Genomic DNA, 57,671 nt, shown 5'->3' on the forward strand with positions numbered 1-57,671 from the left:
TTAGCGGTGGGGCTCACCTGTTCCCATTCCGAACACAGAAGTTAAGCCCACCAGCGCCGATGGTACTGCTAACGCGGGAGAGTAGGCCGCCGCCAGTTTTTATTTTATTTTTAAAAAATCCTTTATCGTTATGATAAAGGATTTTTTTGTTTTATACCCAGCTCAATGTATGAGTAATGAGTAATACATCGATTATTCATCATTCATCACTTATCATTCATCATCTATCATCCATCATTGATTACTTATGCTGACAGTACACACTCCAATGGTCACTCAGGAGTCTCAACAAAGTATCATCAAATAATTTACAGTATTAAATCGTCTGAATTAAAGGAATCATAAAGACTCTAATAAAGTAGGCTGGATTCCTGCGGAATGACACAGTAGAAAGAAGCGGTACAAATGAAAGAGCAGGACGCCATTGGAACCATCAGATCAATTGGAAGGAATGTTTAAGACACTGTTGAAGATCATTACCTCGGTTCAGCCTAAAATTATTCATTCTTACAGCTGATATCTTGTTTGCTTTCATTACTAACGTTTATCCCATCCATTGTCACTGCGCAGGAGTCTCAACAAAGTGTTATCAGATAACCAGTTTTAACCTTTAAATCATAAAGACTCTAATAAAGGAGGCTGGATTCCTGCGGAATGACACAGTGGAAAGAAGCAGAGCAAATGAAAAAGAAAGACGTCATCGGAATCAATAGATCAATTGGAAGAGAATGTTTATGTGTGCAATGGAATAGTGATAACATAATTGAAAAAAGAAGTTGATGTGTATGCTGTACTATTTAAAGAATGATATCAGACCCTATTTTTAGGCTGATAAATCAATTATCAAAAACAAAGAATGGATCATTCGGGTAATTTTTTTTGAGTAGCTGAAATCTGCTTTATTTTAATCCAAAAGAAATAAAAAACCGCTTCTCTGCAGAAACGGTTCTTATTGATGACATTTTGATTTTTTATCTTACATATCACTGTTCGTGTCCGGGCATTTGAAGTCAGCGCTGCAGGTTGCACAAACAATGGTTACGTTGCAGTAATACATACAGAAATCTGTTTCCGGAAGATTAGCTCCACCTGAAATGTTCTTTAATTGGTTCTTTTGTAGTTTTTTTAGGTTTTTCATATAGTTTTAATTAAAAATTTGTTGTTAAAGTAAAAATAATTAAAATATTTTTAATTATACAATGTGTGGTATATTTAAAAATTAAATTTAATATAGCTTTCTATATTCTTTTACGGTTTAAGACTTTTTTAGTTTTTAATTGACTAATTATTAATATAATAAATAGTAATTGTAAGCTAGCGTTACCCGAAAAGCTTATAGAGTAGGAATACCAAAAACCAATAACTATGAAAAATTTTAAAAAACTTTCAAGAGAAGACAGAAAATGTATTGTTGCGGGAGAAAATTTCCCGGCGTATTGTTTTGAAGGAGGCGGACCGGGAGAAGGAGGATGTTCTGCCAGAGAAATCTGTTCAAATGGAAAATGTGTCCCTTATGTTGGGGATCCCGGAGGAGGACAAAATCCTGGAGGTGGCGGCGATACTTATACCTGTATCTGTCCATGGGGAACTTTTACACAACCCACTCCTTGCCCCGAATTTTATTGTATAACGGGATAAAAATAAGTAAAATGAATATGTAAATAATAACGGCTGCCTCTATAGAGACAGCCGTTTCTTTTATTTTTTAATCAATCCCAGTTCGATCAATCTTTCATGCAGGAATTCTCCGGCAGTAGTATCTTCGTATAACTTCGGATTGTTTTCATCTACACAATTTTCAAGTGCATTTAAAGACATGGCACTGATAGGATGCATAAAGAAAGGAATTGAATATCTTGAAGTACTCCACATTTCTCTTGGTGGGTTTACCACTCTGTGGATGGTAGATTTCAATTTGTTGTTGGTATGTCTTGAAAGCATGTCACCAACATTGATCATCAGTTCATCTGGTTCGGCAATGGCATCAATCCATTCTCCGTTGTGATTTTGAACCTGAAGACCTTTTCCTTGTGCTCCCATTAAAAGAGTGATAAGGTTGATGTCTCCGTGAGCAGCTGCTCTTACCGCATCATCCGGTTCTTCAGTGATTGGCGGATAGTGAATCGGTCTTAAAATAGAATTTCCTTCTGCGATCTTGTCATCAAAATAAAATTCATCTAAGCCAAGGTGTAATGCTAAAGCTCTTAACACATACTGTCCTGTTTTCTCAAGCATCTGGAATGCTTCTTTACCAACTTCGTTGAATCTTGGAAGTTCTTCAACGATTACGTTGTCCGGATACTCAGTTCTGTATTTTGAATCATCAGACAAATATTGTCCAAAGTGCCAAAATTCTTTTAAGTCTCCTTTTTTGAAACCTTTTGCAGTTTCTTTACCGAATCCTACATAACCTCTCTGGCCACCAATTCCTGGAATCTCATACTTTTGTTTCGTTTCCACTGGTTGTTCAAAAAAGTTTTTCACCTCTCCATACAAATCATCCACTAGGTTGTCATCAAGAAAGTGGCCTTTTAAGGCTACAAAACCAATTTCTTCATAAGCTTTTCCGATTTCATTTACAAATTTCTGTTTGCGTTCCGGGTTGCCCGAAAGGAAATCACGCAGGTCTACACTAGGTATTTTATCCATTTTTAGAAATTTACGAACAGCAAAATTACATTTTTTTTAATTTAAATGATTTTAAAATCATTATTTATAAGTTAAATTTGCTGTATGAAAAAATATTCTTCTAAGAGAAGTATCCAAATACTTGCACATCTTCTTCAGCAGTACGGAATTGCAGATATCGTAATTTCTCCGGGGTCGAGAAATGCTCCTTTGGCCATCCATTTTTCAGAGGTAGATAGTTTCAATTGTTACAGTATTGTAGACGAAAGAAGTGCTGCTTTCGTGGCAATGGGAATGGCGAAAAGTGAGAAAAAACCTGTAGCTGTTACGTGTACCAGCGGATCTGCGGTAGTTAATTATTATCCTGCGGTTACGGAAGCATTTTATCAGAATGTGCCCCTTTTGGTACTTACTGCAGACAGGCCGACAGATTTTGTTGATATATTCGATGGGCAAACGATCAGACAGAAGGATGTTTTTCATCAGCATTCCTATGGTGACTTCCAGCTTTTGGAAGACAGTAAGGAGAATGCAGAAGATATTAATTTCGATATCATTAAAAAAGCTATTGAACTTTGCTTTGAGAAGCAAGGTCCGGTACACATTAATATTCCTCTGGAAGAACCTTTGTATGAGCTGGTTTCAGAGCTTCCTACTTTTCCTACGGTAGAAAAGACAATTAAGCATAAAGAGTATGAAATTCCGTCCAATCTGATTGCAGAATGGCATACTTCACAAAGAATTATGCTGTTGGTGGGAACAAGAGATCACAGTCCGGAACTGGAAAGCCAGCTGACCCAGTTGGTGAAAAACCATTCTGTTGTAGTCCTGAGTGAAGCCAATTCAAATTTGCACCATGAGAAGTTTTTCAAACATATAGACCGTTATATTTTCAACTTTACAGAAGAAGATTATAAAACATATGCTCCTGACCTGTTGATTACAGTTGGGCAGAATGTGGTTTCCAAAAAAGTGAAACAATTCCTCAGAAGTGCCCGTCCAAAACAACACTGGCATCTGGATGAAGTGTGGCAGCCTGATACTTATTTCTCACTCACAGAAAAGATAGAGGTGAAACCTGAGGTTTTCTTCTCAAAACTGTTGAAATTTATCAATCTGGAACCAAGGCCTTATTATAACCTTTGGGACGTCTTAAGGGATAAAAAAGATGCTAAACACGAACAGTTTTTAAATACAATTGATTTCTCAGATTTTTATTTCTTTAATAAAGCGTCACAAACAATTCCTGAGAATTATAATATTCATTTCAGTAACTCCTCGGGGATCAGATATGCACAGCTGTTTGATTTTGGGAAGAGAAAAATGTACTGTAACAGAGGAACAAGCGGTATTGACGGATCTACTTCTACGGCAATGGGATTTGCCATTAAAAATGAAAATCCAACCTTATTGATTACAGGTGACCTGAGTTTCTTCTATGACATCAATGGCCTTTGGAATCAGTATATTCCGCCATTTGTAAGAATTATGATTTTCAATAACGGTGAAGGAAATATCTTTAAAATCATTCCCGGACCTGGAAATGCCAATCCGAATACTCTGGACGAATTTATTGCTACAAAACACCGTAAAAATGCAGAATCTCTGGCGAAGCATTTTGGATTCTCCTATATCAGAGTAGAGGATGAACTTACGCTGGATAGGGTTCTTGAGAATTTCTTCAAACCTGATGCGCAGCCAAAAATCCTGGAAGTAAATACTCACGGGAAGAATAGTGCAGATGTACTGAAATCGTATTTTGAGTTTATGAAATAAATTTAAAGATCAAGATATTCTTCATTCCCCGGCAGATTGATAATTCTGTCGATAGGATAGATAAACATATCATCAAAATCATTCAACGCATTAATGATCTGGAAATGGGTGAATTGCTTTATATTCTGTAAAGTGATCTCCGTTTCTTTGATCTTTTTATGCTTTAAAAGATGTTGTCTCTGCACACCGTTCAACAGGTAAGTAGAAGGAGTGAACCAGTCTTTTCCCTTTAGAAATAAAAGGTTGGAAAAGGAGGTGTCAGTGATATGATTATTTTTGACGATGATAATTTCTTCTGCTTTTGCTTTCATCTTCATTTTATCGAGTTCTTTGCGGTCTTCAAATTTGAATGAATAATCAAAGCTGTTGTTTTCTACCAGCTGAAAGTCCTGTATTTCAGGAATCGCATAAGGAATCATCTGTGTTCTGATCTTTTTATCAAGGTCATAAGCAATTCTCAGCTTGAAAAGACCATCTTCATCATGCTGCAGATTTTTATAGATCTTGGCCAGATCAATAGAGTCTTCTTTCCCGAAATGGGAAAACGTCTGGTTGACACGTTTCTGATGTAGATCCAATAGAAAAACCTCCTGATCTTCTACTTTAATGCTTTCAATGAATTGGGACATAGATTTTATTTTTCATTTCCTGATATTCGTCTTCTAATTTACTCATGTGCGTTATACCGCCTCCGCTTTTGAAATACAATTGATCTCCTTCTTTTTCAATAAAGCGTATCATTACACAGCTGTCTACATTTTGGCCGTCAAACCAGCCACAGATTCCCGTGTAATATCCTCTGTCATACCCTTCCGCATCCAGAATAATTTCCAGTGTTTTAGGTTTGGGAGCTCCTAAAATAGAGCCTGCAGGAAGCAGTTTCTTCATAATACTTCCTACTTTTCCCTCATATTCAGGTTTTATCATCCCTGAAATTTCGGAACTCATTGCATACAGATCCTTCTGCCGGGTTTTGATAAAATCAATCTGTTGGAACTGATCCACCTTTACATCGTCAGCTACCATGCTTAGATCGTTCCGGAGGAGATCTACAACCGTGTAATGCTCTGCCTTCTCCTTTTTATCATTCTTAAGAATTTCTGCTGCATTTTCAATAGATGCATCAATGGTTCCTTTCATGGGATAGGTGAAAATTTTTCCGTCAATGATCTTTACAAAAGTTTCCGGAGAAAAAAATACAAAAAAATCTTTATAAAAAACTTTGTATTTCGCATTTGAATGATAAAAAATTTCTTCCAGGGTTAAATTAGTCTCAATACGTGTTTTTCTAGTGTAGTTTACTAAGTAAGAGTTTCCCAAAAGAATATTTTTCTGAACTTTATCAAAGCCGGCCTGAAAGCTCTCCAATGTTTCAGGAAAGGATTTCCAAACCACTTTTTTATTCAGTGCATGGGTTTCCTTTGAGGTTGAAAATTCCTGAAAATCAACAATTAAACCCTGTTTTTCAATTTCATTTTCCTGATAGATTTCAACATTCTCCGAGAGAAAGTCGATGATGAAAAAATAGGGAACCTTCTGAAGAGAAAGCTCGTCCATTTCCATAAATTTTTGATGATTCACTGAAAACATTCTGCAAAAGTACTTATTGATGTTTACTTTTGCATAAATTTTTTTTACGATGCAGAACAAATATCCTCAGAAACCGGGAATAGATTTTATATTGAAGCAGGCATTTTTTTATTGGAATAAAACACTCGTTTTTCAGTTGATGTTTTCCATTTTTTACTTTGGAATTTTCCTCACGGTATTTTTCGCCGCAGATCTCAAATATAATATTTTGAGCCAGTACATGGAAACTAGCAAGTATCTGAAGGATGGCATGCAGGCCTATGCCGCACAATATACTAAAATGGTTTCTACTCCGGAATTTCAGAATTTTTCTCTGATGATTGTGGGGACTATGATTTTTCTTTATCCTCTCAATATCGGGTTTTATCAGATCTACAGAAAAATTGATCTTAAAGAAAAGCTGGAGCTGGGAGATTTACTGGTGGGATATAATGGACTTAACTTTTTTAAGTACATAGGATATTATATTTTCTGGTTTTTCATTTATATCAATGCTGCCCAGACTATTATTCTTGGAATCGTTTGGGTGATAGCAACTGTATTTGTTGCTCCGTTGATGTTTTTTACCAATAAAAGAATCTTTGAATCCATTTCCTTGAATTTTAAAGCACTCAGAATGTATTTTCTGGAAATAACGGTATGTGTAATCGTTGCCTTTTTATTTAAGTATTTGGGCTTTGCCCTATTTTTTATTGGAGGATTATTTACTTTTCCTTTTTGGAATGCCATGATTTACTCATTGTATAAAACCGTTTTTTCAGAGAAAAGTTAAAATTCATTCGTGTTTAATGGGATTTTTTACTAAAAAAAAGTAAATTTGGTAAAATCATTAAATATTTAAACTATGTCTGAATTTAACGAATTTGATCAGCAGGGCTCTGTACCCAGCAGAGAAACGGGATCAATTATTTCTCATGCTTTTGAAATGTACAAAGGCGTTTTCGGTTACGGAATTGTAGCTATGATCATCTACCTTATCGGAGGTTCTGTTATTCAAATGCTTACCGGGTTTGACTCTGCTTCTATGGTGGAAGAAATGAAATCAGGAGGAGATTTTAATTACTGGAGTGCTCCGGGACTTCCTTTATATATGGGAGCGTCCAGCCTTTTTGGACTTTTATTATCTCCCTTGTATGTAGGATTGATCTATATGGTCAATAAATACAATACCAAAAGTCCGATTGAATTTTCTGATCTTTTTATCGGATACCGCCAGAATTTTGTAAACATTTTGATTTATAGTCTTCTTGCGTGGATAATTTCTTCCATTGCGCTGGCATTATGTGTTCTGCCTATCATTTTTGTATATCCTTTCCTTTTAATAGGATATCCGATTCTGTTATTTGAAAATGCTTCAGCTACAGAGGCTTTGTCAAAGTCGTTCAATATTGCTAAAGAAAATTATGGAACTTTCTTATTAACCGGATTTTTAGGAGGTCTGATTTCTGTTGCGGGAATTATTCTTTGTGGAATAGGGATTATCCTGACAGCTCCTTTTATTATGATTGTAATGTACTCTACCTATTGCGCTTTCTTAGGAAAACCAAGACAGATTATGTACAGTAAATAAAATATAAAATACATGATGAATAAGGACAAACAAATAAGCAGTGTTGCGATAAAGCAGATGTCGTTACTGGCCATCATTCTGGTATTGACCGGATTGATCTGCTTTAATCTGGCATTGTTTATTCCCTCGGTTCTGGGAGCGATTACCATTTATGTAGTCTGCAGAAAGTATAATTTTTATCTGCAGGAAGAAAAGAAATGGAAACCGTCACTGGCTGCTTTTGCATTGATGTTTGCAAGTCTTATTGTTCTTATTCTTCCGATCTATTTTATTGCCGATCTGATTATTGATAAACTGGGAAATGCACAGGCTTATATGGCCAAGTTCAATGTTTTCCTGGATAAAATACATGCTTATATTTTCTCAAAAACAGGGTTTGATATTCTAAGCAAAGAAAATATGGCAAAACTGAAAGATAATGTAGGAAAATTTTCTACTTCTGCAGTCAGTGGGACATTCAATACGCTTACAGTTGTGATGTCCATGTATTTTATTCTTTATTTTATGTTGGAAAAACCGAGGCTTTTTGAAAAGATTCTGACTTCTTCCGCTCCGCTGAAGAGAGCAAATATCTCTCTGATTGGCGATAAAATGAGAAAATTAATCATGGCAAATGCTATCGGAATTCCGGTTGTAGCAGTAGGGCAGGGGATTGTTGCTCTCATCGGTTATCTGATTTTTGGAGCACCGGGAGCAGCATTGCTTTTTGCATTAACGGCTGCCGCTTCTGTAATTCCTGTAGTAGGAACGGCTATTATCTACGTTCCGGTGTGCATTTTTATGATTGCGGAAGGTAATACCGGACAAGGAATTGGTTTAGCAATCTACTGCCTTGTGGTGGTAGGACTTACTGATAATCTTCTACGTTTTACCCTTTTAAAGAAACTGGAAAATATTCACCCATTGAATACCGTATTCGGAATCATTATGGGAATGAATCTGTTTGGGTTTATGGGACTGATTTTCGGACCTATTCTTATCTCATTGACACTTCTTCTGGTGCAGGTATACAGGAACGAATTTTCGGATGAAGATACTCCTCCGGATCTTGAACTGCCCGCTCAGGATGATATTAAAGAACAATTAATTTAATTATATAAAAGTGGAAGGACTTAATCCCGAAATATTAAAAGAAATCTGTGTAATGAAAATGCCTTTCGGTAAATATGAAGGAACGGTTCTGGTGGACCTTCCCATCAGCTATCTGGAGTGGTTTAATAAAAACGGAATGCCAAAAGGAAAATTGGGAATGCAGCTTTCAACGGTTTACGAGATCAAGTTAAACGGGCTGATGGATCTTTTGACTCCTATCAGGGCAGCAGTAAGGAATGGATTATAAAAAAATTAAAAAATACCCATTTTAGTATATAGTTTCGGGGGCATCGAAGATGCCGCCGAAATTATTTTATCATTAATCCTTTTACGCTTTCAATGCTGAAATTTCATCTCTCAGCTTGGCAGCTTTAATAAAGTCGAGATTTTTTGCTGCCGCTTCCATTTCTTTTTGTTTCTGGGCAATCATTTTCTCGATATCTTCGGTAGCGTAGGTTGCCTTTGTTTCGGCAACTTTCTGAAGGATTTCTTTTTGTGTATATTTTTCATCAGGGAAGTCTTTGCTTCTTCCTACGAGATTTTCGGATATCTTTTTATTTAATGCTTTTGGCTTCAGACCGTGCTCTTCATTGTACTGCATTTGCTTGGCACGGCGGTATTCGGTTTCATCCAGGGTAGCCTGCATAGATTTTGTGATTTTGTCTGCATACATGATTGCTTTTCCGTTCACGTTTCTTGCGGCACGCCCTACGGTCTGGATCATTGATCTTCTGCTTCTCAGCATTCCTTCTTTATCAGCATCCAGAATGGCAACCAGAGAAACTTCAGGTAAATCCAGACCTTCTCTTAATAAGTTAACCCCAATCAATACATCAAAAAGCCCTAAACGAAGATCCTGCATAATCTGAATACGCTCCAGGGTCTCTACATCTGAGTGAATATATCTCGTTCTGATTCCGAATTTGGTGAAGTACTTGGTAAGTTCTTCCGCCATTTTCTTGGTTAAAGTAGTCACCAGTACTCTTTCATCCGCATCGGCTCTTTTCTGGATTTCTTCCATCAGATCATCAATCTGGTTCAGTGAAGGTCTTACTTCGATAATCGGATCTAAAAGCCCTGTAGGACGGATAATCTGTTCTATATAAGTGCCTCCCGTTTTTTCCAGTTCATAATCTGCAGGTGTAGCAGAAACATAAATAACCTGATTCTGAATAGCTTCAAATTCTTCAAACTTTAAAGGTCTGTTGTCCATTGCTGCCGGAAGTCTGAAACCGTATTCCACCAATGCTTCTTTTCTGCTTCGGTCTCCTCCGTACATGGCATGAACCTGTGGAACGGTTACGTGACTCTCGTCAATAACCATTAAAAAATCTTTAGGGAAATAATCAATAAGGCAGAAAGGTCTCGTTCCCGGAAGACGGCCATCCAGATACCTTGAATAGTTCTCAATTCCTGAGCAATAGCCCAGTTCTTTAATCATTTCAAGATCCAGTTCTGTTCTTTCCTGAAGGCGTTTTGCTTCTAAAGGCTTCCCGACAGAGCTAAAGAAATCAACCTGTTTTACCATGTCATCCTGAATCTCTTTAATGGCGCCATTTAAGGTCTCCTTCGATGTTACAAAAAGATTGGCAGGATAAATCTGGATCTGATCAAAATTATCCTCTACATTTCCAGTAACAGGATCGAAACTTTGAATCTTTTCAATTTCATCTCCAAAAAACTGAATTCTGATTGCATTATCAGTATATGCAGGGAAAACATCAATGACGTCCCCTTTTACACGAAATGTTCCTCTCTGGAATTCATTCAGTGTTCTGGCATACAGTGCATTAACTAGCGAATGGAGAAGTGCAGTTCTTGTCACTTTCTCACCAATGGCGATAGAAATCAAAGATTTATGAAATTCCGTAGGGTTTCCGATACCATAAATACATGAAACAGAAGCTACAATCAAAACGTCTCTCCTTCCCGAAAGAAGGCTGGCAGTTGCAGAAAGACGTAGTTTTTCTACCTCTTCATTGATGCTCAGGTCTTTTTCAATATAAGTTCCTGTGGTAGCAATATAGGCCTCGGGCTGGTAGTAATCATAGTAGCTGACAAAGTATTCCACTGCGTTTTCGGGAAAAAATTCTTTAAACTCCATGAAGAGCTGTGCAGCAAGCGTTTTATTGTGTGCCAGTACCAGAGTTGGACGTTGTACTTTTTGTATAACATTCGCAACAGTAAAGGTTTTTCCGGAACCTGTTACCCCCAGAAGCGTTTGATATTTTTCACCGATCTCTATTCCTTCAGTAAGTTTTTCAATTGCCTGAGGCTGGTCTCCGGTAGGTTTATATTCTGAGTGAAGCTTAAAATCCATAGAAAAGAATGTATACAACAAAAATACGAAAGAAATTATTAGGCTGTATAATGTTTTGAAGGTGAATATTTTGATAATAAAATTTTAACTTATCAAACCTTAATTTTTGATTTTTTGAAGTTGTCTGATTAAGAAAAATTGAAAGCGCTAAAAGTAGCGCTTTATTGTTAGGGTCGGTTAAAAGTCATCGTTGCGGAAACTTTCAATACTGAAGCAATGGCTTTTCCATCTTTCACTGCAGGTATCCATACTGTTTCATTACTGATTTCAGTGACTGTTTTTAAAAGTTCCCGGTTCAGAATTTCATTTTCTCCTAAATGGTTATTGGCATTATTTTTCCATTCGTTGTATTACACCTAATCATAATAATATGAAAATCAATTCATTTTACATTCCTGTAGTAAGCCTTTTTCTTTTTTTATCTTCGTGCAAAGAGAATCATGCGAATGCTCAAAAGACAGGAAATGACGGAAGTGTAGAAACAGAAAACCCTAATTCTGATTACAGGCCGGCATTTAAAGGACAGACAAGAATTAAGGCTGTAAAGTCGACAACAGCCTATAATATTGAAATACTAAATAAAGATTTGGGAAGGCCCTGGGGCATTATCAATTTACCTGACGGAAAATTCCTAGTCACCGATAAGAAAGGGTACATGAATATTGTTTCACCAGATGGAAAGCAGGTCTCCAAAATAGAAGGCTTTCCAAAAGTAGATTCAAAAGGGCAGGGCGGAATGCTGGATGTCGCTCTTGATCCTGATTTTAAAACCAATAGTATTATTTTTTTCAGCTTCTCGGAACCATTTGGAAAAGGAAACTTAACATCTGTTGCGAAAGGCAAGCTTTCGGCAGATCTTAAAAGTATTTCAGAGGTAAAAGTTATTTTCCGTGCAGAACCTTCTTATGATGGAGATAAACATTATGGAAGCCGTCTTGCTTTTGATAAAGATGGAAACTTATTTGTCAGCACAGGAGAAAGATCAGATAAAGTTACCCGTGTATATGCCCAGAAAACAGATAATTATCTTGGGAAAATTTTAAAAATTACAAAGGATGGGCAACCGGCTCCGGGAAATCCTTTTATCGGAAAATCAGGATATAAACCGGAAATCTATGCTTATGGAGTCCGAAACCCGCAAGGAATGGCTATCGATCCCAATGGCAATCTCTGGGATGTTGAAATGGGGCCAAGAGGTGGTGATGAAATCAATCTGATCCAACCCGGAAAAAATTACGGTTGGGGAGATGTAACCTATGGAATTGAATATTCCGGAGATAAAGTAGGACAGGGTATCACTCAAAAAGAAGGAACAGAACAGCCGGTCTATTATTGGGATCCTGTGATCTCACCAAGTGGAATAACTTTTTATACAGGAAATATAGACGAATGGAAAGGAAATCTGTTTATCGGATGTTTAAGCGGTGAGCATATTGACAGAATTGTCATGAAAGACAATAAAGTAGTAGGAGAAGAACGTCTTCTTGCAGATCAGAAAGAGCGTTTCCGGGATGTATTAAATGGAATGGATGGAAATCTGTATGCCGTAACAGATAGCGGTAAACTTTATAAAATTTCAAAAAAATAGGAAAAAAACTGTATCAAAGGTTAATAATTTCACCTTTGTCATTCTGACGAAGGAAGAATCTCATTTATAAATCAATAACATAAGATTCTTCACTACATTGTTGAACTACGTTCGCAGACCTTCAGTCTGTGTTCAGAATGACATTTTGATACAGTTTCTTTTTATTCTCTTAAAACTTAAAATTTAGTCTGGCAAAAACCTGTCTTCCGGAAAATCCCATCTGAACAGGATCAAAAATACCTCCACCTTCTGTGTTTCCATCACTTACCTGAGTGGTTTGCAGGGTAGGATATCTGTTGAACAGATTTTTACTGCCCAGGGTTACATTGAGATTCTTACTAAATTCATAACCAAAAGAAAGGTCTGTTGTTACTTTTGGATTATAAACCTGTTCTGTACCGTCATAACCAATGAGCGTGACCTTATCAAATCTTACCAGCTGAAGGTTTGCATTGAATTTACTGATCTTATAATTGAGGTTTAAATTCACTTTTGTTTTCGGAGCAGAAGCAAGAATAAAAGCCTTTTCTCTTTCGCTCAGGTAAATGTCTTCTTTTCCTGCCAGCTTTTCCGAAGTGTTTACTTTGGTGATTTCCATGTCATTATAGTTCCCTGCTAAAGTAGCCGTCAGCTTTCCGGATCCTATATTTTCATTATAGCTTAAGATAAGATCAACTCCTTTCGTGCGCGTATCAATTGCGTTAGAAAAGAACTGTACCTGATCAATAAACGGATTTTCTGCCTGAACCTCTGCCGGCAGGTCTGCCTGTGTAAAATATCCGGTAAGAACAATTCTGTTTTTTACCTCAATATAATATCCATCCACTGTCGCCGTGAATTTTCCTGTGTTAAAAGTGAATCCTGCACTCCCGTTCACCGATGTTTCCTGTTTCAATTGAGGAATTCCGAGACTGCTTGCCAGTTTGCTGTCATTAGACGCCAGCTGAATAGTCACCAATTCACCTTCCTGAAAGTTAGTAAACTGCTGGCTGTAGTATTTTTGAGCCAAAGAAGGAGCCCTGAACCCCGTAGAAACAGATCCGCGGAAAGCAAACTGAGGAGTAAATGCATATCGTGTAGCAAACTTACCATTCAGTGTACTTCCGAAATCATTATAATTTTCAAACCTTCCGGCAACGCTTATCATCCAGTTTTTAGTCACATCCAGTTCAGTATCTATGTAGGCAGCAAAGTTATTTCTGCTTTTACCAATATCTGTAGAATACCCCGGGAATCCCTGCGAACCGCCTGGCCTTACGCTATTGTCATTTAAAGGGTTGGTAACCAGTAAACTCTCAGGGGTGTCTGGTGTAACAGGATTTCCGTTTTTATCATACATGGTATAGGAGGCCTCTTCTCCTTTAATGATATCAAATTTTTCATATCTGAATTCTGATCCGAAAGCAATATTCAGTCCTTCCAGTACCTTAAATTGTTTCACGGCATTAAATCCTGTTGTATTCTGCAGCAGAGAATGTCCTCCTGCATTAAAGCTTGTTGGAGATTTGACTCCTAAAGTGGCATTAATTGTATTATCGATCTGATAAGTGAATCTGTTGTTGCCAAAAGCATTATAAAAATCTACATCCCAGTCAGCAACTTTGAACCTTATTCCATTGTCAAATGTGAAATCCGTAATGCTGGTGTTTTCAATCGGATTAAATCCTGTAGGGTAAACTTCAGGGATATTACCGTCTGCATCAGGGGTTCTGGTCCATGCATAAGCCTTAGTATTTCTATGTGAAAAACCCTGGCGGGAATAGAATTTCAGACCATCAGACAAAGGAAGTTCAATATTTCCGAAAAAGTAAATATTTTGAGCCTTGGCATCTCCGAAACGCTGTCTTGGAGCTGTGTAAATATCCGGATTTGCGTTTCGTATGGCGTAATCTTTATTAACAAACTCTACTGTAAAGTTTCCAAAACCGCCTTTTGAGCCTATTTTGGTCCCTAAATTTCCACTGAAATCAAAGGTCGTTCCGTCTACTTTGTGATCAGAAACAACATCATTGTTTCCGGGGCTTTTAAAAAGGTTCATGCCATAAAAAGCATTTCCTTCAAAACCTTTGTCTCTGTCATTCAAAATAACGTTGATAACTCCTGCAATAGCATCAGAACCGTATTGGGCGGAAGCTCCGTCACGAAGAACTTCCACTCTTTTTATAGCACCGATCGGAATGGTGTTCATGTCATATCCGGTGTTTCCTCTTCCTTTGGTTCCAAAAAGGTTGATCAGTGAAGACTGGTGATATCTTTTTCCATTCAATAAAAGTAAGGTCTGATCGGGACCAAGACCTCTTAAAGTTGCTGGATCTACAGCATCAGCACCATCAGATCCTGATTGCTTGTTGGAGTTGAAAGAGGGCGCAGAAAATTGCAAAAGCTGATTGACTTCTATCTGCCCTGTAGACTGGCTTACCTGCTTAATGTCGATGATGTCAATAGGAACAGGCGTATTAATCACCGTTCTCTTTTTGTTACGGCTTCCTGTAATGGCTACTTCGTCGATCTTGGATTCTTTCAACGTGTCTTTTATCTGCTGGGCATAAGAGAGGGTAGACACTCCAAGTAAAATGATGCTGATGTATTTTATCTTCATATTGATAATTTGAGTGATGATTTAATCAAAATTATCAATATTTATTTTTATATCCATATTAAATTTAAATATTTAGTATGAATATATTAATTTAGCATTGATTTGTGATAAATTCGAAAAAATAATAATTAATTACCCAAATTTAATTAAAAATTTTAACGTTAAAAGCTGGTAATGATTCTGTTAATTCCTTCTTCCAAAATTTCCGTGGATGTAGAAAAGCAAATTCTTATATGTCCTTCGGCTCCTTTGCCGAACCACCTTTCTGATCCCGGAACAATGGCTACTTTTCCCTGCTGCAGAACATGCTGGGCGAACTCATCACTTGACATTCCGTTTTCAATCTTTGGAAACAATACAAACGTAGCCTCGGGCAGATTAGGGGTTACAATTTTTGAACGGCTTAATAGTCTGAACGCAAGATCTCTGTTGCTTTGCAAGTGCGTCAGAAACTCTTTATACCAGGGTTTCGCTTTCTCCAGAGCTACGCTTGCTGCAATCTGCGATAAAGTAGAAACACCTTCTATTGTGGAATTGAAATTGGATTTTTCTGTGAAGTCTTCAAGAATATCCTGATCATTACATAAGACAGCGCCTATTCTTAATCCTGCTATTCCGAATGATTTTGAAAATCCGTAAACGGTAAAGCTCTTTCTCTTTGCCTTCTCTGAAACGGAAGAATAGGTATGGAAGTCTTTATCATCATAAATAATATCACTCCAGATTTCATCACTCATTACCCAAAGATCATGAGCCGATGCAATTTCCGCCACTTGTATTAAAACTTCTTTAGAATACACTTTTCCAAGCGGATTGTGCGGATTGCATAGGCTGATAAGTTTGGTTTTGGAATTAATTAAAGAAACCAGGCTTTCAAAATCAATTTCTCCTGTTGTTGTATCTACTGGGCAAAGCATTACTTTTCCGCCTGCTGTTTCCACTGATTTTTTGAAAAGGAAATCAACAGGATCCAGAATAATGGCTTCGTCTCCGGGGTTAAGAACATAGGATGCGATGAGAAACATTCCCTGAGCAGCACTATTCACTGCCAAAACATTTTCTGGGGAGAAATTACCATGCTTTTCTGTATTAAAATGATCTGCAACGCTTTTCTTAAACTCAGGAAGTCCGGAAAATGGCCCATAGCTTAGATATCCGTCTTTCAGGTATTCAATAATTCCCTGTTCTATTTCAGGAGCTGTTCTGAAATCGGGATCGGCTGCCGTAAGAGGAATGATCCCGTCTTCCAGGGTAGCCCATCTTCCGTTGTAGGCTTTTCTTTTCAGGGCTTCAAAGTTGATATCGTTATTGGTAAACATATTTATTTATAGGATATAGGTAAAATATTTTCAGTCTGTTGATGGAGCGGGAGTAAAAACTGCTTAAGCAATGTTCTTCCATTATGAATGTGAATCTCTATTTCGGACTTTCTGCCTGCCTCATATTTATGGAAGACTTTCTGCATGTTTTCTTCTTCAACTAAGTATTTCGTTAATACAAAGGCATCTTTCAGAGCTGAGGTAACTCCCTGGCTGGTAAATGGAATAAGTGGGTGCGCTGCATCCCCGATGAATACGAAATTATCTTTGTAAAAAGGGTTTAACTCTTCCAGTTCATATACATTCCATAAATGTACATTTTTATAATGTGATTTCTGTATAATTTCCGGGACTAAAGGATGCCAGTTTTCGAAAATGTCAAGCATATATTTCTTTAAGTTTTCTGCGGAACATTCACTGATCATATATTTTTGATTATCAAACTGTGAATACCAAAGGATGGTATCTTCAGAAAGCTTGAGAATACCGAAAGTCAGTCCACCTTCCTCGTGGTGAAACTTCATAAAGTCATTATCAATAACATCCGCAATTTCTTTATTCTGAATGATATTGACGACTTCACTTTCTCTTACTATTCTCATGATTTCATCTTGAAAAAGATTTCTTCTGATCCGGCTTCTGGAGCCATCAGAGATCACTGCAATATCAGCGTCAATCTCAGTTCCGTCAGAAAGTTTCAGTTTTCCATTCTGCAGCTCATCAGGAATAATAGTTTCTTCATAAGTTATCTTGCCTGGAGTAAGGTTTTGTGTCAGTAAACTGATTAATGCATGCCTTGAAATGGCGAAAACATTGTTCAGTTCTTTTTCTGCGAGAATTTTTCCGGTGTGTGAATATTGGATGTATTTTTTCAGAAAATTTCCATGTTGGAGAAGAAGATCAGGATCAATGATCTGATAAAGATAATCCATTCCTTCTTTCGGAATGAGAAAGCCGTGACCTGCCAGATCTTTCTTTTTTCTCCTTTCGTAAATATGATAATCAATATTGTATTTTTCTAAGTAATTCGCCATGCTTAAGCCGGAAATACCGGCGCCCACGACAGCAATTTTCTTCATTTTTCGGAATAAAGTATTTTTCAGGTTGGTTTTTTAAGTATTTTTTTAATCCTTTAGATCAATACAAAATTAAATTAAAAACATTCACTATTTCAAAAAACGGCTTAATTTAATTTTGATTTCCTGAAAAATAAGATAAAAAGAGTAAGATAAGCCGGATAATAAAAGTATATGTTTGGTTTATATTTATTTATAAAAAAGATTTTTTTTTCAATATTTAAATAGCCTTAATTTATTTAAGTGGTAATGTGAAATTAAGATTGTTTTTTGCTTAAAAACGCTTAGTTTTGGTGCATAAAAAAACCGGAAGAAATTCCGGTTTTATGATTAAGCTTTTTCAAGCTGAACAGTAAAGTGTCTTAAGATTTCCGGTTCCCACGTAATCCTGTATCCTTTTGCTATTTCATCACGTCTTTCATATACGTTTCTGATAGCAGCAGCAATATAATCCATGTGGTTGTTGGTGTAGGTTCTTCTTGGAATAGCCAGTCGTACCAGCTCTAACTTCGGATAACGGTTTTCTCTAGTAGCAGGATCTCTGTCTGCCAATAATGTTCCGATTTCTACAGTTCTGATCCCTGCCTCCTTATAAATTTCCAGCCCTAATGTCTGAGCCGGATATTCTTCACGGGATACATTTGGAAGAAAGTTTAAAGAATCGATGAATACAGCATGTCCTCCGATAGGCTTTTGAACAGGAATTCCGTATTCAATTAATTTATTACCCAGATATTCAACCTGAGAGATTCTGCTTTCAAGATAAGCAAACTCAGTAGCTTCATCCAGACCTACAGCTAATGCTGCCATATCTCTTCCCGCCATTCCTCCATAAGTAATAAAACCTTCGTAAATGATGGTGAAATTGGATGCTTTTCTGAAAACTTCTTCGTTACTCAAAGCTATAAATCCTCCGATGTTTACTAAACCATCTTTTTTAGAACTCATAGTCATTCCGTCTCCGTAAGAGAAAATTTCCTTACAGATATCTTTAATGCTTCTGTTTTCCTGTCCTGCTTCTCTTTGTTTGATGAAGTAAGCATTTTCAGCAAATCTCGCTGAATCAAAAAATACAGGAATTCCATATTGGTCGGAAAGGGCTTTTACTGCCTTCATGTTTTCCAAAGAAACAGGCTGTCCTCCTGAAGAATTACAGGTAATGGTAATTAAACAGAAAGGGATGTTTTCTTTAGGATGGCTTTTATAAACTTCTTCCAGTTTTTCAAGGTTAATATTTCCTTTGAAAGGATGAAGATCATTAATATCAAAAGCTTCGTCTATCGTACAGTCAATTGCATGTGCCTTTCTGAATTCGATATGACCTTTTGTCGTATCAAAATGCGAGTTCCCAGGAACTACATCACCTTCTTTTACCAATACTGAGAAAAGGACGTTTTCAGCAGCTCTTCCCTGGTGGGTTGGTAATAAATATTTGAATCCTGTTATTCTTTCAACAGTTTTTTGTAATTGTTCAAAAGAACGTGATCCGGCATAGCTTTCATCTCCGGTCATTAAAGCAGCCCATTGTTTATCAGACATAGCCCCCGTTCCTGAATCGGTAAGCAGGTCAATATAAACATGTGAAGATCTTAGGTTGAAAAGGTTATAATTAGCTTCTTTAAGCCATTGCTCTCTTTCTTCTCTGGTGGATTGATAGATTTCTTCCACCATTTTAATGCGGAAAGGTTCCGCGTACGGTAAATTCATGAGTTAAATTATGTTTTAAATTGTTTGTAAAGAAAATGTGCTTGAAAATAATTTTTCAAAATTCATCAATGTATAGATAAGTCGGAAAAGGGATTATTCCGGAGCCTTAAATATATTTTCATCAGAATGGAATCCGGCTACACCGCCGCTCACAGCAAATTTCATGGCAGAAGCTGCTGTCATTCCTACTACAGGTTTGATGTTTTTTTCTTCAGTAACAATTACCCAGCCCGAGATGGCATACGAGTGGGGAAGATATACCGCAACGTAATTATGCTTATCAACGTCCGACATTTCTTTTTGAGTTAAAAAGCCAATTCTCCAGATTTCCGGATTTTCATTGGTTTTTACCCATACGGGATCGTTGAATTTTTTCTTGTCGCCTACAAATGAAGACATGACGTCTTTCGTAGGAGTATAGATGTGTTTTACTCCCGGAGTTTTCTCCAGCAAGCTGTCCATCGTGTCGAAAAAGAATCTTCCGACTACGAATTTATTTCCTAAATACCCCAGAATAGCCGTAAACAGGATGATAGATACAAATACAAGCCCCGGAATCTGCTTGGCAAGAGAAGGCACAAGGTTGTCAATCGCACTTACAATATACCAGATCACAAAAATAGTAAGCCCGATAGGCCCAATGATAACCAACCCCTGAAAAAAATTCTTCAGGAACAGATTGGCAATATTTTCAAAGCTTGGCTTCTTCAAGGTGTATTCTTTACTATTTTATTTTAACCGTGAATCGTTTCTTTATTTCCGTAGGATTTAATAATGCTGGCCTCATATTCCAGCCATTCTTCCCAACGTTTGTTTACTTTTTCAGGATTTCCCAGTTGTCTTGCAAAGCCGATAAAAGTAGTGTAATGATTGGCTTCGGAAATCATCAGTTCTTTGTAAAAAACTTTAAGCTCTTCGTCTTTGATATTTTCGGTAAGAACTTTGAATCTCTCGCAGCTTCTGGCTTCAATCATTGCGGCAAACAGCATTTTGTCTACGATGAGGTCTTCTCTGCTTCCCTGAATGATAAATTTTGCCAGCTCATTCACGTAATCATCTTTTCTTGCTCTTCCAAAAGTAAAGCCTCTTTTTTTGATGATTTCATGTACCTGATTGAAATGATCCAGTTCTTCCTGTGCAATGGCAAGAAGTTCTGTTACAATCTCAGGATATTCCGGAAGCATCGTGATCAGGCCTATTGCATTGGTTGCTGCTTTTTGCTCACACCAGGCATGATCCGTTAAAATTTCTCCAATGTTTCCTTCTGCAATATTTGCCCACCTTGGGTCGGTAGGTAGTTTCAACTTAAACATGTTGTAAATTTTTTGTAAATTTAAACAAATTGGACATATTTAATGCTTCTGATGTGACAGATTTTATTTTCTATTGAATTTTGTACAATCAGAACTGTCTTTTTTGTAGCATTGCAAATATGAATTAATGATATCCTGTTATTTTACGGTAATAAAAAAACTAATGACTCAATCACAATGATTAGACAATACTATTTGCCCATGCTATTTTCATTACTTTTTACGGTGAAAGGACTACCTGTCTATGGTCAAAATGTAAAAGATTCAGTTGAAATATCTCTAAGACCCTATGCGAGTCTTCGCGGTCATATGGCAGTGTATGACCATAAAATGGAACTTCAGGAAAATGCATCAAGAATCGGAATGGAGCTGAATATCAAAAAAGGAACATTGGGTTTTATTGCAGGCGGAGAAGTGCAGTTAAATATGTTTCGTGGAAGTACCTCATTTAATGTGGATGGAAGCCTTTCCAGTGGATTTGTTTCGATAGAATCCTCACAATCTAGACAGGTTTTCGGTAATAGGCTTGGTTATTTGGGAATTGATCTGGGGAAATATGGAATCCTTACCATTGGGAAGCAATGGGGTGTTTATCGGGACATCACTTCTTACACTGACCGGTTTAATGTTTTTGGGGCAAGAGCATCTGCTACATTTGTCGGAGGTACTGATGGTGGAGAAACCGGAACAGGACGTGCGGATCAGGCCCTTATTTACCGTAACCGCTTTGGAAATCTGTATATCGGAGGGCAGATCCAGGCCAGAGGGGGAAATAATGATCATTTTATTGATGGATTTGGTGGCTCTGTTCAATATAAAATTACAGATGGTTTTTTTGCCGGAGCAGCTTATAACAGGGCTTTTCTGAGTGACCGTCTAATACAGAATGGCGGGGCAATAGGTATTACCGGCCAACCCACTTATTTTTCTTTAGGAGCAAAGTACACCGGGAAAATTTTGGATTGGAGTGTTCTTTTTGTTCTGCATAAAAACGGAGATTTTTCACAGAGTTTTTATCAGAACCCTGGAATGGAGGTAGCTCAATCAATTATGGTATTCAATGCTAAAGGACTGGAGTTTTTTGGAAAATATAAACTTGATAAGTTTTCTATTCTTGCGGGATATAATTTATATGTCCCGGACATAAAAAATACAGAAATAATTTCCGGGCAGTATCATCTGGATCCGGGTTTTAAAAGGAATGATTGTATTGTTGGTGTTTCTTATCACCCCTTTAATTTTGTCCAGATTTATTCAGAACAAAGAATTTCTATGGGTAAAACATCATTGGGAGAAAGAGAAAAAAGTGTTTTTACTCTTGGACTAAAAATTGATCTCTCCAAAACTTTCATTAAAAATTTTGACCTTTAAAAGATATAATTATTATGATTTATTAATGGCTGTGTTTTTCCTGAAGTATTCTAAAAGTCTCCAGCCTGTTTCATCTACTTTTTTCAATCCTGCTGAAATAATGAAGGCTAAAATAATATTAATCCCATAAATAATGAGCATTAAAAGCCACCATGGCATATTTTCTTTTAGTGGAACTACCAGGAAATAAACGAGCGAAGAGCTTATTCCCTGTGCAAAATAGAAGAAAATAGCATTCTTCCCGATATAGGTAATAAAGTTTTCTTTTGTGATCTTCAGCCGGTTGTAAAGAACAAATAAGGTTACCAGAGAGAATAATGCCCAGATGATATAAGGGATTTTCGGCGGGAATTTATTTCTATTGATTTTGTAGAAAATATCTCCTCCATAGTACCAGAACATCCATATAAGAGCCATTCCTGTAAGTGCATATAGTACAGGAATTGCTTTGGTGGAGATCTTTTTTCCACGCATTTTGTGTCCTGTTAAAAAAACAGCAAGGTAGAAAGCAACATATCCCACTTGTCCTGTTGGGTAATATTCCGGGAAGATATTGAATAGCAAGGTTATAGCAATACAAAGTCCGATGAACCAATTGATATGTTTCGGGAAGAACCTTAAAATAAGTACACCGAAAACGGTAAGTACATAATAGACTTTTAAATACCAGAAGCTTCCCATTACTACCGGAAACGTGTCGGCATTGGTGTACTGATGAAGATACCAGTTTCCGAGATTTTCCCATTGAGGGTATGCTGAAACACTGGTTGCGGAGTATTTGGATCCAAATGTTGAATAAAAGTTCTGCAGCCATTCCATGGAAAAGAAACTCAGGCCAAACACTTTAAAGAAGTAATCTAAAAAGAACAGGAAAGTCACAAAAATCATATAGGTGATCTGGAGTTTCAGAAGACGATATAATGTTTTTTCAATATTCGCTCCCGAAGTGATTCCGCTCAAAGCATAAAAAAGAGCTACGTCAAAAACAAGCGAGAAAACTCTTACTTCAGCGGGAATATAAAATTGTCCAGACCAGAAAGCGGTATGGATAAATATGATGGAAAGTGTTGCCAGTCCTTTGGCGAAATCAATATAGAGATCTCTGTTCATTATAGGTGGGTTGGAAGTTCTTTGTAATTTTTTCAAAAATACAAACAAATTGATTGTTTAAGACATAAAAGATTTTTTAAACAAAAAAGGGGCGGAACATACTGCCCGCCTCCTTTCTTAAATATGCTAAAAATGAATGTTCTCGTTTATTGAAGATGTTTAAATTCTTCAGCAGAAATTTCTCCTGTCTGAATTTTTCTCAGCTCATCTATATATTGACTCATGTAGGCATCAATTTCAGGATTTACTGTGTTTTTAGCCATCTTATAAGTACCATTTAAAACTCCCTGATAATAATAAAAGAAGTTGTAATCGAAATTGGAGGCATTAAGATCGTACTGGCCCAGAAGGAATCCTAAACGAACTGCTGATCTTCTCTGCGCTGGTGTTCCATGGTGGTTTACATTTGTTGTCTGATAGTCACCGATACTTTGAGCAAACTCATAGGCTGCCGCAATTTCCGGGAAGCTGGTTTTATTGTACCCGTTAGGTCTTCTCAGATAATATCCTGCAAAACCATCTGCCTCAAGCTCGTTTGGTCTGTACGTTGACTCCGATACAGAAGGAAGATTGAAAATATACTGCAGCTGATGTCCGTATTCATGAGCAAGAATCATTGCGTTTACAATATCGCCGCCTTTTGATTTTGCATCATAATAAATAGCGTACCCATAATAGATCTTTCCTGTTGAGTAGGAAATAGCATTGTAGGTTGAATTGAAATTGGACGGATCATTTACAAAACGCAGAGTAGGGGTGCTTCTTCCCCACATGCTTGCAATTCTGGTCATCTGGCCGTTCATAAAATTAGTGTCTGTGGAGTTTTGAAGCCCGGTCAGTAAGACTGAATTGGTGCTCCAGTTGTTGTCTACATAGGAGCATCCTTTTTCAGTAGTTCCCGGCTGATCAACTTTTGCACTCAGTGCTTCTTGTTGAGGTTGAACATTGTTGTCCATTTGGTCATCACTACATGCTGTCAATGAAGTTACAGCAATGGCACCTGCTAGTAAGCAGAGATTAAAGTTTCTTTTCATATATAATATCAATTTGGTAAAACGAATTTATGAAATTATCTCTTAATTGTGAGTACATTAATAAAAAAAATTAATCAAAATAAAGTGAATAAGGTTTTATTTAAAAAAACATTGCTTTGATTGTAAGCTATTTAGAAATTTATATGTATATTTGCACCTCGAAATAACTAAAAATTTATAAACAATGTTTGCAATTGTAGAAATAGCAGGGCTTCAATACAAAGTTGAGCAAGACCAGAAGTTGTTTGTAAACCGTTTAAAAGGAGATAAAGGAGGAAAAGTTTCTTTCGATAAAGTTCTTCTTACTGTAAACGGTGCAATCACTGTAGGCGCCCCAGCTGTAAACGGAATCACTGTAGAAGCAGAGATCCTTGACCACGTTAAAGCTGATAAAGTAATCGTTTTCAAAAAGAAAAGAAGAAAAGGTTACAAAGTGAAAAACGGTCACAGACAATCTTTAACTCAAATCGTAATCACTGGTATTACAGGTTTTGAAGGTGGTGCTAAAAAAGCTGCTGCTAAAAAAGAAACTGTGAAAGGTGAAGTTCTTTCTGACAACGCAACTGTTAACTTTGGTGAAGATCACGAGTTGAACTATCACTTAAAGAAAAACAACTTGTCTCAGTCTAAAGAGAACAGAGAAACTTTAATTACTTTAGGTAAAGCAGTTAAAGTTGAATTAGAAAAGAATGTTCTTACTCATGAAGAAGTTGATGCTGCTATCATTAAGAACATCGATCAATTTAAAGCACTTAATAAATAATCCAGTAATAAAATGGCACACAAGAAAGGAGTCGGTAGTTCCAAGAACGGTAGAGAGTCTCACTCTAAAAGATTAGGTGTGAAGATTTTCGGAGGACAAGAAGCTATTGCCGGAAATATTATTGTTAGACAAAGAGGTACTCAGCACCACCCAGGTGATAACGTGGGAATCGGTAAAGATCACACTTTGTTTGCATTAGTAGATGGTAAAGTAGTTTTCAGAAAGAAAGCAAACAACAGATCTTTCGTATCTGTAGAACCAAACGCATAATTTAAGCGTTTTATAAAAATTAAAACCTCAGTTTTTACTGAGGTTTTTTTATGTACTGTTTTTATAAAATTCTTTTTTTTGGTGAAATATGTTTATATTTGATAACTGACATGCTTTAAAATAGTTGCGGAAGCCGAAAAGCAAATAGAGTAGGCAGTAAATAAAACTAAACAATCATGAAAAATTTAAGAAAACTAACCAAAGCCAGTCTGAGAAATATTAACGGCGGAGAAGTGTGGTGTCCGGCAAAACCAATTACATCATGTAGTGTATGGTGCGGATTGACAAAGGAGCAGCAAATGCGTTGCCTGCTTGATGTAGAAGGTTGCGAGTGCTTTTAATCATCAAGGCAGTCCTTATTATATAAGCTTTAAAAAAAATTCGGCGGCTTCATTGAAGCCGCCGAATCTGTTATATGGTATATTTACTTTAGAATCCTACCTGGAATCCTGCTTTAACGCCAAACTTTGAGATATCCGGTTTGTCAAGATAATTTCCTCTCCAGTTAAAATCTACTCTGAAGATTCTCAGGTTTCCGATTCCTATATTTTCTATTCCGAATCCATATTCATAATAGATATGTTCGCTTGGTGCAGAATATTTAAAACCTTCTACATTGATTGCTTTGGAAGCATTGCTTAATGTTCCGTAGGCTCCTCTGATAAATGCAACTTCTCTCAATTTCAGCTTTTTAATCAATGGAATATAAGAAAGTATTTTACCGTTAAAATGATGCTCAAGCTGAAGTGTAGTATAGGCATCCGTCACAAACTCATAATAATTAAGCTGGGAGAAAGTATTTGGTACCAGACCATATGAAAGGTTGGCAGGAATAATATTCTGTAATGCCAATGGAACTGTACTGAAGTTCTTTCCAGCTTCGAAATTAACCACTAGTTTTCCCATACTTCCAATCAAAAACGGCTTGTATAGCATGAATTGAAGCTTGTCATAATTGAAGTCAGCATTAAACAAACCTTCAATACCTCGCGTGTATCTTAAAACGATGGTTGGTGCCAGGTTTCTCGCCTGATAACGGTCAATACCGGTTTGTGAGAATTTTGCACCAGGTTTGGCAATTAAACTGATAGTAACATGGGAATCATTAACAGTTTTCCTTAGCTGGCCGTCTTTATAATACATCAGATTGAATTTCTCAGGGATAGCAGATTTAATACTCTGCATCACTCCATCTATTCTTATCTGAAAGTTTTTCCATGGCTCAATAGCTGCAAAAATACTTGTCTTATTTACAGAACTTAAGGAAATGTTTTCTCCTCTTGCAAAAAAGGTACTGGTAGATGAAGATTGCGGCGTAACTCCATCACCAGATGTAAGCTGTCCCCCAAGCTGCACAATGTCTCTGCTGGTTCCTGCACCAATCATAAAACGGTTAAGCTTATTGAACATATATCTTGCCTCTACTCCATATTTAAACTGCTGATCCTTGAAGCCATAAGCTGTATAAAATTGTGCTCTCCAGGTATCATTCAATCCGAAATAAGTTCTTGCTCCTAATCTTATTCTGTCCCCTTCTACTTCATTTCTTCCATAAATTGAGAAAATAGGACCAATATCTATTCCTTTAAAGGCATTATAATAACGTGAGCCAAGAGTTTCAAACAGTTTTACCATCCGGTTGAATTTCGGGGTCTGCTGAAGCTGGTCAAGCATGTTGTAAACGCCCTGTTCTGCTTTGGATAAGGTGTCAGGTCTGGCTTTTGTCCAGTAAGCATCATCTTTATTGGTAAATTTATCTTCGTATTCTTCTTCGGTACGTTTGAATACTTTCGGATCAAGAGGTTTATTGAACTGATAATCGGAGTAATCTACCGATCTTTTGGCGATGATGCTTTTGGCGCCTTTCTTCTTTGAGAAAGGGCTCATTTCAAATTCTGTCACCAGTTTTTTGGGAAGAAACGTAGCATCATCAGGATTGTCATATTCTACCTGAGTATACACACTGTTGACAAAGTTGACGTTAATCTTCTGTGTTGACTTTAATGTTGCTCCTAAAACGGCATAAGTATCGGTATCAATATAAAGGTTTCCCTGAAATGCAAGAACATCTTTTCTCTTTGGCTGGTATCTTATCTGGAAGGCTTTTTCCCCACGAATCGTAATGGTGTCCATAAGACTATAATCATAGGTGCTGAAACCGTCACTTCCAACGGGACTCTGGAATCCGATATCGAAATAATTCAGGGTATTGTCGTAGATATTGATATCACGGTATAAGTTTTTTGCAGAAACCGTTATGACCTGATTGTCCTGGAAGCCTGAGGTTTTTTGGGCAACCAGTGTTCTTTTACTGTCTTTGTCCGGTCTGTTTTTACCATAATTTTCATAAACGGCTTCATTCAGGAAGATAGGAAGACCAAGTCTTCCACTTGCAGTAGAATCTGCATAACTGAAAATGAAATCAAGTTTATTGAAAATCTTTTTCTTCATGAACGCACTGTCAAGATTGTTCAGGTCAAACTGTGTTTTTTCGTATTCTTTATATGAATAAGTATCGAATTTTTCCAGTCCGTTATTTCTTTTTTGCGCCCACACTTTCTGCATAATTGCATAAGCAGGATTTTCTTTCTTGTTTTTATATTTTGTTTTTCCGCTTTGAAGAACAATCTCCTGAATATCGCTTACTTTAGCCTGTGATAGCTGTACGAAAATATTGTCAGCATTTTCAGGGGTAATATCAAGGGTTTCTGTGGTATAATTTTTTCTGGAAAATCTTAACTGATGGATGATGCTGTCTGACTTAACAATGAAATTGCCCGAAGTTGTCGTTAAGGCAGGTGTTTTATCATTGTTGATAAAAATATCAACGTTATTCAGTTCTTTATTGTTCTTTTCGTCAACCACCTTACCGCTGACCTTGTTTTGAGCACATACGGAACCGGCGAGAATCAGGAAAAAAAATAAAAAATAGTGTTTTTGGGAGTTATTGTTTAACATCATTTGTTTCTTCAGGCATTTAGCATAAACAAAAAGCATGCAGTTTAATTAAAAAACAGGTAAAAAAATAAAAAATTTTTATTCTATCCTATAAAACGACAAAAGTAGCGAAAATAATATATGTATTGATTAAAAATTAACCGGGAATTTTTTATGCTTAAAATATAATAATCAGAGCGTTAAAACAACGTGAAAGTGAAAATTTTTAAGATCATTTCGGTGTTTTTTTGTGGAACTTATAAAATGAAAAAAGACTTACAGAAATGTAAGTCTTTTTTGCTCCTCCTGCTGGGCTCGAACCAGCGACCCTCTGATTAACAGTCAGATGCTCTAACCAACTGAGCTAAGGAGGAATTTCCTTTGTTTTAAGTGGTGCAAATATAGTATGAATATCCATACCAAGCAAGTTTTTATTCTTGAATATTCATCGAAAGAAGCTATTGATTTATTTTTCAATAAATTAAATTTTAAATATTTTTTGTGATGGGCAGAGATTATTAGAGATGTCTTAAATTCCAGTCTGTAGCTTTGGAATTTTTACCCGCTTTGTTTGTAAAAAATGTGTTACGATAGCTCTCATCTGCAATTCCAGGTTTATCCGCGAGCTTGAAAAAAATTTGCATTGATAAAAAAGTTGTCATTATAGAATCAAATACTGGAATAAGATCAAATAAAAAGACCTACAGAAATGTAAGTCTTTTATCTTTTATAGCTCTGAAATTTTACTTCTTTAAATCTTTAAGAATTTCCTGAACAGCCCTTTCCAACTGAGGATCGTTATTCTGAAGACGGTCCATAAAAGTATTTTTAACATAAATGTCTGGTTTTACCCCTGTTTTTTCAAGATTTTGTCCGTCCAATGTGTAGGTTCCCCATGCAGGAAGTCTGTAAGAAGATCCGTCTACCAATCCTTTGGCGGAAGTGAAAATAATCCATCTGTAAGTATCCTGACCGATGATTTTCCCCAGTTTCAGTGCTTTGAACCCGGCTGCAGTCATTTCGGCATCACTCAATGAAGCTTCATTAATCAAAAGGACGATAGGTTTTCCGGAAGGAGCAAAGTTGGGTTGGGTTGTTATTTTTCCTTCACGGTATTTCCATTGTAAATAAGGTCTCTGAGAAAGGAAATTCAATACTTTATCATGCACATTTCCACCGGTATTGTAACGTAAGTCAAGAATAACAGCATCTTTTCTGTTTTCCTGTTCTACCATGTCCAGAAGAAAATGATCCAGCTCATCAGTAGACATGTTTTTCATGCAGGAGTAGGCAATACGGTTGCTGCTAAGCTTATCTACACGCTGATGATTATTGTAGATCCAATCGTCGTAAAGCAAGCCTTTTAATTCTCCATTAGAAATCGGATGTACTTTGGTAGTTACCGTTTTACCATCACGATTAAAGGTAAGAACCAGCTCATCCTGTTTTTTAGGGCTTGTGAAATACGTTTCTATATTTTCGTTAAGATCAATCTTTTTCCCGTTTACAGAAGTCAGTTGGTCTCCAGGTTTGATATCAACGCCGGAACGGTAAGCAGGGGATTTTCTCAGAATGCTTTCTACCGTGTAGGGCTGGTCTTTTTTGAAGATAATTCCTGTTTCGTTCGTAAAATAGTTCAGGAACATGGTTTCTTCCTTTCCGGTAGAAGAAAATCCGGTGTGTGAAGAATTAAGCTCTCCTAAAAGATCATTCAATAATATTCTGAGATCATTCCTGTTATGAACATACGGAAGATACTTGGCATATTGCTCCTTTTTAGCTTTCCAGTCGATACCATGGAACTTTTCATCGTAGAAATTTTCTTCCACACCTGTCCATGCTTCAGCGTACATCTGGGTAAATTCTGATGCCAGATCTTTATCAAAACTGTATTGGATGTTGATCTTTTCAGGCTTTAATGCCGCTACAGTTGTTTTGTAAATATTACCTTCTATCAGGGCAAACAGGTTTTTATCATTTTTGGTTAGATAATAAGCCGCTTTATCGAAAACTTTTTCAGATTTGGCAGGCTCAAAATCTGTGAATACCTTTTTAAACAGCTGTCTTTTTCCATTGTCCTGATTAGAATTGAAAAGAAGAATTTCTTTTTTATCATCAGCGAAAACAGCTGGATCATCCTGGTATCCATATCGGTCGGTAACCAGTTCAATTCTGTCAAGAGTGTCATCAGGATTAACCTTCAATTCCTTGATTACCGGCTCTTTTTCTTCCTTTTTATCCTTGTCTTCCTCTTTCTTATCCTTCTTGTCTTTTTCTTTATCTGAAGATTTTTCCTCCTTCTTTTCTTCAGTGAAGAGATTGTCGAATTTTTCAGACTTAAATGGCTCGTCAAACCAATCCAAAGCCATACGGTAAATGTTGGATTTCTGCATGCCTAAAGGATAAGACGGATTGGTCCTGTCGCTGGCGAAATAAATATATTTTCCGTTTGGAGACCACACAGGATCTTCTTCAGAAACGCCGGTATTGGTAAGGTTTAAAGTCTGTCCTTTTTTGATGTGATAGATGAAAATATCGAGCTCGAAGTTTCTTTTTGCCGAGAATAATACATATTCGTTATTAGGGGAGAAAGAAGGCCTTGAGTTTTGGAATGCCCAAATCTCGTCTTTTACAATAGTTGTAGATGTAAAACTTTTTAAATCCAATAATCGTACTTCATCTCTTCCGCTTAAATAAACAGCTTTTGAAAGATCACTATTGAGTGTGATGCTGCGGTTATTTCTTGAATCTTCCGTTAATTGCTTCGGCTTGCCTTTTCCATCGGCCGGAATAGTAAACCAGTTCTGATAGCCGTTATAAGTCTGGTTGTAAAGAAGAGTACGGTTATCTTTCAGCCATTTCACTTCCATGGCGCGTTCTTTTCCATCAGAGACCTGCTGGGCAAATTTTCCTTCAATATCAGAAACGAATATGATTCCACGGTTTATGAATGCCATTTTTTTTCCGTCCGGAGATACGTCATAATAGGAAATATTATTTTCCACATTGAAATTCTGAGCTTTTTCCAGGGTTTTGTTGGTATTCAGGCTGATGTTGAGAGGAGTTGTGTTTTTTGAGGCGACATCATAAGTATAAAGCTGGTAATCCTTTTCAAAAATAACTTTGGAACCATCTGCTGAAACAAATGGTTTTTTAATGGAAGTTTCAAATTTCGTTAAGGCAGTCTTTTTACCATTTTCGATTTTATAAAGATTATATTCTCCATTATTTTCATCAGAAATAAAATAGATAATACCATTTTTATCTACACTTGGGTTGAAGTCTTTTCCTTCATAGTTGGTGTACTGTTTGAAAGAATTGTTTTTTGGGTTGTATCCAAGAATATCAGGATTATTTTCTCCTTTATAACGCTTACGCTGTACCTGATGGGCACTTTCTGAAGAACTTGTGAAAAGATATTCTCCTGAAGGAGTTTCTACAAGACCATTGGTATTATTAAAATAATTGTTGAAAAGCTTTTGTGGGGTTTTCCCCTCAATTGTAGTTTTAAAGCTGCCGAAACTATTATTTCTGTTGGAAGTAAAATAAATCGTTTTGCTGTCCCACGCCCAGCTTTCCATTTCATCCCTTCCGGTATGGAAGGTTAATTGCTTGATAGTTCCTCCTCCTGCAGGCATTACATACACATCATAATTTCCATATTGATTAGAACTGAATGCAAGCCATTTTCCATCCGGGGAAAGACGGGGATTAATTTCTTCTCCGTCCAGAGCGGTAATTCTTGAAGCGTTTCCTCCATTAGAGTCTGCTTTCCAGATATCGCCGTCATATGCAAAATAAGCTGTTTTTCCATCCGGACTTAATGAGGGACCTGATAAAAAATAAGACTTTTCCTGTGCCGAAATCCCTGCAATAGAAAATGCTGTTAATAACGAAATAATAGTTTTCTTCATGGTAGAATGGGGTATTTATGCAATACGATATATTGATTTTATTATTCTTTGTTGTTGCAGAGAAATACTCATCTGAAGAAAATTTTCTCAGTTTGAATAACTCTTCCAATAATAGTCGAATTATTACGGAAATAGTTACATGAAACACCTGGAAAACTGAATAATATCGTTGAAACAGAAAGTAAGTTGCACATGGTTATTGTATAGTGCAGTTGTACAATTCGTCAGATTAAGCCACAAAAAAAGACTCACATTTCTGTAAGTCTTTCTGCTCCTCCTGCTGGGCTCGAACCAGCGACCCTCTGATTAACAGTCAGATGCTCTAACCAACTGAGCTAAGGAGGAATGTCCTTTGTTTTAAGTGGTGCAAATATAGGACGAATATTTATACCCTACAAATATTTTTAAGAAAAATTTTAAAAAAATTATAATTTACCCATAAATACTTTGAAGATGTCACTTCCAAAGATCAGTAACATCAATCCTAACAGGAAGATAACTCCAATCATCTGTGCGTTTTCCAAAACTTTCTGAGGAACAGGTTTTCCTACAATAATTTCATATAAAGTAAATAAAACGTGTCCACCATCAAGTCCCGGAATCGGAATAAGGTTCAGGAATGCCAGCCATACGGAGAACATTGCTGTAAAGCTCCAGAAAGCCACCCAGTTGATTTTAACGCTTCCATCCGCATCCTTATCTACAGGCATATTCTTTACAATAGCAATAGGCCCTCCAACGTTTTTATACCCCTGAACTTTAGAATTGAACATGATTTTGAACTGCTTAACCTGAGTCGTTAATGCTTCAATAGTTCTTGTGAATCCTCTTGGAATAGCTTCTCCGAAAGAATACTTTTTATTCGTTACAATATCTTTTGCTATGCTTTTGGTATCAATGGCGATCCCCAGTTTTCCGTTTTTGTCCACAGAAACTGCCGGTAATGTCTGTACAGCTCCGTTTCTTTCAACATCCACAGAAACTGTTTTTCCTTTATTTTCACTTAAAAGAGTGCTTACTTCATCAAAGAATGCCGCTTTCTTTCCGTTGATTCCTACAATTTTATCACCTTTTGCCAGTCCGGATGACTGGGAAGAAGGAGTTGCCAATGAGTCAATAACCATAGAAACTCTTGGTGTGATGTATAGTTTTGCTTCTCTCTGCTTAAGAACGTCTGCTACACCGTCTGCATTGACAGGGAAAGTAACTTCCTGTCCGTTTCTGTTTACGGTAACATGATCTCCCAAAAGGATATTGATGGAAGTATTTTCAAGTCTTTCTGCCGGTTTTCCGTCTACACTAATGATTTTGTCACCATTCTGGAAACCCATTTTCTTTCCTGCAGAAGTGGCTTCAATACCATTTTTAAATTTTGTAATATCTGTATAAGTTTCTCCGTTGAAGAATGATAAACAGCTGTAGATTAACCACGCAAGAAAAAAGTTAACGGTAACTCCCCCCAGCATAATGATAAGTCTCTGCCAGGCTGGTTTTGATCTGAACTCCCAAGGTTCTGCCGGTCTTTTCATCTGAGCAGTATCCATACTTTCGTCCACCATTCCTGCAATCTTCACGTATCCTCCAAAAGGAAGCCAGCCGATTCCGTATTTTGTTTGCTCAGGGTGTTTTCTCCAGTCGTTGTCCGGAAGTTTTGATATATCGATAGGAACTTCTTCCTTCTTTCCGTTCACTTCTATTACTTCAGAATCCGGTAAGTTTTTTGATAAAAATTTATACTGCCATTTTCCGTTGATTTTCTTCATGGAGAATATGGAGAAGTAAGGATCAAAAAACAGGAAAAACTTCTCTGCTCTGGTCTTGAACCATATTGCCGGTAAAAAATGCCCAAGCTCATGAAGAAGCACAAGTATAGAGATGCTCAGAATGAACTGAAAAAGTTTGATTGCTATTTCCATTAATAAATTTTAGATTTTAATTTGCAAAGGTAACAATTATCAAAACTATGCCAAATAAAAAAGCTCCCCGAAACGAGAAGCTTTGTCATATTTAAAGACGATTTGATTATAAATTGAAAGAAACGCCAAGACTGCCATTGTTGCCTACTTCTGCAAAAACCCCAATTTTCTCTGTGAAGAAATAACGGGCTCCGATGTGAGCGCCTACTCCAAAGTCTCTTCCAAGCACTCCAAGGTCTACACCAGGATAAATGTCCCATTTTGAAGGAAGATTCAGGGCTTCCTGCAAATGAAAGTTCAGTCTTCCGAAAACAAAAACACGATTATCCTTATCGTTGTCTTTGTAATTGTCAAAATACCCATTGATCCCGGCACCCACTGAAATAAGTTTGTTGAGTCCATAGTCGTAAGTTCCCGTAATTCCGGTTCCATATCCCCAGGCGCTCAGCCCCAGTTGTATTTTCTGATCTCCCTTTCCTGTCCAGGCCTGAGCATTAGCCATAGCACCAAAAAAGAAGATCGCCACCATAAAAAACAATTTCTTCATAAATTTTTAATTTTAAGGATAATAATAAAAAATATTTCTATCAAAAATGAAACCGAAAGAACGGCAATAGTATAAAAATGGTTGACTTTAATACATTATTAAGAAATAGTGCCCGATTTTTGTGTGGAAAACTACTTTTTCAACCATTTAATTCTCCTTTTGTAAAGATAAAAGCTGTATTTTTATACTTCATATTTGAAATAATTTAAAAGAATAAAAGATGAAAGTTGCAGGGCTAAATTTAGATATCATCTGGAAAAATAAAACTGAGAATTTTGCACGGATAGAAAGTGAACTGCTGAATGTGGAGGCAGATCTGTTTCTTCTTCCTGAAATGTTTTCAACAGGTTTCTGTATGGATGCTTCCGAAGTATCAGACAGGAATAATGAATCGCTGGAATTTTTGAAAAAAATCTCAAAAGAGAAAAATGCTGCGTTTTGCGGAAGTGCTCCGGTAGAACAGGACGGCAATTTTTACAACAGAATGTTCTTTGTAAAACCGGATGACGAAATCTCTTTTTATGATAAAAGACACCTGTTCTCTTTTTCCGGAGAAGATAAGTTCTACACACCGGGAAAAGAAAGAGTAATCGTTGAATACAAAGGAATACGTTTCCTGCTTCAGGTATGTTATGATCTTCGATTTCCTGTTTTTGCCCGAAATAATGATGATTATGATGCCATTTTATATGTTGCCAACTGGCCCGAGAAGAGAGTAGGAGCCTGGGAGCATCTGTTGAAAGCCAGAGCTATTGAAAATTTATCTTTTGTATTTGGTCTCAACAGAATAGGAACTGATGGAAATGATCTGTTATATCAGGAAAGTTCTCACTGCTTCTTTGGTGATGGAAAAGAAATTTCTCAGAAACAGGGAAATTTTGTATCTGCAGAACTATACCTGGAGGAATTGAAGGACTTTAGAAAACATTTCCAGTTTTTGAATGACCGTGATTCTTTTTCTATTGAGTTTTAGATTTTCCCCACAGGTCTCGCAGATCTTCACAGATTTTTAATTTCTATATAAAGAAAAACAAGCGTAATTATCTGTGGAGATCTGTGCGATCTGCGGAAATTATAAAAAGCAAAAAACTGTGAAAAATCACAGTTTTAAGTGTATTGTTGTAAAAGTTGGGTGAGGGTATTCACATCATGAACACCACTTTCTTTCCATAGCATTTCTCCTTTTTTGAAAATGGCCAGTGTAGGAACCCCGCGCACACCGTATTGAGCGGCCAATGCGGGATATTGATCTACATCTACTTTTATAATTCTTGCTCCTTCGCCAATATTTTCTTTTACTGTATTTAATACCGAAGACTGTACTTTACAAGGCTGGCACCATGTTGCGAAAAAATCTATCAGAACAGGTCTTTCGGAATCTATAATTTCCTGAAATTTTTGTGACATATTGGGTTGTATTAGTTTGCTTTTTTGTTTGTTTCGTCCTGAATTGCTTTTACATTTTTCCAGGTTGTACCATTATAAGCCTCCACACCATTTTTCTTCAGAATTTCCATTGCCTGATCTGCCTGAATTCCTTTATTGCAAAATACAACAACTTTTTTTCCTTTTAAAGTTTCTATGTTGTTTTGAATCTCTGCCAACGGAATATTGATTGCATTTTTTGCTGTTCCTGCAGCATACTGCTCCGGAATCCTAACATCTACCAGTGTTACCTCAGGACTGTTGACTACTTCTTTAATGCTTGCAGTAGGAATTGCTGTTGTAGGTGATGTCTTACAGCTACTTAGCATAAAAGCTAACACTAAAATTAATCCGGAAAACTGAATTTTCATGATCTTACAGGGTCTTAGATTGGCATACGAAATCGGTAGTTGGCAGTCTTTCCGTTTTTTTAATTCCGTTAAAACCGCCTTCTATTTCGGTAAAATTCCTGATTCCGTGTGAGTTAAGTATACTTGCTGCAATCATGCTTCTGTATCCGCCGGCACAGTGAAGAAAGAAATGTTCAGAATCATCAATAGTACGTGCCCAGTCGCTGATGGTATCCAACGGTTTGTTGTATGCATTGGCAATATGCTCTGCAGAATACTCAGTCAGTTTTCTTACATCAATTATGGTAGCATCTTCTGTAAACTGCTCTGCAAATTCAGACGGAGTAATTCTTTTGATTTCATCCGTTTCCTTGCCTGCATTTTTCCATGCTTCAAAACTTCCGTTAAGGTATCCGATCACATTATCAAAGCCTACTCTGCTTAGTCTGGTGATCACTTCCTCTTCAGTCCCTTCATCCGTAATTAATAATAAAGGGTGTTTTACATCTACAATAAGAGTTCCTACCCATGGGGCGAAATCTCCTTTCAGTCCTATATTGATAGAGTTGGGGACAAATCCTTTATGGAAGTCCGCAGCTCCTCTTGTATCTAAAATTAATGCTCCTGTTTCTTCCGCCAAAGCTTCAAAGTCCTCCGCTTCAACAGGCTGTAGTCCTTTGTTCATTACAACATCAAGACTTTCATAGCCACCTTTATTTAAAGCGACATTCATTCCGAAGTATTTCGGTGGAGCTGTTAAACCATCCAGAACTTCTCTGATGAAAGACTCTTTGTCCGGTTGGTTAAGAGCATAATTGGTTTTTTTCTGGTTCCCCAGAATATCAACAGTTTCCTTCTGCATATTCTTTCCACAGGCAGAACCAGCGCCGTGAGCCGGATAAACAGTGATGCTGTCATCCAATGGCATGATTTTGCTCTGAAGACTGTCATATAGAATTCCCGCAAGATCCTCCTGGGTAAGATTAGTCGCCTTTTGGGCAAGATCCGGTCTTCCTACATCTCCAAGAAACAATGTATCACCTGTGAAAATTGCCGTTTCAACACCATTTTCGTCTATTAAAAGGTAAGTACTACTTTCCATGGTGTGTCCCGGTGTGTGCAGTACCTTTATTTTCACTTTTCCTATCTCAAAAATCTGATTATCTTCAGCAATAATAGCGTCAAATTCCGGAACAGCAGTAGGTCCGTATACAATCGGAGCACCTGTTTTCTTGCTTAAATCCAAATGTCCGGATACGAAATCAGCATGGAAATGAGTTTCAAAAATATATTTTAAAGTGACATTATCTTTTTCCAGGCGATCCAGATAGGGTTTTACTTCTCTTAAAGGATCAATAATGACAGCTTCATTCTCTGATACAATATAATAGGCACCCTGAGCCAGACAGCCCGTATATATTTGTTCAATTTTCATTGGGTCTTTTTTTTAATGAGTTAAAGATACAAAGTATTAGATCAATTCTAAATGAAATGTTAAATTCCATTGATAGTTTCTTTCAATACTTTGTTAAACATATGTTTAGTATGTGTCGTTTTTTTAGCAAAAAGGATGCCTTACATAATGTCAATTGGCAAATGCTGTTTTATATCATGTCCTGCTTCTGGAACAATGTCTTTAAAGCATTCATTTTACTCTATCTGATAATATATTTTGTACAGAATTTCATTGGTGTTTTCTGTAATGTTCTTCTCTGTTTTGAATTGGAGATATTCCTCTTTATTAGCTTCTCCTTCATCATAACGGATCAGTCTTTTGTACTTGTCATAGAGGTAATCTTTAATTTTTCCGTTGTCTGCTAATCTAATTATCTCACCAAAATATTTTTTAGTGTCTTCGTGCATCGGCCACTTTGTTTCATGAGTTTTATAGAATTCTATCATTTTGTCTATGGCATATACTTCAGACTCGATATTCATATCATTGAAGCCTGTCAGAAGTTCTTTTTTATCTGCATTTTCTCCCAGCCATTTTGTTTTTGCATACACCGAAGCAAGCACAGCATTAGTCATCATGGAATCTCTTTTGATAACAGGAGATAAGATGATATCCGGAGTATGGCTAATAGGAAGAGTTTTTTTAGCAGCGATATCCAATACACCAAAATAGGTCTCAGCTTTGTTTTTGAGTTCAGACAGTTGATCACGGGTCATTTCATCGCTTGATCCTCGGATTTTAAAGCCCCATCCTCCACATTCATAAATAGAAAGGAGTGACTTCTTATCAGTATATTTTACACCTTTGAAAAAATCACGTTCACCCATTGAATGATCAAAAATTGAATAGATATAGTTTACTTTTACCTTATCATTGGATATATTTCCAAACATAGGTTTTAAGTCTACACTTTTATTGGAATTCTGATTCAGAACCGTTTCATATATGGAAAATTCATCTCTCAAAAGCTGGTTGTCAACTAATTTTTTAGGATAAATATATAAGGTCAGGACCGTTTTACTTTTTTTACGGTGTTGTTGTACATAGCTTACCACAATGTGCTTATTCTGTAGATCATAAGATACTATTTCTTCTCTTTGAAAGCCAGACCATAAAACTGGGAAAACGGCTGATGTCGGCAAGTGGGTGTAATCGCCTTTAATCTGTAAATTAACAGGGCCATTTCTTTTCTGAGCAAGAAACAAGGTGGAGGAAAAAGCAAAAATAACGAGTAGAATTTTTTTTAATGACATCATGTGTGGTATATATGTTGTTCTCAAGGCTAAATTAAAAAATAAATTTAGGGAACTTAGAATATAATTTAATCATTATATTATTTTATTTACTCAAATTTTTCTAAAAAATTCTATATTTATAAGTTAAAAAAGCGATCAAATGGCAGACAAAACACAATTTATTGAAGAATTAAACACGAGATACACTCCAAAAGGAGAGCATATAATATTAGGAAAAGGGATGTTGGATGGAGAAGTTGTTACGGAAGTAAACGTAACCATTCCTCTGAAAACGATTAATCGCCACGGTCTTATTGCAGGAGCTACCGGAACCGGTAAGACAAAAACGTTACAGGTGTTTGCAGAACAGCTTTCTCACGCAGGAATTCCGTCTTTGGTTCTGGATATTAAAGGAGACTTTTCCGGGATTGCAGAAGCAGGACAAATGAATCCCATCATTGAGGAAAGATATGCGAAGACACAGCTTCCATATAATCCCCAAGGCTTTCCGGTAGAATTGATGAGCATTTCAGGAGGAAAAGGAGTGAAACTGAGGGCTACTGTTACAGAATTTGGGCCTGTTTTATTAAGCAAAATCCTTGAATTGAATGATACCCAGCAAAGTATCATGTCTATTGTCTTCAAATATTGTGATGATAAAGGTCTTCCTTTGATTGATCTTAATGACTTGAAGAAAGTATTGCAGTATGTGACCGATAATGCACAGGGAAAAGCTGAGCTTGCAGCCAATTATGGATCCATTGCATCAGCATCTTTGGGAGCTATTTTAAGATCTATTGTAGCTTTGGAGCAGCAGGGCGCAGCAGGATTTTTCGGTGAATTAAGCTTTGACGTTCATGATTTACTGGAAACAAGGGATGGAAAAGGAGTGGTTAATATTTTAAGAGTCGCAGATATTCAGAATAAACCGCAGCTTTTCTCAACGTTTATGCTTTCGCTTTTTGCTGAAATTTATATGACGTTTCCGGAAGAAGGAGACAGTGGGAAACCAAAGCTGGTACTATTCATTGATGAAGCCCATCTGATTTTTGATGAAGCTTCCAAAGCGCTTCTTTCACAGATCGAAACAATGGTGAAATTAATCCGTTCCAAAGGAGTAGGAATTTATTTTATTACCCAGATTCCCGGGGATGTTCCAGAAAATGTTCTTTCCCAATTAGGATTAAAAATACAGCATGCCTTAAGAGGATTTACCGCAAAAGATAAAAAAGAAATTACCAAAGCAGTAGAAAATTATCCTACCACAGAATATTACGAAGCTTCCAGCCTGATCCAGAATCTGGGAATTGGAGAAGCATTTGTGACAGCACTGGATGAAAAAGGGATACCAACACCATTAGTGCATACTTACCTGATTTCTCCCGAATCGAGAATGGATGTTCTGAGTGAGGCGGAAGTCTCCGATCTTACTTCCAGATCAGCAATGGTAGCAAAATATGAGCAGGCATTAGACAGAGAGTCTGCCTACGAAATGCTGACCACCAGAATGGAACAGGCAGCACAAAACCCCACACCTGCACAGAAGGCAAAACCCGTAAAAGAAGAACCCGGAATGTTCGAACAGGTTTTACAGAGTAAGGCTGGCCGTACCTTTACCTCTACTTTAATGAGGGAAGGAGCAAAAGCTATTCTCGGAATGTTCGGGCTGGGAGGCCGAAGAAGATAATTTTGAAAGCTAACCTGCTGTGTTTTGATATATTTTTTGTTATTTTAGCAGGTTATCTTTACATAACAGTAAAAAACAGAGCCTTATTTTATTGGGGAATAAAAGCAGGTCTAAATAGTAAACCAGAAAAACAGAAGTTAACACACATTCATGTATTCAATTATAGATATAGAAAGTAATGGTGCAGGTTATAGAAATGAATGCATTATAGATATCGCCATCTACAGATATGACGGTCAGAAAATTACAGATCAGTTTATATCCCTTGTAAACCCCGAAGGTGATATTACTCCTTTTGTACAGAAGCTGACCAGTATTACCCCAAAAATGGTCAAGACTGCTCCGAAATTTCATGAAATTGCCAAAAGAGTGATAGAAATTACTCAGAATACAACTTTGGTAGGTCATAATATTGATTTTGATTACAGGATGCTTCGCCAGTCATTCAAAAGGCTTGGTTATGATTTTAAAATCAATACTTTAGATACAATTCCGTTAGCAAAAAAACTGATTCCTGATGAAGTAAGTTATTCCTTGGGAAAACTGGTGAAATCATTGGGTATTCCATTGACCAACCATCACAGGGCGGAAGGCGATGCAAGAGCTACATTAGAACTTTTCAAACTTCTGATCTCAAAAGATATTGAAAATGAGATTATTCAGAAGCAGCATGATGAGTCTAATGCCAAAACGTATATCAACAAGATTAAAGAACTGACTCAGGATCTTCCTAATGACAAAGGTTTTGTGTATTTTCAGGATGAAGCAGGACGTATTATGTTTTCTGATTATGTTCAGGATATCAACAAATTTTCCAAAAAGGTTTTCAATTCCAAATCAAAAAAATGGGAGCAGATCCAGAAAGATGTTGAACAGATTAATTTTGAGCTTACAGGAACAGATATTATTGCCAAACTGATTCTTAATTCCAAGAATATTAAAAAGAAAGAGGTCTTACCTTTCGGATTATATTTCAGGAATAATAAATATGTAGTTGAGAAAAATAAGCTTAATAAAACTGAGAAGCCGGTCTTGAAATTCAGGTCATTTACCCAGGGAACAAAAGCTGTTCAGTTTATTGGTTCTCAGGAAGAATTTAAAGATTTTTCTGTCTTGAAACAAAAAATTGAATTCAGAAAAAGAAATGAGCTATGGCTCGGGCCGGGAAGAAAATTAGGAGAAAAACTGTTTTTAATTATAGAAAACGGAAAAGTGGTTTCATTTGGCTTCTATGAATTGTTTACACAGATTCAGACGCTGAGTAAGCTGGCTAAACTGAAAATTGATCTTCCGCTGTCTTCTACAGATTTGAATAACGAACTGCAGCTGGCACTTCTTCGAGCGGATTTTGAGACCTTACCACTGCCGAAGTGATAGAGTGTCTTCATGTTATAAGTTTTATTCTGCAGACCATGCCATTCAAATCAATTGTACTGAAATAAAAAATAAATAGTATTTTTGCAAAAAATAAATAGTAGCAATGCAAAATTTTAAACAAAATAAAACTGGAAAAAAGGGAACTGTAAAGTTCTCTAAGGTTTGGAATATTTAAAAGAGTTGTCTTGCATAAAAAAATAATCAATGTGGCAGGCTCTTTTTCGAAGAATCTGCCTTTTTTTATGTTAAAATGAAATTATGAATTCAAAAGAATTATTAAAGATTGCCAATGAGTTTGGCACACCGGTGTATGTTTATGATGCTGAATCCATCAAAATTCAATACGAAAAACTTACTTCTTCATTTTTAAAACATACTAAGTTCTTCTACGCAGCGAAGGCCTTGACCAATATCAATATTCTTAAGTATGTCAAGAATTTGGGTGCATCTTTGGATTGTGTATCTATCAACGAAGTTAAGCTGGGATTAAAGGCAGGATTTTCGAAAGAAAAGATATTATTTACACCCAACTGTGTTGACCTTGCTGAAATAGAGGAAGCAATGACTTTTGGAGTTCATATTAACATTGATAACATTTCTATTCTTGAGCAATTCGGGAATAAATACGGAAATACCTATCCGATTTTAGTAAGAATCAATCCGCATATTTTTGCAGGAGGTAACTATAAGATTTCAACTGGGCACATCGACAGTAAATTCGGGATTTCTATTCACCAGGTTCGTCACATCGAAAGAGTGATGAAGAGTACCAACCTTAATGTTGAAGGTCTTCACATGCACACGGGAAGTGAAATAAAAGATCCGGATGTATTCCTTCAGGCTTTGGAGATTATGCTGGAGCTTTCTGAGCATTTCCCGAACCTGAAATATCTGGATATGGGAAGCGGATTCAAAATCCCTTACCAGGATAGTGAAGAAGAAACTGATGTGAAAACATTAGGTAAAAAAGTAGAGAAAGTAATTTCTGAATTTTCAAAATCTACAGGAAAAAAATTCGAATTATGGTTTGAGCCTGGAAAATTCCTGGTGGGGAAAAGTGGATATTTATTAGTGAAAGCTAATGTGATCAAGCAGACAACAGCTACTGTTTTTGTTGGAGTGAATTCCGGATTTAATCATCTGATCCGCCCAATGTTCTATGATTCTTACCATATGATTGAAAACCTGTCCAATCCAAAAGGTGCAGAAAGAATTTATACGGTAGTAGGAAATATCTGCGAAACAGATACGTTCGCATGGGACAGAAAACTGAATGAGGTAAGAGAAGGAGATATTCTTGCTTTCCATAATGCAGGAGCTTACGGTTTTGAAATGAGTTCAAACTTCAATTCTAGATTAAAGCCAGCAGAAGTATTATTCTTAGACGGAAAAGCTCATTTGATCCGTAAAAGAGACGAGTTTGAAGATTTGTTGAGAAATCAGATTGAAATAGTAATGTAAAATCCGAAACATATGATATAAGCAGCTGCCTTTTTGGTGGCTGTTTTGTTTTACATGGAAATGAAACCTCACGGGTTTTCAAAACCCGTGAGGTTTCAATAGAATCAAAATTAAATTACAATTTTTTAACATCGAGTTAGGGATGGAGTCTCAACTTTATTAGTTAAATTTGATAGAGATAGGAAGATTTTCTTCTTCTCAAATACTATTTTCACCAAAAAATAACCACCAAAACAGACTAATTATGGCAAAAAACATAGCAGAGCAGATTGTTGAAATGCTCGAAAATGCCAATGTGAAAAGAATTTATGCAGTAACCGGCGACAGTCTCAATCATCTGAATATTGCCGTTAAAAAAAGCAGTATCCAGTGGATTCATGTAAGACACGAAGAAGTAGGGGCTTATGCCGCAGCGGCAGAGGCTGAGCTTGATGGTTTGGCAGTTTGTGCCGGAAGCTGTGGCCCCGGACACGTTCATTTGATCAATGGGGTGTATGAAGCTCATCGCTCTCATGTTCCTATGCTGGTGATTGCTTCCACCATTCCCAGTGATGAAATGGGCATGGATTACTTTCAGGAAACCAATACGATAAAGCTGTTTGATGACTGCAGTTATTATAATCAAATGATTACAAGACCTGAACAGGTACAGAGAACCGTGCAGACCGCCATTCAGCATGCTATATCCAAAAAAGGAGTTGCGGTCATAGGTCTTCCGGGAGATGTTTCTGAGCTGGATGCCGAAGATGGCTCTACTTCCACCCAAATCTTTAAAACCAATCCTGTGATAAGACCATCGGATGATGAGCTGAAAAGTTTGTCGGAACTGGTGAATAAAAGCAAAAAAGTAACCCTATACTGCGGGATAGGTGCTGCTGAAGCACGTGATGAGGTGATCACTTTGTCAAAGCTGTTAAAGGCACCTGTAGGATATTCATTCCGCGGGAAAATGGCTATTCAGCCCAATAATCCAAATGAAGTGGGACTTACAGGTCTGTTAGGATTTCCTTCAGCCTATCACGCCATGCATGAAGCTGATCTCGTCATTCTCCTGGGGACGGATTTTCCTTATCAGAAATTCATGCCTGTAAAAAATAAAATCGTCCAGATTGATGAAAGTCCTGAAAGATTAGGAAGAAGAGCAAAACTGGATTTAGGACTTGCCGGAGATGTCAAAGAAACCATTAAAGCATTATTGCCGTTACTTGACGAAAAAACGGATGTTCATTTTCTGAATGAACAGCTGGCATTTTATGATAAAGTAAAAGAAAACCAGTTGGAATATGTAAAAGATTCTGGAAAAGAGAACGCCATTCAGCCGGAATATGTGGCCCACACTTTAGATAAACTTGCTGAAAATGATGCTATTTTTACCGTAGATACCGGAATGTGCTGCGTTTGGGGAGCCCGTTTTATTACAGGAACGGGGGAAAGGAAGATGCTGGGATCATTTAATCATGGCTCAATGGCTAATGCGATGCCAATGGCGATAGGTGCTGCATTGGCACATCCTGAAAAACAAGTGATTGCCCTTTGTGGAGATGGAGGGTTATCTATGCTGTTAGGAGATATGGCTACTATTTTTCAGTATAAATTACCAATCAAATTAATTGTTTTCAATAACAGAACCCTGGGAATGGTAAAGCTGGAAATGGAAGTTGGTGGAATGCCCGACAATGAGACAGACATGATTAATCCTGATTTTGCCATGATCGCGCATGCCATGGGATATCCGGGAAAAAATGTCCATCTCCCCAAAGATGTGGAAAGCGCTATCAAAGAATGCCTGGATTACAAAGGACCTTATCTTCTGAATATTTTTACGAATCCCAATGCGTTGGCTCTTCCTCCGAAGGTTGAATTTGATCAGATTATGGGAATGACAAAGTCTATGGCTCAGCTTATGCTTGGCGGTAAAATGGATGAGGTTTTTGAAACGGTGAAGACCAATTATAAACATATCAAAGGCCTGCTATAATAAGAAAAGAAATAATCAGACAGTTGTCTGATATTCAGAAACTATATATAAAACTTCATGCTTTGCGTGAAGTTTTTCTTTTTTATACATAAGCTAAATATTTACCTTTGTTTATTATTAGGAAACAAGCATGAGAACTATATTTTTATTTTTGGCTTTATGTGCAATGAATTTTTCACTGGCGCAGGATCAGGAAGAAAGGGATGATTCTTTTATCAGAGAGAGTAATAAAAATCTTTTAAAAATAGATATTAAAGAACCCTTTATGCAGGTTGCTGTAAAATGTAATGATTTTAAACCCGCTGCTTTTGAAGGAGGTGTTGCAGCCTACAAAGATATCCTGAACCGATATATGTATGCGTACCTGAATTCTGATTTCTATGCTTTGACGGGAGATTTTACCTTTACCTTAGTGCTTGATGAAAAGGGAAAAGTAACAGATGTGAAAGGAATGCCTAAGGTGGCCAACAGCGAAGTTTTCTTTGATGATATGCAGTACGTTGTAAGAAGGATAAAGAGAAACTGGATTCCGGCGTCTTGTAACGGGAAGCCAGTAGCCTCACAGATTAAAGTTAAAATGAACTTTTCTTCAATGGCTGTGGATATTTAATTATAGAATATTATGGGGAATATTGCAACAACATTTAGTCAACAAATTGCTCTCCTTGAAAGTAGAGGTATGGTTTTTGATTTTGAACCTAATAAAGTAAAAGAAATTTTATTAGACATTGGATATTATAGGTTAGGATTCTATTGGCATCCTTTTGTTATAGATGATGAACATAATTTAATTACTGGTACTAAATTTTCTGATGTGGTTAATTTGTATTACTTAGATGTTGATTTAAGAAATACACTGATGAAGTATTTAAATAGGATAGAAATAAATTTTAGAACCAATATAGTTTATTATGTTTCTAATAAATATCGAACAAATCCATATTGGTTTATTGATCCTAGAATCATTAATCAATCATTTATTAATGATTTTGATAAATATTATAGTGAAGAATTTAGAAAAACTAACAAGCCTATAAAAATGCATCATCGAAAATATTTGAATGATAAATATGCTCCTGCTTGGAAAACATTAGAGTTCTTTTCATTTGGTATTATGCTTAGAATTTTTAGAAATTTACATGATGAAGAAATAAAATCTAGAATCTCGAAAATTTATAATGTAAATAATTTATCTAAATTTATAAGTCTAATGGATACTCTTGTCCTTTTAAGAAATACATGCGCGCATGGAGGCGTTATGTTTGATCTAAAGGTACCAAAAGGAATTTCTAAAATTCCGGAACTTGAATTTAATAACAATGATAGAATGTCTTTGGACTCCTCAATAAAGGTTGTTCTATATATATTAGGAAAAATATCAATAAGTAGAAAACAGAATATGGAAGCTGAAATTAATGCAATTTTTGAAAAGTATAGAAATGATGGGATTGTTAAAAATATCATAACAAATAAAATAAATTTCATATACAAATAGTTGCGTGATGTTGTAATTTTTACTAAATTTGCAGTGTATTTAATATAAATACAGCACTTCAGTGCACCAATAATTTTCACATTATTGCGGCACTATAAAATATTACTTATAGCTCGGACTTGCTCCGAGTTTTTTTTATGACATTCTGTCACAATATTTTGTATCTTTGCAAACTTATTCGTTCGTAATTTTAAATTACGAATCTTAAATCGATTATCGTGCAGGAAAAATATATAGACGAAACAAAACAGGGCGAAGCTTTTGCTATTGCAGAAAGACCGGAGAACTCTAAAAAACTGTTTTTAGAAAGCTATGGCTGTCAGATGAATTTCTCTGACTCTGAAATTGTTGCATCCATTCTTAATGAACAGGGGTATAATACAACGATGAAAGTTGAAGAAGCCGACCTGATTCTTTTAAATACATGCTCCATCCGCGAAAAAGCGGAACAGACCGTAAGAATGCGTCTTTCTCAGTTCAAAAATCTTAAAAAAGAAAGACCGAATATGACGGTTGGTGTTCTGGGATGTATGGCAGAAAGATTGAAAACCAAGTTTTTAGAAGAAGAACAATTGGTAGATCTTGTTGTAGGTCCTGATGCCTACAGAGACTTACCGAACCTTTTGAAAGAAACTGACGATGGAAGAGATGCCATCAACGTTATTCTTTCCAAAGAAGAGACGTATGCCGATATCAATCCTGTCCGTTTAGGAGGAAACGGTGTTACCGCTTTTGTTACCATTACAAGAGGTTGTGATAATATGTGTACATTCTGTGTGGTTCCATTTACCAGAGGAAGAGAAAGAAGCCGTGACCCACACTCCATTATTGAAGAATGTAAAGATCTTGCCAATAACGGATATAAAGAAATTACCCTTTTAGGACAAAACGTAGACTCTTACCTTTGGTATGGAGGAGGTCCTAAAAAAGATTTTGCCAAAGCATCTGAAATGCAGAAAGCAACAGCCGTAAATTTTGCGCAATTGCTTGATCTGGTAGCTAAAGCTGTTCCTGAGCTGAGAATCAGATTCTCTACTTCCAACCCTCAGGATATGAGTCTGGACGTATTCAGAATGATGGTAAAACATGACAACATCTGTAAATATGTACATCTTCCTGTACAAAGCGGAAGCAATAATATGCTGGAAGCGATGAACAGACAACATACCCGTGAAGAATATCTTGATCTGATCAGAAAAGCAAAAGAAATTGTTCCGGAAGTAGCATTTTCACAGGATATGATCGTAGGATTCTGTAATGAAACAGAAGAAGACCACCAGGATACCTTGAGTCTGATGAGAGAAGTGGAATATGACTACGGTTATATGTTTGCGTACTCAGAAAGGCCGGGAACTCCTGCTCACAAGAAAATGGAAGACAATATTCCGGCTGATGTGAAGCAGAGACGTCTTGCTGAGGTTATTGCCCTTCAGGGAGAGCTTTCAAAACAAAGAATGAAATCCTATGTTGGAAGAGAGCATCAGATTCTGATTGAAGGAATTTCCAAGAAAAATAAAAACCAGTGGAAAGGAAGAAACTCTCAGAATGCCGTATGTGTCTTCGATAAACTGGAAGGACAGAAAATAGGTGACATTGTGAACGTTTTTGTGTATGACAATACGCAAGGCACACTTTTAGGGAGAACAGTTGAATAAAATTAAGTTTCAGGGTCCAAAGGAATTTGGACAGACAAGCGAAAAGATGCTATCACTGAAAAATTTAAAAAGAAAATATATATTCTAAAAAAAATCAACGGGTATATTACCGTAAGATTTTTAGTAAATTGTTACGCAGTTTACAAAATCACTCGAAGGCTGGATGCCGGAAGAGATAAAAGGTTTAAAAGTAGATTATTATCAGGATTTAACCTATAAAATTGAAAATGGAAAAGTTTCAGAGGTATTACCTTAGCTTTTTGTTACTTATCGTTTACACCAATACTATTGCACAGGTCAACTGTAATGCAGTAGAGGGTGAGAACTGCAAAAAAGCTTGTGAGTTATACAACTGGGCTTCAGATTTACAAAGTTTCGCAGAATCTCAGGAAGGCTTTGACAAAACCACTGAATTGTCTTCTGATTTCTCTCATGTATATATGGAAAAAGCCGTTCCATATCTTAAAAACGGAGATTTTGTAACCTGGAAGATTCTAATAGATAAAGCAGTTACCTTAGATCCCGGGATGCACCCTGGTTACAGAGGCTGGACAAAGTTTCAGTTTCTGAGAGGCTATAGAAGTGCAATTCAGGATTTAGAAGGTTTAAATATATATGAGCCTGGAGACTTAGGAAGGTCTCAAAACGGAGACTATAGTACGGACTTAGTAAGAGCGATGTCCTACAGTGCTTCAGGACAGAAAGAAAAAGCAGCTGGGATTATAGAAAGGCTTCTGGCTGCCAGAGGTTATGCGAAGGGAATGTTTGATCATTATCAGCTGGGAATTACCTATCTTGAGCTGGGAAGATATGACAAAGCCCTGGAAAATTTTGAAAAACAAAGCAAAGGGTACGGCTTTGCTGAGAATACATACTTTAAAAGTAAAGTTTCTAAGATCAGAAACAAAGATTATTTGGATTTAAACATGTTAGCCCTGCAAACGTATGATGAAGGAAAGACCTTGAAAGCTGTCTGCACTCATCAATTTAACAAGGTCTACACACAACGGGTTGAAGTGCTGTAGAAGATTAACATTCAATCAATAATCAAAAATTTACTTATGAGCAACGAGCTACAAAACATAAAAAACCGTTTCGGAATTATCGGAAACTTTCCTGCACTCAATCGTGCCCTGGAAAAATCTATCCAGGTTGCACCCACAGATATCTCTGTACTTGTGATTGGAGAAAGTGGGGTGGGAAAAGAATTTATTCCAAAAATCATTCATTCAGAATCCAGAAGAAAACATCAGCCTTATATCGTGGTAAACTGTGGAGCCATTCCGGAAGGAACCATAGACTCTGAGCTATTCGGGCACGAAAAGGGAGCTTTTACAGGAGCTACAGCTACAAGAAAAGGATATTTTGAAGTGGCAGACGGCGGAACCATCTTTTTGGATGAGGTAGGAGAACTTCCCCTGCAGACTCAGGTACGTCTTTTAAGAGTGCTGGAAAGTGGTGAATTTATGAAAGTAGGTTCTTCACAGGTGCAGAAAACCAATGTGAGGATTGTGGCAGCTACCAACGTTAATATGATGAAAGCCATCCATGACGGAAGGTTCCGTGAGGATTTGTATTACCGTTTGAATACTGTTCAGATTGATATGCCTCCTTTGAGAGAAAGAAAAGGAGATATCCATTTGTTATTCAGAAAATTTGCAATAGATTTTGCTGAAAAATACAGAATGCCGGAACTGGAGCTGGAGCAGAGTGCTGTTCACTATATAGAAAGTTATTCTTTCCCGGGGAACGTCCGCCAGCTAAGAAACTTAGTAGAGCAGATGACCGTTGTGGAAAGAAACAGAAATATCACTGCTGAAAAACTTGCCGAGTATATTCCGATGGAAACCCATCTCCCAATGGTCGTAAATACTCAAAGTACTCCCAAGCAAAACGATTTCGGAAGCGAAAGGGAAATCATGTATAAAATCCTGTTCGATATGAGGAATGATATTAATGATTTAAAATCCTTAACTTCGGAACTGATCAAGAACAGAGGGACAGCAGATCTGAGCAATCATGAGAAAAACCTGATCAACAGAATTTATACTTCTGATAGTCAGTCACAAGTGAATTCCGGGTCGATGTTATATTTTGAAAATAATAATGATACACCGGCCGTTCAGACTCCTACGATTATTTCAAATCCTGATGACAGCTATGAAGATATTGAAGATATCGAAATTGAAGAAAACAGACCGGAATCACTTTCTCTTCAGAATAATGAAAAAGATTTGATTATCAAGGCTTTGGAAAAGCACAAAGGACGTAGAAACAGAGCTGCAGATGAACTGGGAATCTCACAAAGAACTTTATACAGAAAAATAAAACAATATAACCTGGAAGATTAGCACAACATAAATAATGAAAGTCAATTTAACACCTAAGCCGATCAATTTTAAACTCGGAGAATATATTAATAAAGGTTTCGAACTTTTAAAGAAAGATTTCGGAAATATTTTTGTAGCATTTTTAATGTGCTTTATCATGTCGATCATTCCGTTCTGCGGAATATTAGCGATGGGTAATTTATACAAATACCTTCAAAGGCTGAACAGAAACCAGCCGGCAAGTCCCGGAGATATCTTTGATTTTAAAGATTTTATGCCTTATTTTATGCTGCAGTTAATTGTTTTCGGAGGTGTTTTACTGCTTTACATTCCTTTATTTGCTGTGCTGGGTATATCAGGTGCTTTATCTGAGGGTAATGAACCCAATCCAATGGTAGCATTTTTTGTGTTTCCCTATATGTTTTTATTGATTGGAGCGATATATTACTTTGTATTAAAGGGTTTTTATATCATACCATTAATCAGTCTTAAAGGCATCAGGGAAGTAAAAGAAGCATGGGTTATTTCAAAAATAATGACCAAAGGAAATCTATTGTCAATCTTCCTTTTCTCTGTAGTAGTAAGTATTTTGGCTCAGATTGGGATTATTGCCTGCGGGATAGGAATTTTTCTTACCTTACCATTCTTATATACAGCAAATTATTTTGCTTATGAAGATGCTATTCAACAAATTGAGTATGATGAAATTACGGAAATCGGATTTAAAGATGGATTTTAAAATTAAAAATATAAGCCTGAAACAATCATTATTTACGGGAATGCTCTTTGCGTTGCTGGGAGTTTTAAATTCATGCTACAGTTTTACGGGATCGTCTCTTACAGATGAGAAAACAGTTCAGATCAATGAATTTCCCAATAATGCACCGCTGGTAAATCCTGCATTATCACAACAGTTTTCTACAGCAATACAAAACAGATTCCTTCAAAGAACAACTTTGAAGGGAACGAAAGAAAATCCGGATATCCTGATTGAAGGAGAAATTACAGACTATTCCATTACGCCTACCACCATCAGCTCCAATACCCAGACCAACCCTTCTGGTGGAGTGATTCAACAGGCACAGAATAAACTTACGATTACGGTAAAGGTACATTATGAAAATAAAATCCATCCGGATGCAAGTTTTGACAGAACGTATTCTGATGAAGCCGCTTTCAACAGTGATGTATCCTTAAGTCAGATCGAAGACCAGCAGGTAAAACTGGTAACAGATAGAATTATTAATAAGATATTTAACGACATTGTAGCGAACTGGTAAGATGAATCCGAGAGTTTTAGAATTAATAAAAAATCCGAAAAATATTCAGTCTGAAGACCTTGGTCTTTTGAAAGAAGAGATTCACACTTTTCCTTATATTCAGAATATCAGGGCACTTCACCTGTATGGCGTGCATCTGTACGAAAAAGAAAACTATCAGAAAGAGCTTTCTACAACAGCTGCGTATACTACTGATAAGAAAATTCTGTATCAGTTGATTAACGGGAAGATCAAACAAGAGCCCAAACCGGAAATTGTTGAAGAGAAGAAACCTTCTGCAACAATCGAAAAGCCTGCTCAATTAGCTCCAAAGGCAAAATCTTTCCCTATTAAAAGAGAAGAAGATATTTCTTTGGAAAAGCCATCGGAAGAAAAAGAAAATACTTGTGTATTACCAATCTCACAGGAAGCTAAGCCTATTTATGTAAAAGGTGAACGAAACAGAATTTTATTTGAAGGAGAAGAAAACTTCCTGGATGAAGTAAATTCTGAGACCATCGATATTGAATCTACCCTTGAATCAGGAACTCTGGTAACACAAAAGACAGATACTGTAGTTGAAGAACAGGTTCAGGAGGAAGCAGCATCCATACAGACTCAGGGTGATGAAAATGGAGGAGAGAACTTTACACGGGAAACCATCATTCACGAAGAGCAGATTTCTTCAGAAAAAGAGGAAGAAAAGATTGAGGAAGAAGAGAATGTCAGCTTCCATGAAGTAGTCCCTTTAGCACCGGAACTACATATTGAAGAGGCGGTAGTAGAAGAACCTGTAAAAGCTGAATCAACAGCACATGAAACGGAAACAGTTTCTGAGGAAGAATCTGTTCAGCAAGAAGAAATACAAGTTGCAGCAGAAGAGAACGCCGGAGAAAACTTTACACCGGAAACCATCATTGACGAAGATCAGATTTCTCTTGAAAAAGAAGGAGAAAATGGTAATGAAGAAGCGCCTTCAGCGAAATTATCTGATGCGGAAGTAAGCTTCCATGGAACAGAATCGTTTATGCCGGAAGTTAAAATCCAGGCCAACAACGAGGAGATTTCTGAAACAGCTGAAGTATCTCAATCCAATGTAAATAAACATGAGGAAGAGATGAGACGCCTTATTGAAGAAGTTGAAAAGAAAATGAAGGAGGCTAAGCCTGTTGTTCAGGAAGAAAAAGTCGAGCCGGAAGCTTCTGAAGATCATGAAATTAGCTTCGCTGATACCCAAAGTTTCCATTTCTGGTCAACCAGTGAAGAAAAACCTGAAGAAATAAAAGAAGAGCCTGTAAAGGAAGAAGTTGTTGAAAATCAACTATCTGTAATCGAGGATGTTACATCAGAAATTGCAGAAGAAAAAATACAGGAAACAGCTGAAGTGCAGACTGCATGGAAGCCAATGAGTGTGGAATCCCATTTACCAGATTCATTGATCAGTAAAGCAGAAAAAGCATCAACCCCTGAAATTAAAACTCAGGAAACAGAAGCTGTAACTGTTGCAGAGCCGGAAGTGACTACCGTGGAGTCCAAATCAGGTGAGACAAATGAAATTATTGAAGAAACTGCTCAGGAAGAAGTTTTACCAATAGCAGAAAATTCTGAAGTTGAAAAGGATCATTCTGCTCCGGTTGAATCAGCTCAGGAAGAAAAAACGGAAACAGAAACAGTAAATGAAGATGTTCCTGTAATGAATGTTTCTTTCTTTGGAACCGATATTTCTACCCTTAAGGTTGAAGAAAAGAAACAGGAAGCTGTAGAAAAAGTACAGGAGGTTACTATGAAAAATACCACTCAATCATCAATAGACAGTAATGTTCCGGGTTTTATCAATACATGGCAGAGCTGGCTTAAGATTGACAGAACAGAAGAAACAGTAAAGGACAAAGCCGAAATCAAAGAAAAGGCTATTGAAACCTTTATTGAGAACAATCCCAGAATCAGTCAGCTAAAGGAAGAAAGTACCTATGTTGTAAAAGAAAAGAATGATGATATCTCGCATTTGATGACGGAGACATTAGCTAATCTTTATTTTGAACAGAAACTCTATACAAAGGCAATAAAGGCGTTTGAAATATTAATCAAAAAGAGTCCTGAGAAAAAAGAATATTTTGAATCCAAAATTCAGGATATCAAGGACTTCAGAAGTAAAAACTAAAAAATAAAAAGGTACTGATAAAAACAGTACCTTTTTATTTTATAATTTCTGAGAACTACTTTTACTACTTCTTATTTTTTTCCAGGCCTTTCGTCCAAATACGATAACAACAATTAATGTAATGATGGCAAATATTGCGGCGATAACCGGTGCTGCCATCGCAAGAACAGACATTATACCGGCACCTGCCGTCTCCGTTGTTCCTACCATGGAATTTCCCAAACCTCCTGTAGTAGCAGTAGAGGCAGCCCTTATTCCTGCAAATCCGGAGCTGATCGTAGCAGCGGTACCTCCTCCGGCAATCAATGCCAGTGCCCATTGTGGAAAAGTTCCAAGTTCAGCAAACTGACTGGCAAATAATATGGAACCAGCAACAGTTGCCATAGGTATGGAAACAGTATCCAGTAAATGATCTACAAAAGGGATGTAATAAGCCAGGATCTCTATAACAGTAGCTATTCCTGTTGTAATAAGCGTCGGGAGACCCGCAAGCCATTCAAAATGCTCATTCATCGGAATCCAGTTAAAATAAGAAGCAAGACTTACAACAAACATGGGAAGGAATACCCGGAAACCTGTAGCTGCCGCCAGTCCAATACCGATAAAAGCACTGATTATATAAGAAAAATAGGGAACATTGTCTAACATATTAATTTTCAGATTTATTGTTTTCCCTAAAAATACAAAAACTATATGATATTTGGAGCGTTGTTGATTTTAGAGTTCCAGATACGGGATGCGGGGTACGAGGTTTTGAGCTTTACTATTTGTGATTTGCCAGAAAGTAAAAAGAAGGTTTTATCTGTGAAAATCTGTGCGATCTGTGGGAAATAAAAAGAACTGTAAGAAAATACCTCACAGTTCTATATTATTTCATCAGAATAGATGATTACTTTTTTTGAGCTTCACAAAGCTTGATGAACTGTGCCTCCACGTCTTGGAATTTCGGAGGCATCTCAGAAGAAACCCAAAACAGCATTGCCATAGATCTTTCTCCAAAGGCCTGCCTGAAAAGATCTTTATTCAGCCGGTAACATTCTCTCAGCAGCCTCTTGATACGATTCCTGTGCACAGCTCTTTTAAAGTATCTTTTAGAAACAGAAACTCCGAATCTTGCAGCTTCTACCGGAAGGTTAGGTTTGTCTTTCAGAACAATGATCCTTAGATTTCCGCTCGTTCTCCATTTGCCTTTCTCAAAAAGCAAACTGATTTCCGTGTTTTTTTTGAGCTTTTCCGCTCTTGGATATTTGAAGTTCTGCATTAATCTTTCATCTTTTTCACTAAATGATTAATCACTTCAGCGGCTGCATACAATCCGAAAATTGCAGGAATAAAGCTGATGGTGCCATAGAATGACTTTTTGAAATTGCTTCCGTCAGTCATTTTTAAGCTTTCCTCCTTTTGAATTTCATTGGAGAACACACATCTGATTCCTTTATTGATTTTTTCTTTCTTAAGCCTTTTTCTTACCTGTTTTGCAAGGAAACAGTTGTGGGTTTTACTGATATCCCTTACCATCACCATACTCGGATCTGTTTTTCCTCCGGCTCCCATAGAACTTACAATCTTGATCTTTCTTCTTCTGGCAGCTTTTATTAAACAGATTTTTGGCGTTACACTGTCAATACAGTCAAGTACATAATCAAACTTTCCGGAATCAAGGATTTCATCCATTCTCTCAGGATTCAGAAACTCATTGATCCTGATTAAATTAAGCTGTGGATTGATATCAAGAAGCCTTTCAGCTACAACCTCTACTTTATGTTTGCCAACAGTAGAATGTAAGGCAGGAAGCTGTCTGTTGATATTTGTAATATCTATGGTGTCTCCATCCACTATGGTCATATTTCCTACGCCGGCCCTGGCAAGAAATTCTGCAGCAAAAGAACCTACTCCTCCTAAGCCTACTACAAGCACATTGGCCTTGATGAGCTTATCCAATCCATCTTCCTTTATCAAAAGTTCAGTCCTTTCCAGCCAGTATTTATCCATTTTTTATTGTATGTAAATTTTCTAAAATTTGTTCATTAAGTTGCCCCAGAGAAATTTCTTTTATTTCCGAAACTTTAAGGTACAATTCTCCGATATTAAAGTCTTCATTGTCAGTTTCTAAAAAGAATTTGTTTAATGGAGTGTTTTTCACAATATCCTGCAAAGATAAATTATACAAAACAGCTTTTCCAAAACTCAGGTAAAAATTATTGGCAAGAAGATCTTCTGCAATTTGACGTTTTTTATTAAAACCATGAATGATCATGGGCTGTTCGGCCTTCTTCCCCAAAGAAATGACCTCATAAAATTTTCTGACACAATGAATGATCATAGGTTTTTCGACTTCATTGGCCATCTTTATCTGTCTTAAAAAAACTTCTTCCTGGATTTTCTGATCAATAGAAACCAAAGAATCCAAACCACATTCACCGATAGCAAAACAGTTTTGAAACATTGTGTCTTCCATCCATGAAAACTGTTGTTCGAGATGGGCAACATCAATATCCTGGGGATGAATTCCGATAGAATAAGGAGAGTCAGGAGGAATTTGCTCTATGTTCAGATTATAAATTCCATTTCTGATATATTTCTTATGATGATGAAAATCAAAAAATTCCATATCCAAAAGTAAGCAATTTCAGATTTAATCTAAAATTATTAAACGATCGTTTATAAATGTGTTAAAAATTTCTTAACTTTACTCAAAGTACACTTCATGAAAAAAAAATTTACAGAAAAACAGATTCACATACTGGATATTGCAGAAGAGCTTATCGCGAAGAAAGGATATGAGGGAACTTCTGTAAGAGATATTTGTTCTAAAGCGAATATCAACGTCGCCATGATTTCTTATTACTTCGGTTCTAAAGAGAAAATGATGTCTTATCTCTATCAGTACAGAGTATTGAAAACAAGAGAGAATTTTTCAGAATTTGCGGATACCATCAAAGAAGGTAAACCTGAAATGCAGCTGCGGGAAATGATCAAGTACATCGTTTCTCAGCTTTTCAAGTATAATTATTTCCATGGTTTTGTAACCCAGGAGCTTCGTCATACGGAGAATCTTAAAGATGAACTGCTGGATTTCTATCAGCTATTCGTGAAAAAACTGGATGAAGTCATTAAAAAAGGTGTTGCATCAGGTGTTTTTACTTTTACACCCAAACCTGAAGATATTCTTACCATGATCATCGGATCCACTTTATTTGTCATCAGGAATAAAAATTTCTATGAACTCTATGTTCCGAGCAAAAATGAGGAAACCTATGCCAAAGAAGCTGAGAAAAAGGTGAGAATGAATCTTTTATTAAGTGTTTTTGCTATTTTGGGATACGCTGCAGACTAAAATTACGTTAAATATTCATAAAAAA

Annotated in this window: 50 protein-coding genes, 2 tRNA genes and 1 rRNA gene; 26 read left to right on the forward strand and 27 right to left on the reverse strand. The window is 36.8% G+C overall.

Features of this window, described 5'->3' with window-relative positions; all coding sequences use genetic code 11:
- Positions 1 to 98 (forward strand): 5S ribosomal RNA (rrf, locus tag ACLI50_RS20480); the annotation flags it as partial.
- Positions 99 to 976: 878 nt separating this feature from the next.
- On the opposite strand, the gene ACLI50_RS20485 is transcribed toward rrf, so the two are convergent.
- Positions 977 to 1,138 (reverse strand): bacteriocin-like protein, encoded by a 162-nt coding sequence (locus ACLI50_RS20485; protein ID WP_411414530.1) that lies wholly within the window; start codon positions 1,136 to 1,138, stop codon positions 977 to 979.
- A 227-nt stretch (positions 1,139 to 1,365) separates the two neighbouring features.
- Here ACLI50_RS20485 and ACLI50_RS20490 point away from each other — a divergent pair, with 227 nt between their 5' ends.
- Positions 1,366 to 1,638, forward strand: a complete 273-nt coding sequence (locus ACLI50_RS20490) for a hypothetical protein (protein ID WP_411414531.1) — start codon at positions 1,366 to 1,368, stop codon at positions 1,636 to 1,638.
- Positions 1,639 to 1,698: 60 nt separating this feature from the next.
- On the opposite strand, the gene ACLI50_RS20495 is transcribed toward ACLI50_RS20490, so the two are convergent.
- A complete protein-coding gene (locus tag ACLI50_RS20495) occupies positions 1,699 to 2,649 on the reverse strand; it encodes an isopenicillin N synthase family dioxygenase (RefSeq protein WP_202840961.1) in 951 nt (316 codons plus the stop codon).
- 84 nt (positions 2,650 to 2,733) lie between these two features.
- Here ACLI50_RS20495 and menD point away from each other — a divergent pair, with 84 nt between their 5' ends.
- Positions 2,734 to 4,404, forward strand: a complete 1,671-nt coding sequence (gene menD, locus ACLI50_RS20500) for a 2-succinyl-5-enolpyruvyl-6-hydroxy-3-cyclohexene-1-carboxylic-acid synthase (RefSeq protein WP_411414532.1) — start codon at positions 2,734 to 2,736, stop codon at positions 4,402 to 4,404.
- A 2-nt stretch (positions 4,405 to 4,406) separates the two neighbouring features.
- Here menD and ACLI50_RS20505 read toward each other — a convergent pair whose 3' ends face one another.
- Positions 4,407 to 5,033: an aminotransferase class IV gene (locus tag ACLI50_RS20505; RefSeq protein ID WP_227944424.1), complete on the reverse strand. Its 627-nt coding sequence runs from the start codon at positions 5,031 to 5,033 to the stop codon at positions 4,407 to 4,409.
- Entirely contained in the window at positions 5,017 to 5,994 is a 978-nt protein-coding gene (locus tag ACLI50_RS20510; RefSeq protein ID WP_411414533.1) for an aminodeoxychorismate synthase component I, read from the reverse strand. The genes ACLI50_RS20505 and ACLI50_RS20510 overlap by 17 nt, the downstream gene beginning before the upstream one ends.
- A gap of 49 nt (positions 5,995 to 6,043) precedes the next feature.
- On the opposite strand from ACLI50_RS20510, the gene ACLI50_RS20515 reads away from it, so the two are divergent.
- The 4 genes from ACLI50_RS20515 to ACLI50_RS20530 all read left to right on the forward strand — a co-directional run bounded on the left by ACLI50_RS20515 (position 6,044) and on the right by ACLI50_RS20530 (position 8,903).
- A complete protein-coding gene (locus tag ACLI50_RS20515) occupies positions 6,044 to 6,766 on the forward strand; it encodes a hypothetical protein (RefSeq protein ID WP_202844402.1) in 723 nt (240 codons plus the stop codon).
- A 72-nt stretch (positions 6,767 to 6,838) separates the two neighbouring features.
- Positions 6,839 to 7,564: a beta-carotene 15,15'-monooxygenase gene (locus ACLI50_RS20520; protein WP_411414534.1), complete on the forward strand. Its 726-nt coding sequence runs from the start codon at positions 6,839 to 6,841 to the stop codon at positions 7,562 to 7,564.
- A gap of 12 nt (positions 7,565 to 7,576) precedes the next feature.
- Positions 7,577 to 8,656, forward strand: a complete 1,080-nt coding sequence (locus ACLI50_RS20525; protein WP_110011749.1) for an AI-2E family transporter — start codon at positions 7,577 to 7,579, stop codon at positions 8,654 to 8,656.
- A gap of 10 nt (positions 8,657 to 8,666) precedes the next feature.
- Positions 8,667 to 8,903 (forward strand): DUF3820 family protein, encoded by a 237-nt coding sequence (locus ACLI50_RS20530; protein WP_110011748.1) that lies wholly within the window; start codon positions 8,667 to 8,669, stop codon positions 8,901 to 8,903.
- An 81-nt stretch (positions 8,904 to 8,984) separates the two neighbouring features.
- On the opposite strand, the gene uvrB is transcribed toward ACLI50_RS20530, so the two are convergent.
- On the reverse strand, positions 8,985 to 10,976 hold the full coding sequence (gene uvrB / locus ACLI50_RS20535) for an excinuclease ABC subunit UvrB (protein WP_202840951.1): 1,992 nt from the start codon (positions 10,974 to 10,976) through the stop codon (positions 8,985 to 8,987).
- A 370-nt stretch (positions 10,977 to 11,346) separates the two neighbouring features.
- Here uvrB and ACLI50_RS20540 point away from each other — a divergent pair, with 370 nt between their 5' ends.
- Entirely contained in the window at positions 11,347 to 12,564 is a 1,218-nt protein-coding gene (locus tag ACLI50_RS20540; protein WP_202840949.1) for a PQQ-dependent sugar dehydrogenase, read from the forward strand.
- 169 nt (positions 12,565 to 12,733) lie between these two features.
- Here ACLI50_RS20540 and ACLI50_RS20545 read toward each other — a convergent pair whose 3' ends face one another.
- From ACLI50_RS20545 to ACLI50_RS20570, 6 genes are all read right to left on the reverse strand, one after another.
- Positions 12,734 to 15,163 carry a TonB-dependent receptor plug domain-containing protein gene (locus ACLI50_RS20545; RefSeq protein WP_202840947.1) on the reverse strand — a complete coding sequence of 810 codons (2,430 nt, stop codon included), beginning with the start codon at positions 15,161 to 15,163 and terminating at the stop codon, positions 12,734 to 12,736.
- A gap of 161 nt (positions 15,164 to 15,324) precedes the next feature.
- Positions 15,325 to 16,482: a pyridoxal phosphate-dependent aminotransferase gene (locus tag ACLI50_RS20550; RefSeq protein ID WP_411414535.1), complete on the reverse strand. Its 1,158-nt coding sequence runs from the start codon at positions 16,480 to 16,482 to the stop codon at positions 15,325 to 15,327.
- Between the two features lie 2 nt (positions 16,483 to 16,484).
- On the reverse strand, positions 16,485 to 17,561 hold the full coding sequence (locus tag ACLI50_RS20555) for an FAD-dependent monooxygenase (RefSeq protein ID WP_411414536.1): 1,077 nt from the start codon (positions 17,559 to 17,561) through the stop codon (positions 16,485 to 16,487).
- Between the two features lie 327 nt (positions 17,562 to 17,888).
- A complete protein-coding gene (gene tnaA / locus ACLI50_RS20560) occupies positions 17,889 to 19,265 on the reverse strand; it encodes a tryptophanase TnaA (RefSeq protein WP_411414537.1) in 1,377 nt (458 codons plus the stop codon).
- A gap of 93 nt (positions 19,266 to 19,358) precedes the next feature.
- A complete protein-coding gene (locus tag ACLI50_RS20565; RefSeq protein WP_047377240.1) occupies positions 19,359 to 19,976 on the reverse strand; it encodes a DUF502 domain-containing protein in 618 nt (205 codons plus the stop codon).
- A 23-nt stretch (positions 19,977 to 19,999) separates the two neighbouring features.
- Positions 20,000 to 20,578, reverse strand: coding sequence for a MiaE family protein (locus tag ACLI50_RS20570; RefSeq protein WP_110011741.1), 579 nt, complete (start codon positions 20,576 to 20,578; stop codon positions 20,000 to 20,002).
- A 201-nt stretch (positions 20,579 to 20,779) separates the two neighbouring features.
- On the opposite strand from ACLI50_RS20570, the gene ACLI50_RS20575 reads away from it, so the two are divergent.
- The gene (locus ACLI50_RS20575) at positions 20,780 to 21,949 is read left to right on the forward strand and encodes a porin (RefSeq protein WP_202840940.1); all 1,170 of its coding nucleotides are present in this window, start codon (positions 20,780 to 20,782) and stop codon (positions 21,947 to 21,949) included.
- A 12-nt stretch (positions 21,950 to 21,961) separates the two neighbouring features.
- On the opposite strand, the gene ACLI50_RS20580 is transcribed toward ACLI50_RS20575, so the two are convergent.
- Both ACLI50_RS20580 and ACLI50_RS20585 read right to left on the reverse strand, forming a co-directional pair.
- Positions 21,962 to 23,059, reverse strand: coding sequence for an acyltransferase family protein (locus tag ACLI50_RS20580; protein WP_411414538.1), 1,098 nt, complete (start codon positions 23,057 to 23,059; stop codon positions 21,962 to 21,964).
- A gap of 146 nt (positions 23,060 to 23,205) precedes the next feature.
- Positions 23,206 to 24,093 carry a neutral zinc metallopeptidase gene (locus ACLI50_RS20585; protein ID WP_137905702.1) on the reverse strand — a complete coding sequence of 296 codons (888 nt, stop codon included), beginning with the start codon at positions 24,091 to 24,093 and terminating at the stop codon, positions 23,206 to 23,208.
- A 184-nt stretch (positions 24,094 to 24,277) separates the two neighbouring features.
- Between ACLI50_RS20585 and rplU the strand changes: the two genes are divergently transcribed.
- The 3 genes from rplU (at position 24,278) to ACLI50_RS20600 (ending at position 25,467) form a co-directional block, all read left to right on the forward strand.
- Positions 24,278 to 24,856: a 50S ribosomal protein L21 gene (gene rplU, locus ACLI50_RS20590; RefSeq protein ID WP_110011737.1), complete on the forward strand. Its 579-nt coding sequence runs from the start codon at positions 24,278 to 24,280 to the stop codon at positions 24,854 to 24,856.
- A gap of 12 nt (positions 24,857 to 24,868) precedes the next feature.
- A complete protein-coding gene (gene rpmA / locus ACLI50_RS20595) occupies positions 24,869 to 25,126 on the forward strand; it encodes a 50S ribosomal protein L27 (RefSeq protein WP_002984034.1) in 258 nt (85 codons plus the stop codon).
- Positions 25,127 to 25,302: 176 nt separating this feature from the next.
- Positions 25,303 to 25,467 (forward strand): bacteriocin-like protein, encoded by a 165-nt coding sequence (locus ACLI50_RS20600; RefSeq protein ID WP_171006347.1) that lies wholly within the window; start codon positions 25,303 to 25,305, stop codon positions 25,465 to 25,467.
- An 88-nt stretch (positions 25,468 to 25,555) separates the two neighbouring features.
- Here ACLI50_RS20600 and ACLI50_RS20605 read toward each other — a convergent pair whose 3' ends face one another.
- The 6 genes from ACLI50_RS20605 to ACLI50_RS20630 form a co-directional block, all read right to left on the reverse strand.
- Complete coding sequence (locus ACLI50_RS20605; protein WP_411414539.1) at positions 25,556 to 28,087, reverse strand: DUF5686 family protein; 2,532 nt, start codon at positions 28,085 to 28,087, stop codon at positions 25,556 to 25,558.
- A gap of 276 nt (positions 28,088 to 28,363) precedes the next feature.
- Positions 28,364 to 28,437, reverse strand: a tRNA-Asn gene (locus ACLI50_RS20610).
- Positions 28,438 to 28,806: 369 nt separating this feature from the next.
- Positions 28,807 to 31,977: a S41 family peptidase gene (locus tag ACLI50_RS20615; protein WP_411414540.1), complete on the reverse strand. Its 3,171-nt coding sequence runs from the start codon at positions 31,975 to 31,977 to the stop codon at positions 28,807 to 28,809.
- Positions 31,978 to 32,248: 271 nt separating this feature from the next.
- Positions 32,249 to 32,322: transfer RNA gene (locus tag ACLI50_RS20620), tRNA-Asn, on the reverse strand.
- Between the two features lie 80 nt (positions 32,323 to 32,402).
- The gene (gene rseP, locus ACLI50_RS20625; protein ID WP_411414541.1) at positions 32,403 to 33,893 is read right to left on the reverse strand and encodes an RIP metalloprotease RseP; all 1,491 of its coding nucleotides are present in this window, start codon (positions 33,891 to 33,893) and stop codon (positions 32,403 to 32,405) included.
- A gap of 106 nt (positions 33,894 to 33,999) precedes the next feature.
- Positions 34,000 to 34,440: a DUF6646 family protein gene (locus ACLI50_RS20630; RefSeq protein ID WP_202840121.1), complete on the reverse strand. Its 441-nt coding sequence runs from the start codon at positions 34,438 to 34,440 to the stop codon at positions 34,000 to 34,002.
- A 220-nt stretch (positions 34,441 to 34,660) separates the two neighbouring features.
- Here ACLI50_RS20630 and ACLI50_RS20635 point away from each other — a divergent pair, with 220 nt between their 5' ends.
- A complete protein-coding gene (locus ACLI50_RS20635) occupies positions 34,661 to 35,413 on the forward strand; it encodes a nitrilase-related carbon-nitrogen hydrolase (RefSeq protein ID WP_411414542.1) in 753 nt (250 codons plus the stop codon).
- A gap of 134 nt (positions 35,414 to 35,547) precedes the next feature.
- Here the strand turns inward: ACLI50_RS20635 and ACLI50_RS20640 are convergent, their stop codons facing one another.
- The 4 genes from ACLI50_RS20640 to ACLI50_RS20655 all read right to left on the reverse strand — a co-directional run bounded on the left by ACLI50_RS20640 (position 35,548) and on the right by ACLI50_RS20655 (position 38,927).
- On the reverse strand, positions 35,548 to 35,847 hold the full coding sequence (locus tag ACLI50_RS20640) for a thioredoxin family protein (protein WP_411414543.1): 300 nt from the start codon (positions 35,845 to 35,847) through the stop codon (positions 35,548 to 35,550).
- Between the two features lie 11 nt (positions 35,848 to 35,858).
- Positions 35,859 to 36,236: a rhodanese-like domain-containing protein gene (locus tag ACLI50_RS20645; RefSeq protein ID WP_411414544.1), complete on the reverse strand. Its 378-nt coding sequence runs from the start codon at positions 36,234 to 36,236 to the stop codon at positions 35,859 to 35,861.
- A 4-nt stretch (positions 36,237 to 36,240) separates the two neighbouring features.
- Positions 36,241 to 37,650: an MBL fold metallo-hydrolase gene (locus ACLI50_RS20650; protein ID WP_411414545.1), complete on the reverse strand. Its 1,410-nt coding sequence runs from the start codon at positions 37,648 to 37,650 to the stop codon at positions 36,241 to 36,243.
- Between the two features lie 215 nt (positions 37,651 to 37,865).
- A complete protein-coding gene (locus tag ACLI50_RS20655) occupies positions 37,866 to 38,927 on the reverse strand; it encodes a hypothetical protein (RefSeq protein ID WP_202840110.1) in 1,062 nt (353 codons plus the stop codon).
- 139 nt (positions 38,928 to 39,066) lie between these two features.
- Between ACLI50_RS20655 and ACLI50_RS20660 the strand changes: the two genes are divergently transcribed.
- From ACLI50_RS20660 to ACLI50_RS20715, 12 genes are all read left to right on the forward strand, one after another.
- Positions 39,067 to 40,593 carry a helicase HerA-like domain-containing protein gene (locus ACLI50_RS20660; RefSeq protein WP_343643682.1) on the forward strand — a complete coding sequence of 509 codons (1,527 nt, stop codon included), beginning with the start codon at positions 39,067 to 39,069 and terminating at the stop codon, positions 40,591 to 40,593.
- 150 nt (positions 40,594 to 40,743) lie between these two features.
- Positions 40,744 to 41,967, forward strand: a complete 1,224-nt coding sequence (locus ACLI50_RS20665) for a 3'-5' exonuclease (RefSeq protein WP_202840107.1) — start codon at positions 40,744 to 40,746, stop codon at positions 41,965 to 41,967.
- Positions 41,968 to 42,228: 261 nt separating this feature from the next.
- Positions 42,229 to 43,431 carry a diaminopimelate decarboxylase gene (gene lysA / locus ACLI50_RS20670; protein ID WP_170872057.1) on the forward strand — a complete coding sequence of 401 codons (1,203 nt, stop codon included), beginning with the start codon at positions 42,229 to 42,231 and terminating at the stop codon, positions 43,429 to 43,431.
- A 244-nt stretch (positions 43,432 to 43,675) separates the two neighbouring features.
- Positions 43,676 to 45,409 (forward strand): thiamine pyrophosphate-dependent enzyme, encoded by a 1,734-nt coding sequence (locus tag ACLI50_RS20675; RefSeq protein ID WP_202840105.1) that lies wholly within the window; start codon positions 43,676 to 43,678, stop codon positions 45,407 to 45,409.
- A gap of 130 nt (positions 45,410 to 45,539) precedes the next feature.
- Entirely contained in the window at positions 45,540 to 46,019 is a 480-nt protein-coding gene (locus ACLI50_RS20680; protein ID WP_411414546.1) for an energy transducer TonB, read from the forward strand.
- Between the two features lie 12 nt (positions 46,020 to 46,031).
- Positions 46,032 to 46,904: an Abi family protein gene (locus tag ACLI50_RS20685; protein WP_411414547.1), complete on the forward strand. Its 873-nt coding sequence runs from the start codon at positions 46,032 to 46,034 to the stop codon at positions 46,902 to 46,904.
- A 218-nt stretch (positions 46,905 to 47,122) separates the two neighbouring features.
- On the forward strand, positions 47,123 to 48,559 hold the full coding sequence (gene miaB / locus ACLI50_RS20690) for a tRNA (N6-isopentenyl adenosine(37)-C2)-methylthiotransferase MiaB (protein WP_411414548.1): 1,437 nt from the start codon (positions 47,123 to 47,125) through the stop codon (positions 48,557 to 48,559).
- Between the two features lie 227 nt (positions 48,560 to 48,786).
- Complete coding sequence (locus ACLI50_RS20695) at positions 48,787 to 49,584, forward strand: hypothetical protein (RefSeq protein WP_411414549.1); 798 nt, start codon at positions 48,787 to 48,789, stop codon at positions 49,582 to 49,584.
- A 36-nt stretch (positions 49,585 to 49,620) separates the two neighbouring features.
- A complete protein-coding gene (locus tag ACLI50_RS20700) occupies positions 49,621 to 50,910 on the forward strand; it encodes a sigma-54 interaction domain-containing protein (RefSeq protein WP_110011538.1) in 1,290 nt (429 codons plus the stop codon).
- A gap of 13 nt (positions 50,911 to 50,923) precedes the next feature.
- Positions 50,924 to 51,628 (forward strand): hypothetical protein, encoded by a 705-nt coding sequence (locus ACLI50_RS20705; RefSeq protein ID WP_202840097.1) that lies wholly within the window; start codon positions 50,924 to 50,926, stop codon positions 51,626 to 51,628.
- Positions 51,618 to 52,169: an LptE family protein gene (locus ACLI50_RS20710; RefSeq protein WP_110011536.1), complete on the forward strand. Its 552-nt coding sequence runs from the start codon at positions 51,618 to 51,620 to the stop codon at positions 52,167 to 52,169. Before ACLI50_RS20705 ends, ACLI50_RS20710 begins: the two co-directional genes overlap by 11 nt.
- Position 52,170: 1 nt before the next feature.
- Positions 52,171 to 54,309 (forward strand): DUF8458 domain-containing protein, encoded by a 2,139-nt coding sequence (locus tag ACLI50_RS20715; protein ID WP_411414550.1) that lies wholly within the window; start codon positions 52,171 to 52,173, stop codon positions 54,307 to 54,309.
- A 39-nt stretch (positions 54,310 to 54,348) separates the two neighbouring features.
- Here ACLI50_RS20715 and ACLI50_RS20720 read toward each other — a convergent pair whose 3' ends face one another.
- The 4 genes from ACLI50_RS20720 to ACLI50_RS20735 form a co-directional block, all read right to left on the reverse strand.
- Complete coding sequence (locus ACLI50_RS20720) at positions 54,349 to 54,957, reverse strand: DUF4126 domain-containing protein (RefSeq protein WP_330744446.1); 609 nt, start codon at positions 54,955 to 54,957, stop codon at positions 54,349 to 54,351.
- Between the two features lie 241 nt (positions 54,958 to 55,198).
- Positions 55,199 to 55,570 carry a ribonuclease P protein component gene (rnpA, locus tag ACLI50_RS20725; RefSeq protein ID WP_411414551.1) on the reverse strand — a complete coding sequence of 124 codons (372 nt, stop codon included), beginning with the start codon at positions 55,568 to 55,570 and terminating at the stop codon, positions 55,199 to 55,201.
- Complete coding sequence (locus ACLI50_RS20730) at positions 55,570 to 56,301, reverse strand: tRNA threonylcarbamoyladenosine dehydratase (RefSeq protein WP_411414552.1); 732 nt, start codon at positions 56,299 to 56,301, stop codon at positions 55,570 to 55,572. Before ACLI50_RS20730 ends, rnpA begins: the two co-directional genes overlap by 1 nt.
- The gene (locus ACLI50_RS20735; protein ID WP_411414553.1) at positions 56,294 to 56,920 is read right to left on the reverse strand and encodes a TatD family hydrolase; all 627 of its coding nucleotides are present in this window, start codon (positions 56,918 to 56,920) and stop codon (positions 56,294 to 56,296) included. The genes ACLI50_RS20730 and ACLI50_RS20735 overlap by 8 nt, the downstream gene beginning before the upstream one ends.
- 96 nt (positions 56,921 to 57,016) lie before the next feature.
- Between ACLI50_RS20735 and ACLI50_RS20740 the strand changes: the two genes are divergently transcribed.
- The gene (locus ACLI50_RS20740; RefSeq protein WP_034692722.1) at positions 57,017 to 57,646 is read left to right on the forward strand and encodes a TetR/AcrR family transcriptional regulator; all 630 of its coding nucleotides are present in this window, start codon (positions 57,017 to 57,019) and stop codon (positions 57,644 to 57,646) included.
- Positions 57,647 to 57,671: the final 25 nt, after the last annotated feature.

The organism is Chryseobacterium cupriresistens (assembly GCF_046614675.1).
In the GTDB taxonomy this organism is placed as follows: domain Bacteria; phylum Bacteroidota; class Bacteroidia; order Flavobacteriales; family Weeksellaceae; genus Chryseobacterium; species Chryseobacterium cupriresistens.

What these genes read in the sequence shown, in the direction of transcription:
- rnpA (WP_411414551.1), bottom strand. Translation starts at nt 55,570, where the DNA reads ATGCAGAACTTCAAATATCCAAGAGCGGAAAAGCTCAAAAAAAACACG.
- ACLI50_RS20510 (WP_411414533.1), bottom strand. Translation starts at nt 5,994, where the DNA reads ATGTTTTCAGTGAATCATCAAAAATTTATGGAAATGGACGAGCTTTCT.
- ACLI50_RS20600 (WP_171006347.1), top strand. Translation starts at nt 25,303, where the DNA reads ATGAAAAATTTAAGAAAACTAACCAAAGCCAGTCTGAGAAATATTAAC.
- ACLI50_RS20685 (WP_411414547.1), top strand. Translation starts at nt 46,032, where the DNA reads ATGGGGAATATTGCAACAACATTTAGTCAACAAATTGCTCTCCTTGAA.
- ACLI50_RS20495 (WP_202840961.1), bottom strand. Translation starts at nt 2,649, where the DNA reads ATGGATAAAATACCTAGTGTAGACCTGCGTGATTTCCTTTCGGGCAAC.
- ACLI50_RS20555 (WP_411414536.1), bottom strand. Translation starts at nt 17,561, where the DNA reads ATGAAGAAAATTGCTGTCGTGGGCGCCGGTATTTCCGGCTTAAGCATG.
- ACLI50_RS20630 (WP_202840121.1), bottom strand. Translation starts at nt 34,440, where the DNA reads ATGAAGAAATTGTTTTTTATGGTGGCGATCTTCTTTTTTGGTGCTATG.
- ACLI50_RS20665 (WP_202840107.1), top strand. Translation starts at nt 40,744, where the DNA reads ATGTATTCAATTATAGATATAGAAAGTAATGGTGCAGGTTATAGAAAT.
- ACLI50_RS20675 (WP_202840105.1), top strand. Translation starts at nt 43,676, where the DNA reads ATGGCAAAAAACATAGCAGAGCAGATTGTTGAAATGCTCGAAAATGCC.
- ACLI50_RS20710 (WP_110011536.1), top strand. Translation starts at nt 51,618, where the DNA reads ATGGATTTTAAAATTAAAAATATAAGCCTGAAACAATCATTATTTACG.
- ACLI50_RS20570 (WP_110011741.1), bottom strand. Translation starts at nt 20,578, where the DNA reads ATGTTTAAGTTGAAACTACCTACCGACCCAAGGTGGGCAAATATTGCA.
- ACLI50_RS20520 (WP_411414534.1), top strand. Translation starts at nt 6,839, where the DNA reads ATGTCTGAATTTAACGAATTTGATCAGCAGGGCTCTGTACCCAGCAGA.
- ACLI50_RS20605 (WP_411414539.1), bottom strand. Translation starts at nt 28,087, where the DNA reads ATGATGTTAAACAATAACTCCCAAAAACACTATTTTTTATTTTTTTTC.
- ACLI50_RS20585 (WP_137905702.1), bottom strand. Translation starts at nt 24,093, where the DNA reads ATGAAAAGAAACTTTAATCTCTGCTTACTAGCAGGTGCCATTGCTGTA.
- tnaA (WP_411414537.1), bottom strand. Translation starts at nt 19,265, where the DNA reads ATGAATTTACCGTACGCGGAACCTTTCCGCATTAAAATGGTGGAAGAA.
- ACLI50_RS20650 (WP_411414545.1), bottom strand. Translation starts at nt 37,650, where the DNA reads ATGAAAATTGAACAAATATATACGGGCTGTCTGGCTCAGGGTGCCTAT.
- ACLI50_RS20730 (WP_411414552.1), bottom strand. Translation starts at nt 56,301, where the DNA reads ATGGATAAATACTGGCTGGAAAGGACTGAACTTTTGATAAAGGAAGAT.
- ACLI50_RS20715 (WP_411414550.1), top strand. Translation starts at nt 52,171, where the DNA reads ATGAATCCGAGAGTTTTAGAATTAATAAAAAATCCGAAAAATATTCAG.
- rplU (WP_110011737.1), top strand. Translation starts at nt 24,278, where the DNA reads ATGTTTGCAATTGTAGAAATAGCAGGGCTTCAATACAAAGTTGAGCAA.
- ACLI50_RS20490 (WP_411414531.1), top strand. Translation starts at nt 1,366, where the DNA reads ATGAAAAATTTTAAAAAACTTTCAAGAGAAGACAGAAAATGTATTGTT.
- menD (WP_411414532.1), top strand. Translation starts at nt 2,734, where the DNA reads ATGAAAAAATATTCTTCTAAGAGAAGTATCCAAATACTTGCACATCTT.
- ACLI50_RS20735 (WP_411414553.1), bottom strand. Translation starts at nt 56,920, where the DNA reads ATGGAATTTTTTGATTTTCATCATCATAAGAAATATATCAGAAATGGA.
- ACLI50_RS20580 (WP_411414538.1), bottom strand. Translation starts at nt 23,059, where the DNA reads ATGAACAGAGATCTCTATATTGATTTCGCCAAAGGACTGGCAACACTT.
- ACLI50_RS20615 (WP_411414540.1), bottom strand. Translation starts at nt 31,977, where the DNA reads ATGAAGAAAACTATTATTTCGTTATTAACAGCATTTTCTATTGCAGGG.
- ACLI50_RS20545 (WP_202840947.1), bottom strand. Translation starts at nt 15,163, where the DNA reads ATGAAGATAAAATACATCAGCATCATTTTACTTGGAGTGTCTACCCTC.
- ACLI50_RS20505 (WP_227944424.1), bottom strand. Translation starts at nt 5,033, where the DNA reads ATGTCCCAATTCATTGAAAGCATTAAAGTAGAAGATCAGGAGGTTTTT.
- ACLI50_RS20660 (WP_343643682.1), top strand. Translation starts at nt 39,067, where the DNA reads ATGGCAGACAAAACACAATTTATTGAAGAATTAAACACGAGATACACT.
- ACLI50_RS20515 (WP_202844402.1), top strand. Translation starts at nt 6,044, where the DNA reads ATGCAGAACAAATATCCTCAGAAACCGGGAATAGATTTTATATTGAAG.
- ACLI50_RS20720 (WP_330744446.1), bottom strand. Translation starts at nt 54,957, where the DNA reads ATGTTAGACAATGTTCCCTATTTTTCTTATATAATCAGTGCTTTTATC.
- ACLI50_RS20485 (WP_411414530.1), bottom strand. Translation starts at nt 1,138, where the DNA reads ATGAAAAACCTAAAAAAACTACAAAAGAACCAATTAAAGAACATTTCA.
- rpmA (WP_002984034.1), top strand. Translation starts at nt 24,869, where the DNA reads ATGGCACACAAGAAAGGAGTCGGTAGTTCCAAGAACGGTAGAGAGTCT.
- ACLI50_RS20645 (WP_411414544.1), bottom strand. Translation starts at nt 36,236, where the DNA reads ATGAAAATTCAGTTTTCCGGATTAATTTTAGTGTTAGCTTTTATGCTA.
- rseP (WP_411414541.1), bottom strand. Translation starts at nt 33,893, where the DNA reads ATGGAAATAGCAATCAAACTTTTTCAGTTCATTCTGAGCATCTCTATA.
- ACLI50_RS20550 (WP_411414535.1), bottom strand. Translation starts at nt 16,482, where the DNA reads ATGTTTACCAATAACGATATCAACTTTGAAGCCCTGAAAAGAAAAGCC.
- ACLI50_RS20575 (WP_202840940.1), top strand. Translation starts at nt 20,780, where the DNA reads ATGCTATTTTCATTACTTTTTACGGTGAAAGGACTACCTGTCTATGGT.
- ACLI50_RS20540 (WP_202840949.1), top strand. Translation starts at nt 11,347, where the DNA reads ATGAAAATCAATTCATTTTACATTCCTGTAGTAAGCCTTTTTCTTTTT.
- ACLI50_RS20705 (WP_202840097.1), top strand. Translation starts at nt 50,924, where the DNA reads ATGAAAGTCAATTTAACACCTAAGCCGATCAATTTTAAACTCGGAGAA.
- ACLI50_RS20655 (WP_202840110.1), bottom strand. Translation starts at nt 38,927, where the DNA reads ATGATGTCATTAAAAAAAATTCTACTCGTTATTTTTGCTTTTTCCTCC.
- ACLI50_RS20700 (WP_110011538.1), top strand. Translation starts at nt 49,621, where the DNA reads ATGAGCAACGAGCTACAAAACATAAAAAACCGTTTCGGAATTATCGGA.
- ACLI50_RS20640 (WP_411414543.1), bottom strand. Translation starts at nt 35,847, where the DNA reads ATGTCACAAAAATTTCAGGAAATTATAGATTCCGAAAGACCTGTTCTG.
- ACLI50_RS20635 (WP_411414542.1), top strand. Translation starts at nt 34,661, where the DNA reads ATGAAAGTTGCAGGGCTAAATTTAGATATCATCTGGAAAAATAAAACT.
- uvrB (WP_202840951.1), bottom strand. Translation starts at nt 10,976, where the DNA reads ATGGATTTTAAGCTTCACTCAGAATATAAACCTACCGGAGACCAGCCT.
- ACLI50_RS20525 (WP_110011749.1), top strand. Translation starts at nt 7,577, where the DNA reads ATGATGAATAAGGACAAACAAATAAGCAGTGTTGCGATAAAGCAGATG.
- lysA (WP_170872057.1), top strand. Translation starts at nt 42,229, where the DNA reads ATGAATTCAAAAGAATTATTAAAGATTGCCAATGAGTTTGGCACACCG.
- ACLI50_RS20680 (WP_411414546.1), top strand. Translation starts at nt 45,540, where the DNA reads ATGAGAACTATATTTTTATTTTTGGCTTTATGTGCAATGAATTTTTCA.
- ACLI50_RS20695 (WP_411414549.1), top strand. Translation starts at nt 48,787, where the DNA reads ATGGAAAAGTTTCAGAGGTATTACCTTAGCTTTTTGTTACTTATCGTT.
- ACLI50_RS20740 (WP_034692722.1), top strand. Translation starts at nt 57,017, where the DNA reads ATGAAAAAAAAATTTACAGAAAAACAGATTCACATACTGGATATTGCA.